The 54,692-nt window shown below is 68.9% G+C and carries 61 protein-coding genes and 1 tRNA gene (2 of these 62 only partly in view); 29 read left to right on the top strand and 33 right to left on the bottom strand.

The window, feature by feature from the left end; translation table 11 throughout:
- The 4 genes from IFU30_RS16280 to IFU30_RS20745 form a co-directional block, all read right to left on the bottom strand.
- A protein-coding gene (locus tag IFU30_RS16280; RefSeq protein ID WP_342450885.1) for a DNA/RNA helicase domain-containing protein crosses the window boundary here: on the bottom strand, positions 1-1,019 show its 5' portion. It extends 574 nt beyond the left edge of the window; 1,019 of the gene's 1,593 nt are visible here — the first part of the coding sequence; its start codon is at positions 1,017-1,019; its stop codon lies beyond the left edge, outside the window.
- 202 nt (positions 1,020-1,221) lie between these two features.
- Positions 1,222-1,542, bottom strand: a complete 321-nt coding sequence (locus tag IFU30_RS16285; protein ID WP_192006088.1) for a nucleotide pyrophosphohydrolase — start codon at positions 1,540-1,542, stop codon at positions 1,222-1,224.
- A gap of 39 nt (positions 1,543-1,581) precedes the next feature.
- On the bottom strand, positions 1,582-2,160 hold the full coding sequence (locus tag IFU30_RS16290) for a suppressor of fused domain protein (protein ID WP_192006090.1): 579 nt from the start codon (positions 2,158-2,160) through the stop codon (positions 1,582-1,584).
- Positions 2,161-2,242: 82 nt separating this feature from the next.
- Entirely contained in the window at positions 2,243-2,737 is a 495-nt protein-coding gene (locus IFU30_RS20745; RefSeq protein ID WP_192006092.1) for a MarR family transcriptional regulator, read from the bottom strand.
- A 164-nt stretch (positions 2,738-2,901) separates the two neighbouring features.
- Here IFU30_RS20745 and IFU30_RS16300 point away from each other — a divergent pair, with 164 nt between their 5' ends.
- From IFU30_RS16300 to IFU30_RS16315, 4 genes are all read left to right on the top strand, one after another.
- Positions 2,902-3,708, top strand: coding sequence for an MBL fold metallo-hydrolase (locus tag IFU30_RS16300; RefSeq protein ID WP_192006094.1), 807 nt, complete (start codon positions 2,902-2,904; stop codon positions 3,706-3,708).
- On the top strand, positions 3,699-4,121 hold the full coding sequence (locus IFU30_RS16305; protein ID WP_192006096.1) for a nuclear transport factor 2 family protein: 423 nt from the start codon (positions 3,699-3,701) through the stop codon (positions 4,119-4,121). Before IFU30_RS16300 ends, IFU30_RS16305 begins: the two co-directional genes overlap by 10 nt.
- Before the next feature lie 143 nt (positions 4,122-4,264).
- Positions 4,265-4,972, top strand: coding sequence for an MmpS family transport accessory protein (locus IFU30_RS16310; protein ID WP_192006098.1), 708 nt, complete (start codon positions 4,265-4,267; stop codon positions 4,970-4,972).
- Between the two features lie 252 nt (positions 4,973-5,224).
- Positions 5,225-6,202 carry a hypothetical protein gene (locus tag IFU30_RS16315; RefSeq protein WP_192006101.1) on the top strand — a complete coding sequence of 326 codons (978 nt, stop codon included), beginning with the start codon at positions 5,225-5,227 and terminating at the stop codon, positions 6,200-6,202.
- 224 nt (positions 6,203-6,426) lie between these two features.
- On the opposite strand, the gene IFU30_RS16320 is transcribed toward IFU30_RS16315, so the two are convergent.
- The 3 genes from IFU30_RS16320 to IFU30_RS16330 all read right to left on the bottom strand — a co-directional run bounded on the left by IFU30_RS16320 (position 6,427) and on the right by IFU30_RS16330 (position 8,388).
- A complete protein-coding gene (locus IFU30_RS16320; protein ID WP_192006102.1) occupies positions 6,427-6,984 on the bottom strand; it encodes an OsmC family protein in 558 nt (185 codons plus the stop codon).
- Positions 6,985-7,130: 146 nt separating this feature from the next.
- Positions 7,131-7,658, bottom strand: a complete 528-nt coding sequence (locus tag IFU30_RS16325; RefSeq protein WP_192006104.1) for a cytochrome C5 — start codon at positions 7,656-7,658, stop codon at positions 7,131-7,133.
- A 181-nt stretch (positions 7,659-7,839) separates the two neighbouring features.
- Positions 7,840-8,388: a TetR/AcrR family transcriptional regulator gene (locus IFU30_RS16330; RefSeq protein ID WP_192006106.1), complete on the bottom strand. Its 549-nt coding sequence runs from the start codon at positions 8,386-8,388 to the stop codon at positions 7,840-7,842.
- Positions 8,389-8,474: 86 nt separating this feature from the next.
- Between IFU30_RS16330 and IFU30_RS16335 the strand changes: the two genes are divergently transcribed.
- From IFU30_RS16335 to IFU30_RS16345, 3 genes are all read left to right on the top strand, one after another.
- Positions 8,475-9,398 carry a ketopantoate reductase family protein gene (locus tag IFU30_RS16335; RefSeq protein ID WP_192006108.1) on the top strand — a complete coding sequence of 308 codons (924 nt, stop codon included), beginning with the start codon at positions 8,475-8,477 and terminating at the stop codon, positions 9,396-9,398.
- Between the two features lie 57 nt (positions 9,399-9,455).
- Positions 9,456-10,565, top strand: a complete 1,110-nt coding sequence (locus IFU30_RS16340; protein ID WP_192006110.1) for a DNA alkylation repair protein — start codon at positions 9,456-9,458, stop codon at positions 10,563-10,565.
- A gap of 195 nt (positions 10,566-10,760) precedes the next feature.
- Positions 10,761-11,408: an NADPH-dependent F420 reductase gene (locus tag IFU30_RS16345; RefSeq protein WP_079003400.1), complete on the top strand. Its 648-nt coding sequence runs from the start codon at positions 10,761-10,763 to the stop codon at positions 11,406-11,408.
- A 75-nt stretch (positions 11,409-11,483) separates the two neighbouring features.
- Here the strand turns inward: IFU30_RS16345 and IFU30_RS16350 are convergent, their stop codons facing one another.
- Positions 11,484-11,960 (bottom strand): GNAT family N-acetyltransferase, encoded by a 477-nt coding sequence (locus IFU30_RS16350; protein WP_192006112.1) that lies wholly within the window; start codon positions 11,958-11,960, stop codon positions 11,484-11,486.
- Positions 11,961-12,006: 46 nt separating this feature from the next.
- Here IFU30_RS16350 and IFU30_RS16355 point away from each other — a divergent pair, with 46 nt between their 5' ends.
- Positions 12,007-12,555, top strand: coding sequence for a hypothetical protein (locus tag IFU30_RS16355; RefSeq protein WP_192006114.1), 549 nt, complete (start codon positions 12,007-12,009; stop codon positions 12,553-12,555).
- 36 nt (positions 12,556-12,591) lie between these two features.
- Here IFU30_RS16355 and IFU30_RS16360 read toward each other — a convergent pair whose 3' ends face one another.
- Complete coding sequence (locus IFU30_RS16360) at positions 12,592-13,545, bottom strand: alpha/beta fold hydrolase (protein ID WP_192006116.1); 954 nt, start codon at positions 13,543-13,545, stop codon at positions 12,592-12,594.
- 114 nt (positions 13,546-13,659) lie between these two features.
- On the opposite strand from IFU30_RS16360, the gene IFU30_RS16365 reads away from it, so the two are divergent.
- Positions 13,660-14,142: a hypothetical protein gene (locus tag IFU30_RS16365; RefSeq protein WP_192006118.1), complete on the top strand. Its 483-nt coding sequence runs from the start codon at positions 13,660-13,662 to the stop codon at positions 14,140-14,142.
- Positions 14,143-14,335: 193 nt separating this feature from the next.
- Here the strand turns inward: IFU30_RS16365 and IFU30_RS16370 are convergent, their stop codons facing one another.
- The gene (locus IFU30_RS16370; RefSeq protein WP_121292442.1) at positions 14,336-14,632 is read right to left on the bottom strand and encodes a helix-turn-helix domain-containing protein; all 297 of its coding nucleotides are present in this window, start codon (positions 14,630-14,632) and stop codon (positions 14,336-14,338) included.
- Positions 14,633-14,743: 111 nt separating this feature from the next.
- Between IFU30_RS16370 and map the strand changes: the two genes are divergently transcribed.
- Positions 14,744-15,520: a type I methionyl aminopeptidase gene (gene map / locus IFU30_RS16375; protein WP_079706538.1), complete on the top strand. Its 777-nt coding sequence runs from the start codon at positions 14,744-14,746 to the stop codon at positions 15,518-15,520.
- Positions 15,521-15,581: 61 nt separating this feature from the next.
- Entirely contained in the window at positions 15,582-16,082 is a 501-nt protein-coding gene (locus IFU30_RS16380; protein ID WP_192006120.1) for a hypothetical protein, read from the top strand.
- Between the two features lie 3 nt (positions 16,083-16,085).
- Here IFU30_RS16380 and IFU30_RS16385 read toward each other — a convergent pair whose 3' ends face one another.
- The gene (locus IFU30_RS16385; protein ID WP_192006122.1) at positions 16,086-16,838 is read right to left on the bottom strand and encodes an SDR family oxidoreductase; all 753 of its coding nucleotides are present in this window, start codon (positions 16,836-16,838) and stop codon (positions 16,086-16,088) included.
- 27 nt (positions 16,839-16,865) lie between these two features.
- Positions 16,866-17,531, bottom strand: a complete 666-nt coding sequence (locus IFU30_RS16390; protein WP_192006124.1) for a hypothetical protein — start codon at positions 17,529-17,531, stop codon at positions 16,866-16,868.
- A 288-nt stretch (positions 17,532-17,819) separates the two neighbouring features.
- On the opposite strand from IFU30_RS16390, the gene IFU30_RS16395 reads away from it, so the two are divergent.
- On the top strand, positions 17,820-18,065 hold the full coding sequence (locus IFU30_RS16395; protein WP_192006126.1) for a hypothetical protein: 246 nt from the start codon (positions 17,820-17,822) through the stop codon (positions 18,063-18,065).
- A 37-nt stretch (positions 18,066-18,102) separates the two neighbouring features.
- Here IFU30_RS16395 and IFU30_RS16400 read toward each other — a convergent pair whose 3' ends face one another.
- The 4 genes from IFU30_RS16400 to IFU30_RS16415 all read right to left on the bottom strand — a co-directional run bounded on the left by IFU30_RS16400 (position 18,103) and on the right by IFU30_RS16415 (position 22,496).
- A complete protein-coding gene (locus IFU30_RS16400) occupies positions 18,103-19,368 on the bottom strand; it encodes a GNAT family N-acetyltransferase (protein WP_192006128.1) in 1,266 nt (421 codons plus the stop codon).
- A 621-nt stretch (positions 19,369-19,989) separates the two neighbouring features.
- Entirely contained in the window at positions 19,990-20,340 is a 351-nt protein-coding gene (locus tag IFU30_RS16405) for a cupin domain-containing protein (RefSeq protein ID WP_192006130.1), read from the bottom strand.
- Positions 20,341-20,394: 54 nt separating this feature from the next.
- Complete coding sequence (locus IFU30_RS16410; RefSeq protein WP_056013555.1) at positions 20,395-20,847, bottom strand: Lrp/AsnC family transcriptional regulator; 453 nt, start codon at positions 20,845-20,847, stop codon at positions 20,395-20,397.
- A gap of 191 nt (positions 20,848-21,038) precedes the next feature.
- A complete protein-coding gene (locus IFU30_RS16415) occupies positions 21,039-22,496 on the bottom strand; it encodes an aldehyde dehydrogenase family protein (protein WP_192006132.1) in 1,458 nt (485 codons plus the stop codon).
- 243 nt (positions 22,497-22,739) lie between these two features.
- On the opposite strand from IFU30_RS16415, the gene IFU30_RS16420 reads away from it, so the two are divergent.
- The 3 genes from IFU30_RS16420 (at position 22,740) to IFU30_RS16430 (ending at position 27,240) form a co-directional block, all read left to right on the top strand.
- Positions 22,740-24,215 (top strand): APC family permease, encoded by a 1,476-nt coding sequence (locus IFU30_RS16420; RefSeq protein ID WP_192006134.1) that lies wholly within the window; start codon positions 22,740-22,742, stop codon positions 24,213-24,215.
- A gap of 48 nt (positions 24,216-24,263) precedes the next feature.
- Entirely contained in the window at positions 24,264-25,697 is a 1,434-nt protein-coding gene (locus IFU30_RS16425; protein ID WP_192006136.1) for an NAD(P)/FAD-dependent oxidoreductase, read from the top strand.
- 163 nt (positions 25,698-25,860) lie between these two features.
- On the top strand, positions 25,861-27,240 hold the full coding sequence (locus IFU30_RS16430; RefSeq protein ID WP_192006138.1) for an NAD-dependent succinate-semialdehyde dehydrogenase: 1,380 nt from the start codon (positions 25,861-25,863) through the stop codon (positions 27,238-27,240).
- A gap of 598 nt (positions 27,241-27,838) precedes the next feature.
- Here the strand turns inward: IFU30_RS16430 and IFU30_RS16435 are convergent.
- On the bottom strand, positions 27,839-29,401 hold the full coding sequence (locus tag IFU30_RS16435; RefSeq protein ID WP_192006140.1) for a PucR family transcriptional regulator: 1,563 nt from the start codon (positions 29,399-29,401) through the stop codon (positions 27,839-27,841).
- 62 nt (positions 29,402-29,463) lie between these two features.
- Here IFU30_RS16435 and IFU30_RS16440 point away from each other — a divergent pair, with 62 nt between their 5' ends.
- The 3 genes from IFU30_RS16440 (at position 29,464) to IFU30_RS16450 (ending at position 32,917) form a co-directional block, all read left to right on the top strand.
- Entirely contained in the window at positions 29,464-30,795 is a 1,332-nt protein-coding gene (locus IFU30_RS16440) for an aspartate aminotransferase family protein (protein ID WP_441005555.1), read from the top strand.
- A 109-nt stretch (positions 30,796-30,904) separates the two neighbouring features.
- Complete coding sequence (locus IFU30_RS16445) at positions 30,905-32,440, top strand: CoA-acylating methylmalonate-semialdehyde dehydrogenase (RefSeq protein WP_192006144.1); 1,536 nt, start codon at positions 30,905-30,907, stop codon at positions 32,438-32,440.
- Between the two features lie 186 nt (positions 32,441-32,626).
- Positions 32,627-32,917: a DUF1905 domain-containing protein gene (locus IFU30_RS16450; protein ID WP_192006146.1), complete on the top strand. Its 291-nt coding sequence runs from the start codon at positions 32,627-32,629 to the stop codon at positions 32,915-32,917.
- A 71-nt stretch (positions 32,918-32,988) separates the two neighbouring features.
- Here the strand turns inward: IFU30_RS16450 and IFU30_RS16455 are convergent, their stop codons facing one another.
- The 9 genes from IFU30_RS16455 to fdhA form a co-directional block, all read right to left on the bottom strand.
- Positions 32,989-33,402: a hypothetical protein gene (locus IFU30_RS16455; protein ID WP_192006148.1), complete on the bottom strand. Its 414-nt coding sequence runs from the start codon at positions 33,400-33,402 to the stop codon at positions 32,989-32,991.
- Position 33,403: 1 nt separating this feature from the next.
- The gene (locus IFU30_RS16460; protein ID WP_192006150.1) at positions 33,404-34,744 is read right to left on the bottom strand and encodes an Asp23/Gls24 family envelope stress response protein; all 1,341 of its coding nucleotides are present in this window, start codon (positions 34,742-34,744) and stop codon (positions 33,404-33,406) included.
- Positions 34,745-34,828: 84 nt separating this feature from the next.
- Positions 34,829-35,431: a hypothetical protein gene (locus tag IFU30_RS16465; protein WP_192006152.1), complete on the bottom strand. Its 603-nt coding sequence runs from the start codon at positions 35,429-35,431 to the stop codon at positions 34,829-34,831.
- Positions 35,431-36,006, bottom strand: a complete 576-nt coding sequence (locus IFU30_RS16470) for a hypothetical protein (protein WP_192006154.1) — start codon at positions 36,004-36,006, stop codon at positions 35,431-35,433. Before IFU30_RS16470 ends, IFU30_RS16465 begins: the two co-directional genes overlap by 1 nt.
- Positions 36,003-36,356: a hypothetical protein gene (locus tag IFU30_RS16475; RefSeq protein ID WP_192006156.1), complete on the bottom strand. Its 354-nt coding sequence runs from the start codon at positions 36,354-36,356 to the stop codon at positions 36,003-36,005. The genes IFU30_RS16470 and IFU30_RS16475 overlap by 4 nt, the downstream gene beginning before the upstream one ends.
- A complete protein-coding gene (locus IFU30_RS16480) occupies positions 36,353-36,541 on the bottom strand; it encodes a DUF2273 domain-containing protein (RefSeq protein ID WP_064296821.1) in 189 nt (62 codons plus the stop codon). The genes IFU30_RS16475 and IFU30_RS16480 overlap by 4 nt, the downstream gene beginning before the upstream one ends.
- Positions 36,538-36,957 (bottom strand): Asp23/Gls24 family envelope stress response protein, encoded by a 420-nt coding sequence (locus tag IFU30_RS16485; RefSeq protein WP_085513765.1) that lies wholly within the window; start codon positions 36,955-36,957, stop codon positions 36,538-36,540. The genes IFU30_RS16480 and IFU30_RS16485 overlap by 4 nt, the downstream gene beginning before the upstream one ends.
- A 168-nt stretch (positions 36,958-37,125) precedes the next feature.
- A complete protein-coding gene (locus IFU30_RS16490; RefSeq protein WP_197977605.1) occupies positions 37,126-38,160 on the bottom strand; it encodes a helix-turn-helix transcriptional regulator in 1,035 nt (344 codons plus the stop codon).
- Between the two features lie 322 nt (positions 38,161-38,482).
- Positions 38,483-39,703 carry a formaldehyde dehydrogenase, glutathione-independent gene (gene fdhA, locus IFU30_RS16495; RefSeq protein ID WP_192006158.1) on the bottom strand — a complete coding sequence of 407 codons (1,221 nt, stop codon included), beginning with the start codon at positions 39,701-39,703 and terminating at the stop codon, positions 38,483-38,485.
- A gap of 275 nt (positions 39,704-39,978) precedes the next feature.
- Here fdhA and IFU30_RS16500 point away from each other — a divergent pair, with 275 nt between their 5' ends.
- The 3 genes from IFU30_RS16500 (at position 39,979) to IFU30_RS16510 (ending at position 41,329) form a co-directional block, all read left to right on the top strand.
- Positions 39,979-40,227, top strand: coding sequence for a type II toxin-antitoxin system Phd/YefM family antitoxin (locus IFU30_RS16500; RefSeq protein WP_064296825.1), 249 nt, complete (start codon positions 39,979-39,981; stop codon positions 40,225-40,227).
- Positions 40,224-40,484: a type II toxin-antitoxin system RelE family toxin gene (locus tag IFU30_RS16505; RefSeq protein WP_192006160.1), complete on the top strand. Its 261-nt coding sequence runs from the start codon at positions 40,224-40,226 to the stop codon at positions 40,482-40,484. Before IFU30_RS16500 ends, IFU30_RS16505 begins: the two co-directional genes overlap by 4 nt.
- Positions 40,485-40,552: 68 nt before the next feature.
- A complete protein-coding gene (locus tag IFU30_RS16510) occupies positions 40,553-41,329 on the top strand; it encodes an HNH endonuclease family protein (RefSeq protein ID WP_192006162.1) in 777 nt (258 codons plus the stop codon).
- Between the two features lie 136 nt (positions 41,330-41,465).
- Here the strand turns inward: IFU30_RS16510 and IFU30_RS16515 are convergent.
- Positions 41,466-41,538 (bottom strand) — tRNA-Arg (locus tag IFU30_RS16515).
- A gap of 309 nt (positions 41,539-41,847) precedes the next feature.
- Here IFU30_RS16515 and IFU30_RS16520 point away from each other — a divergent pair.
- The 5 genes from IFU30_RS16520 to IFU30_RS16540 all read left to right on the top strand — a co-directional run bounded on the left by IFU30_RS16520 (position 41,848) and on the right by IFU30_RS16540 (position 46,333).
- The gene (locus IFU30_RS16520; RefSeq protein WP_192006164.1) at positions 41,848-43,548 is read left to right on the top strand and encodes a hypothetical protein; all 1,701 of its coding nucleotides are present in this window, start codon (positions 41,848-41,850) and stop codon (positions 43,546-43,548) included.
- A gap of 224 nt (positions 43,549-43,772) precedes the next feature.
- A complete protein-coding gene (locus tag IFU30_RS16525) occupies positions 43,773-44,102 on the top strand; it encodes a PadR family transcriptional regulator (protein ID WP_079706510.1) in 330 nt (109 codons plus the stop codon).
- Positions 44,103-44,104: 2 nt separating this feature from the next.
- Entirely contained in the window at positions 44,105-44,467 is a 363-nt protein-coding gene (locus IFU30_RS16530) for a DUF1048 domain-containing protein (RefSeq protein WP_192006166.1), read from the top strand.
- Positions 44,468-44,693: 226 nt separating this feature from the next.
- On the top strand, positions 44,694-45,530 hold the full coding sequence (locus tag IFU30_RS16535) for an ABC transporter ATP-binding protein (protein WP_192006168.1): 837 nt from the start codon (positions 44,694-44,696) through the stop codon (positions 45,528-45,530).
- Positions 45,527-46,333: an ABC transporter permease gene (locus IFU30_RS16540; protein ID WP_192006170.1), complete on the top strand. Its 807-nt coding sequence runs from the start codon at positions 45,527-45,529 to the stop codon at positions 46,331-46,333. The genes IFU30_RS16535 and IFU30_RS16540 overlap by 4 nt, the downstream gene beginning before the upstream one ends.
- A 54-nt stretch (positions 46,334-46,387) precedes the next feature.
- Here IFU30_RS16540 and IFU30_RS16545 read toward each other — a convergent pair whose 3' ends face one another.
- The 5 genes from IFU30_RS16545 to IFU30_RS16565 all read right to left on the bottom strand — a co-directional run bounded on the left by IFU30_RS16545 (position 46,388) and on the right by IFU30_RS16565 (position 48,964).
- Positions 46,388-46,903 (bottom strand): hypothetical protein, encoded by a 516-nt coding sequence (locus IFU30_RS16545; protein ID WP_137244090.1) that lies wholly within the window; start codon positions 46,901-46,903, stop codon positions 46,388-46,390.
- 106 nt (positions 46,904-47,009) lie between these two features.
- Positions 47,010-47,696 (bottom strand): GNAT family N-acetyltransferase, encoded by a 687-nt coding sequence (locus IFU30_RS20965; RefSeq protein WP_192006172.1) that lies wholly within the window; start codon positions 47,694-47,696, stop codon positions 47,010-47,012.
- 49 nt (positions 47,697-47,745) lie between these two features.
- The gene (locus tag IFU30_RS16555; RefSeq protein ID WP_071260538.1) at positions 47,746-48,072 is read right to left on the bottom strand and encodes a DMT family transporter; all 327 of its coding nucleotides are present in this window, start codon (positions 48,070-48,072) and stop codon (positions 47,746-47,748) included.
- Positions 48,069-48,431, bottom strand: coding sequence for a DMT family transporter (locus tag IFU30_RS16560; protein ID WP_192006174.1), 363 nt, complete (start codon positions 48,429-48,431; stop codon positions 48,069-48,071). Before IFU30_RS16560 ends, IFU30_RS16555 begins: the two co-directional genes overlap by 4 nt.
- Positions 48,428-48,964, bottom strand: a complete 537-nt coding sequence (locus IFU30_RS16565) for a TetR/AcrR family transcriptional regulator (protein ID WP_086475328.1) — start codon at positions 48,962-48,964, stop codon at positions 48,428-48,430. Before IFU30_RS16565 ends, IFU30_RS16560 begins: the two co-directional genes overlap by 4 nt.
- Positions 48,965-49,155: 191 nt before the next feature.
- On the opposite strand from IFU30_RS16565, the gene IFU30_RS16570 reads away from it, so the two are divergent.
- The 3 genes from IFU30_RS16570 (at position 49,156) to IFU30_RS16580 (ending at position 53,284) form a co-directional block, all read left to right on the top strand.
- Entirely contained in the window at positions 49,156-50,631 is a 1,476-nt protein-coding gene (locus IFU30_RS16570) for an NtaA/DmoA family FMN-dependent monooxygenase (RefSeq protein WP_192006176.1), read from the top strand.
- Positions 50,628-51,890 carry an acyl-CoA dehydrogenase family protein gene (locus IFU30_RS16575; RefSeq protein WP_192006178.1) on the top strand — a complete coding sequence of 421 codons (1,263 nt, stop codon included), beginning with the start codon at positions 50,628-50,630 and terminating at the stop codon, positions 51,888-51,890. Before IFU30_RS16570 ends, IFU30_RS16575 begins: the two co-directional genes overlap by 4 nt.
- A gap of 158 nt (positions 51,891-52,048) precedes the next feature.
- Positions 52,049-53,284: an acyl-CoA dehydrogenase family protein gene (locus IFU30_RS16580; RefSeq protein WP_192006181.1), complete on the top strand. Its 1,236-nt coding sequence runs from the start codon at positions 52,049-52,051 to the stop codon at positions 53,282-53,284.
- Between the two features lie 101 nt (positions 53,285-53,385).
- On the opposite strand, the gene IFU30_RS16585 is transcribed toward IFU30_RS16580, so the two are convergent.
- Positions 53,386-54,692: the 3' portion of an LLM class flavin-dependent oxidoreductase gene (locus IFU30_RS16585; protein WP_192006183.1), read on the bottom strand. 76 nt of this gene lie beyond the right edge of the window; 1,307 of the gene's 1,383 nt are visible here — the last part of the coding sequence; the start codon falls outside the window, past its right edge; its stop codon occupies positions 53,386-53,388.

The raw sequence follows: 54,692 nt of genomic DNA on the forward strand, positions 1-54,692 counted from the left end.
TTTCCGAGGATGTTCCGGACGTAGTCCACGTAACCCGACCCCGCGCGCACGCGCATCTGCGAGGCGAGGCCGGCGTATCGATCAGCAGACTGCGCTCTGGCGACCAGCTGGTGCAGGTCCTCAGCGGGAACGTCCGCGGGACGGACACTCTGTCCGGCGTCGAGCAGGAAGATCTGGTGCGCGCTTTTCGCGATGATCCAGTCGAGCTGCGTCTTCGACTTGTCGTCCGCGCCGAACAATGTGGTCGTGATTTCGCGGAACTGTTTGTTCTGTGCCGCGGATGGTTGGTTCGCACGCCGATTGAGCCGGTGCGCCTCATCGACGACGAGGAGATCGAATTCCTCGTCGGATGCCCCGACATCGAACGCGGTCATCACCATGTCCGGGTGCAGGCCCGGCGTCTTGCGGAACACCTGCTTGATCGAAGCGCGCAATGACTGCTGCGGGACGACGATCCCGACCTTGAAACCCTGCAGCAGCTCACGGTGACGCTCGGTGAAGAACGACGAGAAGAGCGTGTCATCGTCAGGTTCGTCGAGGGCAGCTGAGCCTCGGATGTCAGCAATCAGTTTCAGCAGGTAGATAGCGACGACCGTCTTGCCGGTTCCGGGATCGCCCTGAACGACGGTCGTACTTCGTTGCGACCGGGTGAGGTCTTCGAAGAGCCCCTCGAGCACGCCTTCGACGGCGATGGTCTGATCAGGTGTGAGCGCTTTGAATGGCGACAGCTTGAAGAGGTCGCTGTTCTCGATCTCGGGAAGGGATCGGGTGAAGACACCATCCGCCCTGAGTCGATCGAAGACGTCCTCGAAGGACTCGCGGTAGCGGTCGCGATCGAAATAGTTGGCGTCGACGATGCCGTCGTTGCGATTGAGCACCTGGTAGGCGCCGTCCCCGGCGAGCATGCGGATCAGGAAGGATTCGAGATCGAGACAGACCGACTTGTTGAAGGTCTCATCCACGATCACCCGAAGGCCGGTGAGATGTTCCTTCGCTGTGGACTCGAGGTGCTGACGCATACGCGCAGCGACGTTGAGCGACTCACCGACATAGACATCACGCTCGGCGGCGACTCCGACCCGCCTCCGTCGCGAGGCCGAAGGAACCTTGGAGGATCCGATCGGCCCATCCAACAGATACACGACAGGCCAATCGCTGAACCGCCGATCGCCCGCCGCCCAGAGCTTTACCTCGGTAGATGTGAAGTCGAGACTCTTGATCTCAAAGTTCGTCATACTTCGCAGACCGCCCCCGCGCTTTCTCCACCGGGTACTTCTCCCGCGTCCGTGCGAGCTTGTCGCGGACAATGGTCTCAGCATCGAGACCGAGCCGATCCGTCAACAACAAGCAGTAGGTGAGGACATCAGCCAATTCGTCGCGCACGCGACCGGTGTCGGCATCCGGTCCCCACTGGAAGCACTCGAGGAGCTCGGCTGCCTCGATGGAGATGCTCTTCGCAAGGTTCTCCGGCGTGTGGAACTGTGCCCAATCACGTTCGGCCACGAAGTCGGCGAGCTCGTCGCGCAGTGAAGGGTCCGCCATTCGGTCAATCTACCAGCGGCAATCGATGCGAGCGGTGAGCTATTGCACGCCCGGATTGCCGAACTGCTCCGCTCGCTCAACATCCAACAACGCATCCACCGACCCCACCTCGGCAACGAGTGCATCCCAACCACGCTCCCCCGCGACCGCGGCCTCGCCGTCCGTGAGCAGCCGCAGCGTCCGCACGTGCCCGACCACCTGGCCGGCCTCGTTCCGGATCTCGTCGAACGACGCTCCCCAGCGCGAAGGGGTCACCAGGAGCGCCGAGATCGCCGTCCCGTTGAGGAACGGCGTCCCGTTACGCCACGGCGCGAGCACCGGTGGTACCCGGCGGTTGGTCGCGATCTCGTTGATCACGATGCGCAGCGCGACCATCGCGGCACCCTGCTGACCGTCGACGACCTCCACCGCGAGCTCGATCCTCTCGCCGGAGTCGGTCGCGAGCCGTGACACCCCTGAGGTGAGGATGGTCACCGGCCCGTTCTCGGGACGCTTCTCGATCACCATCACCGACCCACCGATGCGGTCCTTGAACACCACCGGGTCCAAACCGAGGGCGTCGAAGATGTGGAGCGGGAAGGCGTCTTCGCCCGGGACGAGAGGGACATCGTTGCTCATGCGGCGAGCCTAACCAAGCGGGTGCTCGGCGAGCCAGAGGGCAGGCACCGAAACCGACGGGTCGAACACGAGCCGACGCGCCCTACGGCATCACCGGCAGTGCCCCCGAGGCGTGCTTGCTCAACGTCTTCACCGACTCCTCGAAGACCGCGCGGTTCTCAGCCGGCAGGACGGACAGCATCAGGCGCTCGATGTTCCGCGCATGCAGACCAGCAGCCTCGACGACCGCCCGCTCACCCTCCGCCGTCAACTCGATGAGCTGAACCCGGCCATCCTCGACAGATGCCCGGCGACTCACCAGCCCCTGCTCGACGGCGCGATGCACGAGCCGCGTCGCCCCACCGGACGTCACGACCTTCGCCTGTGCGATGTCCCGCACCGACAGCCCGCCAGCGCCGGCACGACCGACGATCAGCAACAGTTCGAACAGCGAATGGCTGAGGCCGGTCTGCTCCTCGAGCTCCTTGCCGAGCAGATACTCGAGCCCGTTCGCCGCGCCCAGTAGACGACCGAACGCCAGGATGCGCGCATCACTCGCCGCCTCCTTCGCCGAAGCGAACTCGTTCTCAGTCGTCACGTCTCCACAGTAGACGCCGGGGACAGGCCGCCGATCGGTCGGGAGATCTATGTCCAAGGATCGGGAATAGCTGACGAGTCAGCTTTTGTTGCACCTTCATGTACGACGCACCGCAGCATCGACTCGGGCGCACCGAGCCTCGTCCAACCGAAGGATCCACCACCATGACGCTCAACTTCGACGTCTTCGACCTCGACTTCCCCGCCGGTTCGAAGAACAAGTCCGCCGTCCTCGTGACCGGCGAAACCGAGGCGCTCCTCGTCGACGCCGGCTTCACCCGTGCCGACGGCCACCGCCTCGTCGCGGCCATCCTCGACTCCGGCAAGACGCTCACCACGGTGTTCGTCAGCCACGCCGACCCCGACTTCTACTTCGGCCTCGAAGTCGTCGCAGACGCCTTCCCTGACGCAGCACTCGTCGCCACCCCCATCGTCATCGAGCACATCAACGCGTCGTTCGACGGCAAACTGACCGCCTGGGCCTCGCTCGGCGCGAACCTGCCCACGCGACTCGTCCCCCTCACCCCGCTCAGCGGCGACGCACTCGTCGTCGACAGCCAGCGCCTCGAGCTCAAGGGCGCTTCAGCCGCCCTCCCGGACCGCCAGTACCTCTGGAACGCGGAGCACCGCGCCATCCTCGGTGGCGTCCTCCTCTTCCAGCAGGAGCACGTGTGGACCGCAGACACGGCGACGCCGGAACTCCGCGCAGCCTGGATCGAGCTCCTCGACGAGATGCAGGCCCTCGACCCGCAGCTCGTGATCGCCGGCCATCGCCTCCCCGACACCGCGAACGACGCGACCGCCATCGACTACACGCGCTCGTACCTGCAGGCGTTCGAGACGATCGTCGCAGCGTCCGCCGATGGTGCTGCCGCGACGCAGGCGCTCGTCGAGCAGTACCCGTCCTCGGGCATGCTCATCGCCGCCCAGATCGGGCCGAAGGTCGCGAAGGGTGAGATGACATGGGGCTGAACGAGACCACGACGACCGAGCCGTCCTCGGCACCTCGGGACGTCGTGCGGAGCCAGTACCTCGCGTCCGCCGCCGGCGACCTCGACGCACTGCGCTCGACCCTCGCCCCCGACGTCGAGTGGACCGAGATGGCCGGCTTCCCCCTCGCCGGCACGTACCGGACGCCGGAGGGCGTCACGAGCAACGTGATGGAACGACTCGGTGCGGACTGGGCCGACTGGACCGCGCACGACGACACCTACGTGGTCGACGGCGAGAACGTCGTGGTGCTCGCGCGGTACACGGCGACGCACCGCGGCACGGGCAAAGAACTCAGCGCCCGGGTGGCCCACCACTTCGCCGTCCGCGGCGGGCTCATCGTGCGCTTCGAGCAGTTCGTCGACACGGCGCTCGTCCGCGACGCGAGCCGGTAGCGACCGGCGTCATCAAGCGAAGGGGCGGGGCTGACACGCCCCGCCCCTTCGCTATCGGCTTGGACCACGAACAGAAGACGGCAGTGATCCAGAGCGTCGACCTCGGTACGGTGGAACCAACGCAGCAGAGAGGCACCACGCGCATGTCCACTTCAAACCAGCCGCCCGCCCAGAACCAGCCCTACCCGCTGCCGGTGCCCGGCCCGGCTCCGGTGAAGACCGGCAAGCGCGGCAACGGACTCGGCATCGCCGCCCTCATCGTCGGTGGGTTCGCGCTCATCGGTGCGTTCATCCCGATCTTGAACTACGTCGCCGGGTTCGTCGGTCTGGTCGGCCTCGTCCTTGGCATCATCGCGCTGTGTCTGAAGAACCGGAAGAAGGGCTTCGCTGTCGCCGGCACGATCGTCTCGGCCATCGCGATCGTCCTGAGCATCATCCTCGCGATCACGTACACGGCCGGGTTCGCCGGGCTCATCGGCGACGCCGTGAAGACCGCCGAAGCGAAGTCCTCCGAGGCAGCCAACAAGGAGATCTCCGTCGTCTACGAGGTCAACGGCACCGCCACCGACGCCTCCATCACCTACTCCACGTACTCGGCCGGCAGCAGCAGCACCGAGCAGTCCTCCGGTCAGGCACTCCCCTTCATCAAAGAGCTGACCGTCAAGGCCGGCGAGCAGTACGACTTCGCCTCCTACTCCCTCCAGGCGCAGAACGGCGCGGAGGACACCGGGTCCGTGAGCTGCAAGATCACCGTCGACGGCGACGTCGTCGCCGAGCAGACGTCGACGGGCGCGTACGCGACGGTCTCGTGCTCCGCGTCGGGTGCCGACGGGGTGACGGAGAACAAGTAGGGCGTCGGACAGTCACACATTCCGCCTCAGTTCACCGCGTCAAAGCTCGCCTGCCTCGTTCCCGACATAACCACTGCTCTCCCTTCGCGGCGAACCCCCGCTCCTCAAGGGCGACCCACGACCCGCCGCCCGACGCGATGACAGTGCGTTAGGATCTCCGTCAAGCCAAAATTAGGCAAACAACTCACTTAATCGACAGCTGCGGGCTTGACGACATGCTTAGCGCGCAGTTCCACCACCGGGGACTGGGACATGACATCAGAGGCTTTTTGGGCGACTACCGGTGCCGGCATTCTGAGCGGAGTCGTTGCAACGCTGGTCTCAGGAGGGCTCGTGTGGCTTGCCGCCTTCATTCGCCAACGCCGCTCCGGACCGACGGCACCGACCGCTGCCCTATCGGCAAATGGCCCGACTCCGACAAATGGCACAGCGGCGACTGCGACGACTGGCTCGATCGCTGTCGGCAACGTACGCGACGGCGATGTCCGCGCTGAGATTAAGAACACCAAGAATGTCAAGAAGAAGACCACGAAGGTCACGTCGACGACCAACGTCACCAATCACACATCCAACGGGGGGACAGCGCAGGCTTCGGACGAGAACTGGTGGGTTGCACCGGCCATCACACTGCTAGTTGCTGCGGCGGCCTCACTCTTCTTCGTCCGCTGGAACGACTACGCCTTTCTCGGGGCATCAATCATCTTTGGGGTCGCCTTCGGTAGCTTCCTCGGCACGACTGGCTGGTCGGTCGCCCGACAGGTGTGGAGCCCGGGCGCAACCCTGGTCGCGATCCAGGCCGCTCTTGCCGCTGCCGCCTTCGTCGCCATCTGGCTAGGGATCAACACCGCGGTTATCGACGGTTGGACGCTCGCATCCCTTCGCGACGCAGTCGCGGTAGCCACGGATACCGCAGTTCCGAGCCAGTGGGGCACTGTGGTCCTTGATGCGATCGGCGGGGCAGGTATCCGGGCGGCCCTGCAGCTGTTCCTTGCGGCAATCGCCTCACTCGCGCTTGCGTGCTTCCTCGCGGTGACGATGGTTGATTGGTGGCGGTACCTCGCAGCACTGGCCGGCAAGATCAAAAAGAAGAAAAAGGCAAAAAGGGCGCTGCGCTTTGAACGAGCAGACGGCGCGGCGATCTTAGGACGAATAGTGCCGTCGCTTCTCTTGTCTATCGTCGGCATCGTGGCGGCGTGGGTTCAAATCAACCCGGGTGGTGTCGGGGCCTGATTCGTCGGCGGCTTGCTATGCGATGGCGCACCGCGGACTGAGGAACCCCTGGCCGACCACTTGAACGCTCCTGTCGCAGCGATGACAGAGCTCGGGGCGGCCGGCCTCCACGCGAGCATGAGGGGATACGACTGGGCTTCCATAGCCGCAGCGGCCTCGTGGTCCCGCCGGAGCGCCGAAGAGCGACTCGAGAGGGTAGATGCAGCGCGTGGACCCAGGGTTCCTCATTCCTTCGAGACGCTGATCTCCACCGGCGTCGGGTTCTGGAACAGGTCGAGCACCGGGCAGTGCGCATCGACCGCGGCGCGCAGCTCCTGGTACCGGTCCTCGGTCTCGGGGCCGCTGATGCTGATGTTCAGCCGGATCGTCGAGAACCCCGCGCGAACCTCGTCAGTGATGCCGAAGAGGTTGCGCACGTCGAGGTCGCCCTCCGCATCGACACTGATGTCGTCGACCTGGATGCCCAGCGCGCTCGCATACAGCCGGTAGACGACGATCTGGCAGGAGATGAGCGCCCCGAGCGCGAACTCCACCGGGCTGGCGGCTACATCGTCCCCGGCCAGTGCGGCCGGCTCGTCGACGAGAAAGCGATGCTTGCCCGCGGTGATCGCACTCGCGACCGAGCCCTCGCCGGAGCCGGAGACGCGGTAGGTGAGCGCCGCACTCGATGGCGCGGAAGCGATCCGCTCAGACCAGGAGGCGCCAGCGGCGGCGAGGCGGTCTGCGCGCTCGGTTGCGGAGACGGAGGGGACGGGGGCCAGGTCGTTCGTGAGGAGAGTCATGCGGACAGTGTCGGCGGTGTGGGCGGCTCCTGGCCAGCGTCCGATGACACAACTCGTCACGAAGGCGACGGCACCGGCCTCAGGAGGCGGGAACGTCGCAACTGACGGGTCGACTCGCGGTCAATACCGCCACTCCCACACCACACTCACATCGAGAGGCGGCGTACGAGCTCCTCGACAGTCGAGAACTTGATCGACTCGACACCCTCTTCGTCGTCCTCGTCGGGCTCGACCTCGACAGCCTCGAACGCGAGATCGGCGTCGAGCTGCACGAGCACCGAGCTGTCGGGGAACTGCTTCGGCGCGTCGAACGAGAGCAGCACGGCGTCGATGAAGACGATCACCGAGCGCAGCACGAGATCGTCACGGAGATCGGCGGTCTCGATGACCTCGTCCGACTCGACGGCCTCCTCGATCTCCGACGCCACCCGGTCGAGCAGCACCTTCCACTCCGCCGTGGGCGTCGACAGGACCCGCTGCGCCAAGTCGGCGAGCGCCGCCGGCTCCGGCTCGCCCTCCTGCTCCTCGGGCTCGGGGTCGACGTTGAGCATGACCTCGGCGTCGATCGCGTCGAAGCGGGCGAGCCCGTAGACGAAGGTGTCCTCGATCTCCGGCGAGGCGATGAGGCCACGACGCGTGAGTTCTTCGGCCAGGGCAGTCAGCGATGCAGTCATGCGCGCCAGGCTATCGCGACCGGGTGAACGGAGGCGGAACGTGCCGTCGCGCTGAGGTGCCCGGATGTGTCGGAAAGCGGGCGAGATTGGAACAGTTCCGGGCGACTCAACACAGGTGGCGACGCCCGCGCACGTTGAGTCGCCTGGAAAGGTGAAGTTCGCCCCCTCTGCGATGCGGCGATCAGTGTTCTCGGAGTCCGGCGAGCAGGAGTTCGACGGCTGCGCGCGCCTCTGACGCCCAGAGGGGACGATCGATCGTAGACGAGATGCCGTGGAGCACGATCATGACCGCTCCGACAGGCGTGCCGGGGCGGATGGCGCCATCGGCGGCCGCTCGCTCCAGGAGGTCGGCGACGGCACGTTCGACTGCGATGCCGCCGTCGGCCAGTACTGCAGGGTCTGTCGTCGCTGCCAGGGCGCGGGCGAGACCGGTGTGGGCGAGCACGTACTCGACGAATCCGCGGAGGAACATGTCGAGGTTCACCCCCGGAGACCGCGACGGGTCGTTGGCCTGGTCGCAGAGTGCGGCGACCTCGCCCTCGTACACTGCGGCGGCCAGCGCGTCACGGGTAGGGAAGTGTCTGTAGAGGGTTCCGACCCCCACGCCGGCGCGCGCCGCGAAGTCATCGAAGCGCAATTGCTCGTCCCGGTCGAACACATCACGCGCTGCGGCCACGATCGCGTCCCGATTGCGGCGGGCGTCCGTTCTCAGCGCTCGGATCTCGGCCATGGCGACACCTCTCATTGACAATTGGAGATCGTCTCCATATATACTCACAAATGGAGACAAGCTCCATTTTACGGAAGAGGCACCAGTTGCGCATCTTGATGTTCGGCCGAGGGGTGATCGCCACGCTGTACGGTCGGGTGTTTCAGGCGGCCGGCCACGACGTCGAGTTCTACGTTCGTCCGGGGCGCGCCGCGGAGTACGGCGACGAGGTGCAGCTGGACTGGATCGATGCGCGCCGGAAACCGTTCGGCCGGCGGATTCGTGAGTCGTTCCGGACGCCGTTTCGGGAGGCGCTCGACCCGGCAGATGGATTCGACCTGATCGTGCTGAGCGTCGGGCACCATCGTCTCGCGGCGGCGACCGCGTTCTTGGCTCCCCGCATCGGAGACGCGACAGTGTTGGTGTTCGGCAATGTCTGGGAGGAGCCACTGACCGCAGTCGCGCCGCTCCCGGCCGAGCAAGTCGTGTTCGGGTTCCCTGGTAGTGGCGGCGGCTTCGGGGACGACGGGGTGCTGAGTGGCGCAATGCTGCCCTCGGTCATCATCGGTACGCCGGATGTCTCGCCCAACCGGAGGGAGGAGGAAGTCCTCCTCGCCTTCCGGCGAGCTGGCCTCGCCGTTCGGCGGGAAAAGGACATGCGAGGGTGGCTGTGGTTGCACTTCATCGCCGACGCCGGCATGTTCGATCAGGCGATCCGGAGCGGGTCGCTGGCGAACATGACGGGCGACCGGCGAGCATTCCGCGACGCTTTCCTGACGACCCGTGAGCTGCTGCCCGTTCTTGAGGCTCGAGGCGTCGACCTCCGATTGCACCGCAACGCGACGCTGCCGTTTCGGCTGCCTGGCCTGATCGCTACGGCCTCCGCATGGGCGACGAGGCTGATTCCGATGGCCAGCCGGAGCCTCGCAGCACACACGGATCCGCACACACCGGAAGCCTCAGCGGTCCTCGAAGACACACTGCGAGAGACGCGCCGCCTGAACATCAGCACCCCTCGCCTCGAGCGCTAGCAACCTGAACTCTTCCCGACGGGCACAGCTGTCAGCGGCACACGCCATGATCGCCGTATGCCCTTCGCAGACGAGCTCCTCGGCGCCGCCGTCGCCCGCACCCTCACCCGCTCGCTCCAGGAGGCCGCGCCGGGCAACCCGTTCGACGCCACGGCCCGCGCGGCCGAGCGGCTCGACGGCCTCGCCCTCCGCGAGCGCGCCAACCTCTTGCGCGACGCCCTGCTCGAGGACGTCCCCGGCGACTACACGACGCTCGCCGGCGTCATCCGTACCGCCCAGGCGACGAACCCTGCCTTCACCGGCTGGCTCATCTGGCCGGTCACGAGCGCCGTCGCAGCCCGGGCGGTCGACGAGGGCACCCCCGACGCCTTCGACGACGCCATGCGACTCCTCGCCGAACTCACCGAGCGCCTGAGCGCCGAGTTCGCCATCCGCACCCTGCTCCGCCACGACCTCGACCGCGCGCTCGCCATCGTCCTCGACTGGACCTTCTCCGACAACGAGCACATCCGCCGCCTCGCTAGCGAGGGCACCCGTCCCTACCTCCCGTGGGCGGTGCGCGTTCGGGAGATCGTCGCGAACCCGGGCGTCACCGTCCCGATCCTCGACGCTCTCTACCGCGACCCGAGCGAGTACGTGCGCCGCTCCGTCGCCAACCACCTCAACGACCTCAGCCGCGACGACCCGGACCTCGTCGTCGCAGCTGCCGCCCGTTGGCTCGCCGACCCCGACGCCAATACTCCGGCGCTCGTCCGCCACGCACTGCGCACCCTCGTGAAGCGCGGCAACCCGGGCGCCCTCGCGGCCCTCGGCTTCGGCGCGGCGACGACGGAGGTCGAGGGCTTCGCGGTCGACAGCGCCCACGTCCCGTTCGGCGGCACGGTCCGATTCGTCGCGACCGTCCGCAACACCGGTACCGACACGGCCCGCTTGGCGATCGACTACGTCGTGCACCACCAGAAGGCGAACGGCTCGCAGACGACGAAGACGTTCAAGCTGACGACGACCGAACTGGCTCCCGGCGAGCACATCCTCCTCTCCCGCGAGCACTCGTTCCGAGCGATCACCACCCGCCGCTACCACCCGGGTGCGCACGGGATCGCGCTGCAGGTGAACGAGGTCGCGACCGAACCGCTGACGTTCGAACTGCTGCCGCCGGTGGAGTGAGGCGGGCGTCACCACGGCCGAGCCCCGGTGCCTGAGCCTGTCGAAGGCCGCACCCGGACGAGCTCGGCGAACCGGGATGGTGCACGACCGAGGGACGGCATTCGGAGGACCACGGCGAACGTTCGAACCTGAACGGCGGCTCCGGATCCACGCCAGGCAGGAATGCAGGACCCCGCCGGAACCGTTCCCCTGAACATGACAACCATCGGAATCATCGGTTCAGGAAACATCGGCTCTCAGCTCGCACGCCTCACGGTGGCGCAGGGTCACGACGTCATCGTGTCCAACTCGCGCGGACCGGAGACGCTCACCGACCTCGTCTCGGAGCTCGGCGAGCACGCCACCGCCGGCACCGCCCTCGACGCGGCCGAGCGTGGGGACATCGTGATCGTCACCATCCCGCTGCACGCGATCGACACCGTCCCCGTCGCACCGCTCGCGGGCAAGGTCGTCATCGACACGAACAACTACTACCCCGAGCGCGACGGCCACATCGCCGAGCTCGACGAGGAGACCACCACCACGGCCGAGATGCTGCAGGCGCACCTGCCGGAGTCGAAGGTCGTGAAGGCGTTCAACCACATCTACGCCGCCGACCTCACCACCAAGGGCAAGCCGTCCGGCACCCCGAACCGCCGGGCCCTCGTCATCGCCGGTGACGACGCCGACGCGAAGGCCACCGTCGCCGCACTCATCGACTCCTTCGGCTTCGAGCCGCTCGACATCGGCGCGCTCTCCGAAGGATGGCGCATCCAGCGCGACACCCCCGGCTACGGCCCGGACGTCGACGCCGACAAGCTCCGCGAACTCGTCGCCGAGGCCAAGCGCTACCGCGACATGTAAGTCACGCCGCATCGCGAATCGCCCCGAGTGGTCGTCCAGGAGGTCCTGGTACGACCACTCGGGGCGATTCGTCGTTCAGTGGCCCGGTGGGTCCGCCCGCCACTCGAGGAGCAGCGGCGCTTCCTCGAACCCGGCACGGCGGTAGACCGGCGCACCCGCGTCGTTCGAGCTGACGGAGACCCGTCCGATGTCGCGAGCGCGGGCGGCGTCGAGGAGTCCGTCGACGAGACGGCCCGCGATGCCACGACCACGGAACTCCGGGCGGACGAAGACACTCTGCACGTCGCCCGTCAGCCGGCGGAGTGCCCCGATGTTGGGTGCGCGGGAGAACACGACGAGCCAAGCCATCCCGACGAGCTGATCGTCGACCTCGGCGACCAGGCACACCCGGGAGTCGGAGTCGACCGCGATCCACGAGACGAGGTCATGTGCGAACAGCGCCCGTTCCCAGTCGGCGAGCGGGGCGGCGGGCGGCGACATCATGAGCTTCAGCTCGGCGAGCCCGGCAGCATCGGCCGGCGTTGCGACGCGGATCACGACCTCGGGTTCCATGGGTCGAGTGTCGCATGGGCTGGCGGGTCCTGCGTAGGCTGCCCGCATGTACCCGCGAAGCTCGCCCACCCCTGCGGTTCGACGCGCGCTGCGGGTCGCCATCGCTGTTGCGGCGATCGCGGCGCTCAGCTCGTGTGCGCAGACCAACGCACCGGTCGATGTCGGTGGACCGGCCACCCGCGCCATCTGGAAGCACAAGGATCCGCTGATGAGAGCCCTGGCCGACGCGCGTGCGACCGATCGTGACCTGTTCCTCGCCGAGCTCCGCAGCACCGACGGCAGCTTCCCCAGCGTCTACTGGAATGGCGACGATGACCCGGCGTCGCTCGGGCTGGAGGACGGAGGAGCGGTCATCTACAACCTGGTCGACGCCGGAGACGAGGCCAGTTTCCAGTGGATCATCGTCACCGGCACCGAAGTCGACCCGGCCGTGTACACCTGCTTCCAGGCGACAGTGCGGTTCGAGCGAGGAGTGGTCGTCGGCTGGAGTTCCGACCACGAGGCGGGGCAACCCGACGAACACTGCGCGGCGGAGATCGTCAATGTCCTCAGCGAGGATGCGCAGGTGGCGCCGTTCTCGGCCTTTGACGGCTGATTGTCGGCCGCACGATGGGGCGGCCGTTCGACAGGCTCAGGGACCCGGCGCCGCGAAGCGGTCCAGGGCCGCACGGAGCACGGCGCTCTCCTCGGTGCCGCCGTGGCCCTCGGTCTCGACGATCGTCAGCTCACTCGCCAGCCAGAGCTGGTGGAGCCGCCAGGCGGTCACGGCCGGTCCGCTGATGTCTCGGCGGCCGTGCACCAGCGCGCCGGGGAGGTGCGCGATACGGTCCATCCGCGACAGCACCGCCCGGTCGCCAGTGAGGAAACCGTCGTGACTCCAGTAGTGGGTGACGAGCGTCGCGAACGCCTCGCGCACGATCGCGTCGGTGAACAGCTGACCGACGCGCTCCGGGTGGTCGAGCGACACGTGCGCGCTCTCCCAGCGGTCCCAGGCGGTCGCGGCGTGTGTGCGGTCCGCCGCGTCGCCCTCTCGGAGGCGGCGCGCGTAGGCCTCGACGACCCGCTCGCCGTCCCGCCGACCACTGTCACCCTCGAACCGCGCCCATTCCTCGGGGAAGACGCGGCCGACGCCCTCGGTGATCCAGTCGACCTCGTCGCGGCTCGTGGTCGTCACTGCGACGAGCGCCAGCGCGATCACCCGATCGGGATGTTCTTGCGCGTAGGCGAGCGCGAGGGTCGTTCCCCACGAGACCCCGGCGACCACCCAGCGCTCGACACCCGAGGCGACTCGCACCGCCTCGATGTCGGCGATCAGGCGCTGGGTCGTGTGCTCGTCGAGCTGCTCGAGCGCGTCCACGATGTTCGGGATGCTGCGGCCACTTCCGCGCTGGTCGATGCCGATGAGGCGGTACCGCGACAGGTCGAAGTGCGAGCGATACCAGCCGGAGCCGAGCGACCCGCCCGGGCCGCCGTGCAGCCAGAGCGCTGGGACGCCCTCCGGGATGCCGGACTCCTCGACGAAGATCGACGCACCGCCGTCGACCTCGATGAACGTCGTGCGGGGGTCGGGTTGCTGGTCGGTCATTCGGGACACGCTACACAGCTCGGGTCCGTGTGCGCTGGCCCTTCGACGAGCTCAGGGGCTGAGGAGCCTCCGGTGCTGCAGCCGCGCTCCGGGGGCAGGGGTCGTAGGCTGTCGGTGATCGACCTCGGGGGACTCGACATGCATCGACGCATCGCAACGACGCTGACAGCACTGGCGCTGGCACTCGGGCTGAGCGCCTGCGCCGGCACGGAGACGACGTACGCGGACCTGCAACGCGACCAGGAGGCGAAGGACCGATTGTCGGAGAGCTCGGTCGGCGCCGACAGCGGTGATCCGTTCACCATCGACCCCGACTCGACGAGGCTCGTCGCCGTCCAGGGGGACTCCGAGGTCTTCCTCGCCTCCGCCACCGAATCCGGTCAGCCGCGGATCTGCGTCATCGTGTTCGCCGCGACGCAGCCCTTCCGTGCCTGCGGCGGCGGCGACCGCGTGGGCGTGAGCGACAGCACGAACGAGTACACGGTGCTCTCCGACGCCGTCGTCGACACCGCGCTCGACCCCGCCGAGGACTGGACGAAGATCAGCGAGAACGTCTTCACCCGCCCGGTCCAACCGACGACGAGCGACACGCAGTAGCGATCGTCCTCCTGACAGCAGGAGAACCGCCCCGCAGCAGGACAGACGGGCTGCGAGCGTCCTGCTGCCGCGCGGACGTCCGGTTCCCGCGCCCTTCGACAGGCTCAGGGACCGCCGTGGCACGTCGGGCGGATACGGCCGCGGGATTGCGTGGGCCCTTCGACAAGCTCAGGGAACGGGAGCGACCGGAGACCTAGGAGACGAGTCGCTCGCGCAGGCGTTCGCCGGACGGGGCAGTGTCCCGCCGGGTCGGGCTGATCGTCGCCCAGACCTCGTCGAGGGAGAGGCCGAGCACCTCTGCGATGGCGGCGATGGTCGAGAACGCCGGCGTCGCGACCCGGCCCGACTCGATCTTCCGCAGCGTCTCCGGCGAGAGGCCGGCATCGAGCGCGATGTCGAGCATCGAACGCTCACCTCTGGCCTCGCGCAGGAGCGCACCGAGGCGCTGACCGCGTTCGACATCGGTGGGGGTGAGCGGAAGGCGGACCATGCGCCCAGTGTAGTACGGGATAGTTTGACCGGTATAGTTATTGGTCGAGCGCCGTTCGCGGCACGAACACCACCGCACCACGAACGCAGCACGCCGATGGAAGGGCCCCGCATGATCGAGATCTTCACCCCCACCGAGGTCGCGAAGGCGCGTCGCACCGGCGAGCTCGTCGCGAACATCCTCCACACGCTCAAGCACCGCGTGACGGTCGGCACCAACCTCCTCGAGATCGACCGCTGGGCCAAAGCGATGATCCTCGAGGCCGGCGCCGTCTCCTGCTACGTCGACTACGCACCCTCCTTCGGTCGCGGACCCTTCGGCCACTACATCTGCACCGCCGTCAACGACGCCGTCCTCCACGGCCTCCCCCGCGACTACACGCTGGCCGACGGCGACCTTCTCACCCTCGACCTCGCCGTCCTCCTCGACGGGATCGCCGCCGACTCGGCCATCAGCTTCGTCGTCGGCACGGCGACCCCCGAGGACCTCGCGCTCATCGAGACCACCCAGGAGGCCCTCGCCGCCGGGATCGCCGCCGCCAAGCCGGGTGCGAAGATCGGCGACATCTCCTTCGCGATCGGCACCGTGCTGCGTGGCGCCGGCTACCCGGTCAACATGGAGTTCGGTGGCCACGGCATCGGCACGACGATGCACCAGGACCCGCACGTCTCGAACGACGGTCGCGCCGGCCGCGGCTACAAGCTGCGCCCGGGCCTCCTCCTCGCGATCGAGCCGTGGGTCATGGCCGACACCGACAAGCTCGTCACCGACGCCGACGGCTGGACCCTCCGCAGCGTGACCGGCAGCCGCACCGCCCACAGTGAGCACACCATCGCGATCACCGAGGACGGCGCCGAGATCATGACGCTGCCGACCGTCACGTTCTAAACGCCTGAAGGCCTGTCGAGCACACTCGACCGGCCCGGCACACCGTGTTTAGGCTGGTGAGATGACCGACGATCGCCGCACGGCCCTCCGGGGCCGGTACCTGAGCCTCGGACTCGGCGAACTGTTCGCCGCCCTCGTGTTCATCTGGGTCGCGTTCGTCTCGGCGCTCCCGTTGCTCGAACAGCCGACCGATGCGCTCGCGTTCTGGTCGGCCCTCGTACCGCTGCTGGTGATCCTCGTGCAGGCCGGCGTCTACTGGCTGCTCGCCCGGCGGTGGGTCAAGCAGGGCACCATGCCTCCTGGACTAGCCGCCACCTACCGCGGTTTCCGCGTGCTCGACGCGGTCCTGCTGCTCGCGGGACTCGTCGGCATCATCGTCTGGTTCCCTGTCCACCCCTTCGCGGCCATCGGCATCCCGTTCGTCTGGCTCCTGGGTGTCATCGAGTACGTGAACTACTTCGTCGTCCGGCTCGCCTACCCACCGTCCATGTGGTTCCAGCGGATCGGCGAATGGCGCACGCCTCGCCTCATCCAGGACGTCTGGGCGGCTCACCGGAGCTGACGCTCAGCGAGCGGCGCTGAGCCCGTCGATCCACTGCGCGAACGTCTGCACGCCGCGCTGCGCATCTGGCCCGGCGAGGGTCGTGCCGTCGCGCATCGCCTTGCCGAAGCCGCCGGGCAGCGGGATCTGCGCGACCGGGCCGCGGATGCCCGTGGCCGCAGTGTAGGCCTTGACCATCGCGGTCATCCGCAGTTCCTCGGGGCCCGCGAGATCGGCCGGGCGCCCCTGCGGCTCGCCCTCCGCCAGCTCCACCAGGCGCTCGGCGACTTCGCGCGCGGCGATCGGCTGCGAGGTCATCGTCGGCACCATCGTGACCGGCCCGAAGCGGAACCGCTCGACCATCTGCTGCGCGAACTCGTGGAACTGCGTCGCCCGGAGGATCGTCCACGGGATGCGCCCAGTGCTGACGAGTTCGTCCTGCAGCGCCTTGCCCGCGTAGTAGCCGAAGGGCGCCTTGTCGCTTCCGACGATCGACAGCGCGACGTGGTGGGGCACGCCTGCGGCGCCCTCGGCCTCGAGCAGGTTGCGGGTGACCGCCCCGAAGAACTGGCGCGACTGCTGGGCGGACTGCGTGGCCGTCGAGGTCACATCGATGACGACGTCCGCGGCCTCCAGCTGCTGCGCGAGCCCGACTCCGGTGGCGAGGTCGACGCCGGTCGCACGCGACAGCACGACCACCCGGTGTCCGCGCTCCTGGGCCACCGCGACGACGTGTCGCCCGACCATCCCGCTGCCTCCTGCGACGACGATCTTCATGCGACACTCCCCTCTGCTCGACGGATGTCACTCTATCGGCGGGAGGAAGCAGCCGTTCTCGACCGTGATCCGCAGCACGTCGGCATCGGGTCGGAGCTCCCGTTCGAAGATGATGGCGTCGTCGCGGAGCTGCGTCGACAGCTCCAGCTCGCCGTACGAGGGCACGATCAGCTCCGACCGGAACTCGTCCGAGTCGGCCGCGAGTTCGAGCGGCGGCGCGTACCCGTTGATGAGGTCGACGAGCACGGCGCGACTCGTTCCGACCGGCAGCTCGACCTCGACGACCATGCGCGCCAGCTTCGTGGCCCGACCGGACGGCGCCAGGCTGCTGCAGGGCGCCTCCGAGGCCTGGGGTGAGAACGCGAACGGCTGCCCACCCGTCGCCGTGTTGACCATCTGCCCGAGGAGGTCTGCAGCCACGGCGAACACCTCGTCTCGGGTGGGAAGTTCGTCGTCACGCTGGGGAGCGCTCGGGTCGATCACCGGCGCCTCGGGCACCGTCGAAGCACGATCAATCCGCGGCTCCCCGACCTGACCCGTGCAGGCGACGATCACCAGCGCGAACACACTCAGCTGGGCGACCACTGCGATGACGATCGCCATGATCGAGCGCCGCCCGAGCGACCTGGAACGGCGCCCTGGCGGTGCCTCCGCGCGCGCATCGGTGGTCATTGCGTCCGGGATCGTGTCCACGCATACTCCTGTCTGGCCGTGTGTCGCGACGATGGCCGTCGCGATGCTGCAGCGACGGTATCGATCGGGAGCCGGTCGACGGCTCGACAGTTGGTGGGCATGACGCGGCGAGCGCGGATCGGGCGCCTGTGGGGCGGCGTCAAGCGTGTGCGCCGCCGACGAGTTGCAGGCACGTCTACCACGGTGTATAACAAATCTGCACTTCGAGATGCAGATCCGGATCCGGCCGATCAGCCGCTCCCGAAGCGCGCCTCCCGCCCGAACCCGACCAGGAACCACCCGACTCCGATGACGACCCTGCAGCACCCCGCCACCACCGGCTCCACCCGCACCCCACGCCCGCAGCTCGCGGCACTTCCCCGCACCCTGCGCCGCAGTATCCCGGCCGAGCAACGCCAGCTGTTCCGCACCCTCGCGGCCACCATCGGCGGCTTCTGCCTGTTCACCGGCCTCGTCGGTGCGGCCATCACCGGCTGGATGGTGCTGCTCGGCCTTCCGGCCGCGGCGATCCTCCTCGGCGCAACCGCTCCCTGATCGATCGGCCGAGCTATCTCACCTTGGCGGGTAGCCCTTAGAAGTGCGTCCGCAGGAAGGGCGCCTGCTCCGTCGCGAAGGCGAGGTCGAGCGCTCGTACCGCCTCCGATGACCCGGTGATGAGCCCTGCTTCGGCGAGCGCCGACACGCGCGGGCCGCCGAGGAGGACGGCCGACAGCTCGTTGATGGTGAGGCGCACAGCGTCGTCGTCGGTCGATTCCGGCACGTCGCCGATGCGTTCCGCGACCGCGGCACCGTGCTCGTCGATGCGGAGCGCGAACCGACCGCCGGCGAGTCCGAGGGCGTCCTCGACATCGAGCAGGTGCTCGCGAGGATCGGACGCCGCAGGGACGGTGAACCGGCGCGCGCCGAGCACGGTCGGCACGTCGACGATCCGGAGCCAGAGCGAGTCGGCTCGCGCGGTGGTCTTGACGGCGCGACGGTCGACGAGTCGCCACTGGATGGCTTCGACGGTCGGAGCCTGGTGGAAGGTGACCTTCGTGGTGAGGCTGATCCCGGTGAGGTGCCGCCACAGGGCGTAGCGGGCCTCCGGGGTGGTGGCGACGAGGTCGTCGACGACGATCGTGCCCCACTCCTCGCCGACGCGGTAGAGCGCGTATCCCTGCGGCTCGCCGTCGGCGTCGTCGTAGCGGAGGGCGAGCGTGTCACCCTCACCGTGGCTGAAGTGGCGGATGGTCACTTCACGGAGGGCCTGCTTCCACCAGGCGACCCCGCGGTCGATGTCGCCGGTGCCGCGGGAGCGCTCGAACAGCCCGGGCGCGACGGTGGCGAGCGAGCGCGGGTCGAGCGCGTGGACGCGGCCGGCGGGCGGCGCACCCCGCCAAGCGACGCGCTTGGGGTCGACCTCGTGCGTGAACTCCCAGGTCGCGGGGGCGAAGCCGTAGCGACCGTAGATGGTCGCCTCGCTCGCGGTGAGCGCGACGACTGCGGCACCGGTTGCCTTCGCGTGGTGGAGTCGGTTCTCCATCAGTGACCGGGCGATCCCTCGACGTTCGTGGGAGGTGGAGACGGTCACCTCGGTGATGGCCAGGGCGCGGACGGTGCCGCCGGGGATCGACAGTGCGGTCGGGAAGGAACCGAGCGTACCGACGGGGACGAGCGGTTCGGCCGCGGTGTCGTCGTAGACCCCGAGGATGGAGCTGCCGACGAGGAGCTGACGCCGCTCGGCACGCACCGCCACGTCGGTGTCGGGCTTCGAGAGGAAGCCGCGCGACGCTGCACCCCACCAGAGGTCGAGGGCGGCGTGGTCCGTGTGGTCGAGCTCGACGGTGCGCAGGTTCATGCGACAAGCCTATTGCGGCCGCGGTGACGGACCTCGGTCGGAAAACGAACCCCGGTCACTGAGCCTGTCGAAGTGCACACCGAGAACATCACCCGGCGAACAGAGGCCAGCCCGAGAACCCTTCGACAAGCTCAGGGACCGAAAGAAGGCACCCGATCGGAGAACGAACCCCGGTCACTGAGCCTGTCGAAGTGCACACCGAGAACATCACCCGGCGAACAGAGGCCAGCCCGAGAACCCTTCGACAAGCTCAGGGACCGAAAGAAGGCAGCCGGTCGGAGAAGGAACCTCGGTCACTGAGCCTGTCGACGTGCACATCGAGAACACCGCCCGGCGAACAGAGGCCAGCCCGCGAACCCTTCGACAAGCTCAGGGACCGAAAGAAGGCACCCGATCGGAGAACGAACCCCGGTCACTGAGCCTGTCGAAGTGCACACGGAGAACACCGCCCCAAGAGAGGAGGCCAGCCCGGAGCCCTTCGACAAGCTCAGGGACCGGATGAGGCTGAGCTCAGGGACCGGGGTGCCCGGAACGCAGGAGATCGTCGCGAGAGCAGGACGGGCGGGCGCGAAGCGTCCTGCTGTCGGGCGGATGTCCTGCTGCCGCGCCGGGAGTCGCGGGTCAGGCGATGTAGACCTTGCGGAGGGTCTCGCGGACCGTCCAGGTGGTGCGGGCCCCGGCGGCGAGTCGGCCGATGGAGCCGGGACGGAGCTCCAGCGAAGGGGTGCCGTCGGCGAAGTCGACGGTCGCCTCGCCCGAGAGGACCACGAACACCTCGTCGATCTCGGTGTCCTGCACGACGCCGACACCCAACTCCCAGACGCCGACCTCGGTGTCACCGACGGCCGTGAGCGTCACGATCCCGCTCCGCGGCGACCCCGAGACGACGTCCTCGGGCGCGAGCGGGTTGTCGGCGAGCGTGACGTCGGCGCCCTGGAGCACCGCATTCGGAGCGAGCAGGTGGTCGGTCATGAGGTACCTCTCTGAGCAGGACGGAGACGAGCGGGGTCGGCGCAGCCGGACGACCTACCCGACGCCCCAGCCGTAGGCGAGCTTGTGGGCTTCGAGCACGAAGAAGGTCTCGGTCGACCGCACCCCGGGCGTCGGCTGCAGGGTGTCGAGGAGGAAGGTCTTGTAGTGGTCCATGTCGCGGCACACGGCCTCGACCATCACGTCGAAGCCACCGCTCGTGAGCACCACGTAGCTCGTCTCCGCGTGCTTCGACAGCTCCTGGCACACCCCGCGCGCCATCCCCGGCTCGCAGCGGATGCCGATGAGCGCCAGGTGGTCGAAGCCGATCGACAGCGGGTTCGCGATGCCGACGATCTGCAGGATCCCGGTGTCCTCGAGTCGCTGGATCCGGTAGCGGACGGACGAGGCCGGCAGCCCGGTCTCGGTGGCGATCTCGGAGAACGCCTTCCGTCCGTCCTGCTGCAGGATCGCGATCAGCCGACGGTCGATGTCGTCAAGGTCGTTCATGTGGCTCCTCCGGCAGCGGGCGGATGGTCATCTGGCAAGCGTAGCGAGGGAAGCCGTGCGGCCCGGGTGCGGTGTCCGCCCCACCCGAGCCACGAGCCCCGGCCGACCGACCGACCCGACCACGGGCGGTCGACCGGGGCGAGGGCGATCGAGCGGACCGAGGGAGGTCGCCGATCGGCGGATCGGTCCGACTAGCGGACGTGGATCGCGCCGGTGCGGAGGTCGGTCATGTCGTGCAGCGTGTACATGCCACCGATCCGACCCCAGCCGGTGCCCTTGCCACCCGCACCACCGAACGGCATGTTGATGTCCCACCAGCCGTTGGAGTCGTTGACGATGACCTGACCGGTCTCGAGCTCCTCCATGAAGCGGTAGGCCTTCGACAGGCTCTCGGTGAACACCGCGGACTGCAGGCCGAGCGCGTCGGCATTGGCGATGCGGAGGATGTCGTCGTCGTCCTGCGCCGTGAGGATGGGGAGGACCGGGCCGAACGACTCCTCGCGCGACAGCAGGCTGTCCTCGGAGACGCCGTCGACGATCGTGAAGTCGTAGTAGAGGTCCGTCGGGTGGCCGGTGGCACGACCGCCGCCGAGCAGGATGTCGAAGCCGAGCGCGCGGGCCTCGTCGAGGTGGCGGTCCATCTTCGCGGCGACACCCTCGTTGTTGAGCGGGCCGAGGTTGATCCCCTCGTCGAAGGGGTTGCCGAGTCGCACGGTGGCTTTCGCGTAGGCGAGGGCGGCCTCGACGAAGGCGTCGTGGACGTTGTGGTGGACGATGAGCCGCTCGGTCGCGCAGCAGACCTGCCCGCCGCTGTAGAACGCGGAGTCGACGGCGGCCTTCGCGGCTCGTTCGATGTTCGCGTCCTCGAGGACGACGATCGGGCCGTTGCCGGAGCACTCCATGAGCGAGCGCTTGAGGCCCGCGGTGCGGACGATCTTCGCGCCGGTGGCGGAGGAGCCGATGAAGCCGATCGCGTCGATGCCGTCGTGGGAGACGAGCTCGGAACCGAACGCGCCGTCGCCGGGGAGGACGCTGACGAGCCCGGCCGGGACGCCGGCCTCGACGAGGCAGTCCATCGCCGCGAGGACCGCGAGGGGCGTGTTGCTCGGCGGTTTGACGATGCAGGCGTTGCCGGTCGCGAGGCCCGGGGCGACGAACTCGCTGAACATGAGGAGCGGGAAGTTCCAGGGCGTGATGATGCCCCAGACACCGACCGGCGCGCGCCAGGTGAACATGCGCTTGTCGATGTCGCTCGACGGCAGCGTCTCGCCGTAGAGGCGGAGGGCGTCCTCGGCGTGGAGGTGGAAGAGCTGTGCGGCCTCGGCGATGTCGGCGATCGACTCGGCGAGCGGCTTGCCCTGCTCCAGCGTCTGCAGGCGGGCGAGCTCCTCGACGCGGGCGTTGATCGCGTCGCCGACCCGGTGGCAGATCTCGGCACGCTTGAACACGCCGAGCTTCCGCCACTCCCGCTGCGCCTCGTGCGCACGTCGCACCGCCTCGTCGAGTTCGGCGGTGCCGGCGACGGGGATCGACGCGATGACGTCACCGGTGACGGGGCTGATCACCTCCGAGCGCTCCGAGCTGGTTCCGTCGGTGAACTCGCCGGCGATGAAGAGCTGGGTGCGAGTGGGTGTCGGCAACGTGGTCATTCCGGACCTCCTGGTGTCGTGGCTGGGCCGACGACGCCGAACAGCGTCGTGCGGATGTCGTCGGGAGAATGTGGGATCAGCCTAGGACCTTGCGATTCCTCGAACAAGCAGTATTGTTTCGTCAAAGTTACGATTACAACAACTGAAGCATCCTGATCTTGTCGTTCCGACAATCCTTCGGCACATTGAGTGCACCAGCAGCGAGACAGCGACGTCTCGTCCCCCACGAATCGAGAAGAGCCCATGTCGACCGAACACGTCACCAGCACCGACGAGACCACGCACCTGCCGAAACGGATGCGCTGGTTCGACGGTTTCGCCATGGCGATGACCATGCCAGCCGCGCTCATCGCCACCCTCGGCGCCTCCATCACCGGCCTCGGCGGCTGGGGTGCCGCCGTCCTGTGGGCGATCTCCATGATCCTCGCCATGGGCGTCAACTGGATCTACACCGAGCTCGCCACCATGTTCCCGAACTCCTCCGGCGGCATCGCGCACTACGCGGCCGAAGCGTGGAAGTCGCGTGCACCCTGGGTCGCACCGATCACGGGCGTCGGCTACTGGCTCCCCTGGGGCACCAACCTCGCCACCTACGGCGCGGTCACCGGTGCACTCATCCAGGCGCAGTGGTTCCCGAACGAGGACTGGGTGATCCAGCTCGGCCCGATCTCCATCACCTTCCCGATCCTCATCGGGCTCGGCGTCATCGGCGTGATGTACCTCATCAACGTCATCGGCGTCCGCGTCACCATGGCGTTCGTCTACATCACGGCGGGCATCCTGCTCATCCCCCTGTTCGTGTTCATCGTCTTCCCGCTCTTCAGCGCCGACTGGGCACCGCTCGACCTCACCTGGAAGCTCGAGGGCATCGAGGGCCTGCACACCGCGATCGTCTGGCTGTACATCATGGCGTGGACCACCTTCGGTATCGAGGTCTGCGCGACCTTCGCCCCGGAGTACCGCGACTCGGTGAAGGACACGACCAAGGCGATCAAGGCCTCCGTCCTCTTCTGCCTCGGCGTCTTCTTCGTCATCCCGCTGACCCTCGGCGGCTACGCGGGTGAAGCGGCGATCGCCGACAACCCGGCGACCTTCTTCGTCGCGAGCTTCGCCTCGCTCGTCGGTGGCGCTGCGGACGTCATGGTGCTCTGCCTCATCGCCTCGCTGCTGCTCATCATGACCACTTCGGTGGCCGACGCCTCGCGCGTGCTGTTCAACATGGGCAAGGAGCGCGTCACCGTCCCGTCGCTCGGCGTGCTGAACCGTCGCGGGGTGCCGTTCCGCTCGCTCAACGTGATGCTCGTCATGAACGTCGTGATCCTGGTGGTGCTGCAGAACCCGCTCGCGATCATCGTGACCGGCAACCTCGGCTACATCCTCACGCACTTCTTCGCGGTCTCCGGCTTCTTCCTGCTGCGCAAGGACCGCCCCGACGCCGTCCGCCCGATCCGCCTGCCGCGCTTCTTCGTGCCGCTGTCGGTCGTGCTGTCGGTGCTCCTCGCGATCATCCTCATCGTCGGTGCCACCGGGTTCTCCACCACGGGCTACGGCGGGTTCCTGGAGCTCGGCATCGCGCTCGGCCTGCTCGCGCTCGGTGTCGTCATCTGGCTGTTCGTCCAACGGAGCACCGAGCGCGACTCGGGACTCGGGAGCGGCGGGGCATCCGCCGGAACCCCACGTGCCGAGACCGAACGCACCGACGCCGCCCGCACCGACTGACCGCGCACCACGCGACCGCACCGAACCACGCACCACAGGGGACCCACCATGAGAACCACCTACGAACTGGCCGAAGAGCTCGCCGACACCGCACGCCTGCGGGACCAGCTGGACTCGGCCGAACCGGAGCCGTACTGGCTCGACGACCCGGCACGGCCCGCTCCACTCCCCCGCCTCGACGCGGACGTCGAGACAGACCTCGCGATCGTCGGTGGTGGGTACTCGGGCCTGTGGACCGCACTGCTCGCGAAGGAGCGCGACCCGGACCGCCGGGTCGTGCTCCTCGAGGGCCGGCGCATCGCGTGGGCGGCGTCCGGTCGCAACGGCGGGTTCTGCGAGCCGAGCCTCACCCACGGATCGTCGAACGGCAAGAGTCGCCTGCCGCACGAGTTCGACCGTCTGGAGGAGCTGGGGCGCGAGAACCTGCGCGAGATCGGCGAGACCATCGCCCGGTACGGAATGGACTGCGACTGGGAGGAGACGGGGCTGCTGCAGGCGGCGACGGCCCCACACCACGTCGACTGGTTGCGGGAGAGTGCCGAGGAGCACGGCGCCCGGTTCCTCGACCGCGAGGCGATGCAGGCGGAGGTCCACTCGCCGATCTTCCAGGCCGGCCTGTTCGAGCCGACCGGTGCGGCGCTCGTCAACCCGGCCAAGCTGGCGTGGGAGCTGCGACGCGTCTGCCTCGACCTGGGTGTGGAGATCCACGAGTACACGCACGTCCGCTCGATCCGGTCGGACGCGACGTCGGTCACCCTGACGACGACGCACGGCTCGGTCGTCGCGAAGCACGTCGCCCTCGGCACCAACGTCTTCAAGGCCCTCATACCGAGCGCCCGGAAGTACACGGTGCCGGTCTACGACTACGCGCTCATGACGAACCCGCTCTCCGCCGAGCAGCTCGAGAGCCTGGGCTGGAAGGGCCGGCAGGGCATCTCCGACCTCGACAACCGCTTCCACTACTCGCGGCTCACGACCGACGCGAACGGGTCGACCCGCATCCTCTACGGCGGCTACGACGCGGTCTACAACTACGGCGGGCGCGTCGAGCCACGGTTCGACCAGCGCGAGGAGTCCTTCCTCAAGCTCGCCGCCCACTTCGCCCACACCTACCCGCAACTCGCCGACCTCGGCTTCTCCCACAAGTGGGGCGGGGCGATCGACACCTGCGGGCGGTTCTTCTCGTTCTTCGAGACCGCACACGGCGGCAAGGTCGCGCACGCGGCCGGGTTCACCGGCCTCGGCGTCGGGGCGACGCGGTACGGCGCGAACGTCATGCTGGACCTCCTCGCCGGCACGCCGACCGAGCGCACGACGATGGACTTCGTCCAGAAGAAGCCGACGCCGTTCCCACCCGACCCACTCGCGTTCATCGGCGCGCGCATCTCGCTGTCGGAGATGGCCCGGGCCGACCGCAACGAGGGCAAGCGTGGGCTCTGGCTCCGCACGATGGACGCCGTCGGGCTGGGCTTCGACTCCTGAGCCGGGTTTCGACGCAGGAGCCGCAGTCCAACCCATGACAGGCGGAGCCTGGTTCGATACGGTGCAGGTGGTGGTCCCGCTCACGTCGAACCCGCACAGCTCGCGTCGGCCCGCAACGGACACCGCACCGCACCAGCAGCACCTCAGACAAAGGAGCACACCAGTGAGCGACTACGCCGTCGTCAACCCCGCGACCGGAGAGACTCTCCGCGACTACCCGACGATCACGGACGAGGAGCTGCAGCAGGCGATCACCGCCGCGTCCGCCGCCCACGAGGAGTGGTCGCGTCGCGCTCCCGTCGCCGACCGTGCCGCGCTCATCGCCCGCGTCGCCGCCCTGCACACGGAGCGTCGCGAGCAGCTGGCCGAGATCGCCGTCCGCGAGATGGGCAAGACCTACGAGCAGGCGCTCGGTGAGGTCGACTTCGCCGCAGCGATCTACCAGTACTACGCCGACAACGGCGAGGCCTTCTCCGCCGACGAACCGATCGAGCTGTCCGACGGCACCGGCTCGGCGTTCATCCGTCGTGCGTCGCTCGGTGTGCTGCTCGGCATCATGCCGTGGAACTTCCCGTACTACCAGGTGGCGCGGTTCGTCGGCCCGAACGTCGTCAACGGCAACACGATCCTCCTCAAGCACGCACCGCAGTGCCCCGAGTCGGCGCTGGCGATCGCGCAGATCTTCGACGACGCCGAAGCCGAGCTGGGCGCCCACGATTCCGTGTACGTGAACATCTTCGCCACGAACGACCAGATCGCGACGGTCATCGCCGACCCGCGCGTGCAGGGCGTCTCGGTCACCGGTTCGGAGCGCGCCGGTTCCGCCGTCGCCGAGCTGGCCGGCAAGCACCTCAAGAAGGTCGTGCTCGAGCTCGGTGGGTCCGACCCGTTCATCCTGCTGTCGACCGACGACCTCGACGCCGCCGTCCAGGACGCCGTCAACGCCCGCATCGACAACAACGGTCAGTCCTGCAACGCCGCCAAGCGGTTCATCATCATCGACGAGCTGTTCGACGACTTCGCCGCGAAGTTCACCGAGGTCTTCACCGCGAACGCTCCGGCCGATCCGATGGCGGAGAGCACGCAGCTCGGCCCGCTGTCGTCGGCCGCAGCGACCGAGCGACTCGGCGAGCAGCTCGGCCGCGCGAAGGCACAGGGCGCGACGATCCTGGCATCGGGCGAGCCGAATGGGAACTTCTTCCCTCCGGCAGTGCTCACCGACGTGACCCCTGAGATGGACGCGTTCCACGAGGAGTTCTTCGGACCCGTCGCGTCGCTGTACCGGGTCGCGTCCGAGGAGGAGGCCGTGCGCCTCGCGAACGACACCCCGTTCGGCCTCGGCTCCTACGTCTACACGACCGACCAGGAGCAGGCGCTGCGGGTCGCGGACGGGATCGACGCCGGCATGGTGTGGATCAACCTCGTCCTCGGCGACGCGGCGGAGCTGCCCTTCGGCGGCGTCAAGCGCTCCGGCACCGGCCGCGAGATGGGCAAGCCCGCGATGGACGAGTTCGTCAACAAGAAGCTCATCCGCATCGCCTAGGCGCTTCGGCCCCGGTCGCCGAGCTCGCACCACGGTCACTGACGCCCCATCCAGTCTCTGAGCTCGCACCACCGGTCACTGACGCCCCCATCCGGTCACTGAGCTTGTCGAAGTGCGGTCCCGCCCCATGTCGACCGCCCTTCGACAAGCTCAGGGACCGGAATGGGGTGCGCGCGAAAACCGGGACACGGTGCACCCGCTCACCGCGCTCCTCACCCGCGGAACTCTTTCCGCTCACTGAGCTTGTCGAAGTGCGGTCCCGTCGTGCGGTCGCTGCCCTTCGACAAGCTCAGGGACCGGGAGGAGTGCGACTCAGGGACCGAGAGGGGTGCGACTCAGGGACCGGACCGGGATGGTTCAGCTCAGGGACCGGGACGGCAGGGTGCGACTTGGGGACCGGAACCCCTGCTGGGGTTCGTCAGCAAGCGGCGGTCACCCCGAACCGTGCCCCTCTCCGCTCCCTGAGCCTGTCGAAGGGCCCACGGTGGCACCTCGACAAGCTCGGTGACCGGGGTGGGCTCGGTGACCGGGGTGGGCTCGGTGACCGGGGTGGGCTCGGTGACCGGGGTGCGCTCAGCGACCGGGGCCCGAAGGATCTTCAGCCGTCGGTGAGTTGGAGGGCGCTCCACAGCTCGGCGCGGTCGCCGAAGCGCGAGAGGTCGAGGTCGAGCAGCGACTCGAGCGTGGTGATGCGCGCGCGGAGGGTCTGCCGGTGGATCCCGAGGCGGCCAGCAGCCTGATCGGTGACGCAGTTCGCCTCCAACCACGCCCGGGCCGTCTCCACGTGGACCGCCCGAGCCTCGGCGCCGAGCCCACCAAGCGGCTCCAGCAACCGGTTCGCCAGCACCGATCCGCCCGACGCACTCAGCAACCCGAGCAACCCCTGCTCGGCGAGTGCCTCATACCGCACGAGCCGCGGGGTCTCCCCGGCCGACGCCCGAGCCCGCTCGGCCTCGGCCAAGCCGTCACGCAGGCCCTCCCAGCTCGTCCTCGCCGACACCCCACCCGACAGCCCGTGGCGGCCGACGACGGCGTCCCAGAGTCCGGTGTCCGCGTCGCTCGACACGATGACGATCCGCTCGTCCTGCTCGGCGAAGAACAGCTTGCCGCCGTGCGCCGCGGCCTGCACGTCGAGCTCCGAGAGGAAGCCCAGCTCACCCACGGGGATGTCGACCACGGCGACGCGGATCGGGTCGGGCGGCAGCGGCCCCCAGAGCCGCTGGGCGGTGCGCTCGGCGACCGCACGGTCCCCGGAGAGCAGCAGCTCGAGGAGCCCCGAGCGCAGCTGCCGGCGTGCGAGGTCGAGGGCGCTGTGCTGCTCGAGGGCGATGCTCGCGAGGCCGATCACGCTCGAGACGAGGTCGTGCTCGGCATGGTCGAGCGGCACGCTGGAGCCGACCGCGAGGATGCCCCGCAGCTCGCCCCGGCGACCGAGCGTCAGCAGCGTCGCGCCCTCGGCTCCGTCCGCGAGGTGCAGGCCGGCCCGCGACCCGCGGCGCAACACCTCCGCGACGGCGGCCTCCACACCCTCCGGCACCGGCTCGCGCGTCCTCGTGGTGACCCGGTTGCCGAGCGCGTCGTACAGCGCGACCCAGCAGCCGAGCTGCTGCCCCAGCTCCGCGAGGATCGCGGTCAGGCCGTCGGGTCGGAGCGCCGCCCTCGCGACCGCACGCTGGGCGGCGAGCGACCACTCGAGCGATGCCACGCGCGCGGCTGCGACCGCGTCGGCGACGAACCGGATGATGCCGATGAACGGGGTCCGCTCGCCAACCTCGAGCAGGGTGAACCCGTGACGCTCGCACGCCTCGACGAGCCGCTGCGGGATGTCGGCGTGGATGATCCCGGTGGCGAACCCGAGCGCGAGCACGCCCCGGGCGGAGAGGCGGCGGACGTACTCGTCGGCGCGGCGGTCGGCGAGCTCGTCGCTCATCTCGCCGGTGAACTGCATGCCGTCGGTGAGGAGCAGCTGGCCGGGCTCCAGCCAGGGTGTCGGGTCGCCGAGGTCGGAGCTGTGCACCCAGGCGATGTCGCGATCGAGGACGTCGGCGTCACCCGCGACGACGAGGCCGAGCTTGAAGACCGGCTCGGCCATGAGCGTGCGCAGGGACACGTTCGAGGACGCACGGCCGATCTCGCCAGCGATCACTGAAGTGGTGGACATGTGCCGAAGCTATCACTGATCCCGCCATGTACATCAGACGCGTCGATTGCCAGGCTGCAGGAGTGATCAATGACTTCCTCTCCGGCCTCGACAACGCCGGCGTCCGCGACGCCGACACCCAGCGCGTCCTGCACTCCTGGTCCGCCCAGAGCACGCTCAAGCCGCTCCCCATCGCGGGCGGGCTCGGCAGCACCGTGTGGGACCACGACGGACGCCACTACCTCGACTTCTCCAGCCAGCTCGTCAACGTGAACCTCGGGTACCAGCACCCGAAGGTGGTCGCGGCGATCCAGGAGCAGGCGGCGCAGCTCACCACGATCGCGCCCGCTGCGGCGAACGCGACCCGTGCCGAGGCGGCTCGTCTCATCCTGGACCGCGCCCCCGAGGGCTTCGAGAAGGTCTTCTTCACCAACGGCGGCGCCGACGCGAACGAGAACGCGATCCGCATGGCGCGCATCGCCACCGGCCGCGACAAGGTCATCTCGACCTACCGCTCGTACCACGGCAACACGGGCGCGGCCATCGTCGCGACGGGCGACTGGCGCCGCATCCCCAACGAGTACGCCCGCGGCCACGTGCACGTGTTCGGCCCGTACCTCTACCGCACCGAGTTCTGGGCGACGACGCCGGAGGAGGAGTCGGAGCGCGCCCTCCGCCACCTCGAGCGCACCGTCCAGGCGGAAGGCCCCGGCTCGATCGCCGCGATCCTTCTCGAGACCGTGCCAGGCACCGCCGGCATCCTGACCCCGCCGCCCGGCTACCTCGCGGGTGTCCGCGCGATCGCCGACCGCTACGGCATCATGCTCATCCTCGACGAGGTCATGGCCGGCTTCGCCCGCACCGGCGAGTGGTTCGCGTTCGACGCGTTCGACGCGTTCGACGTGCGCCCAGACCTCATCACCTTCGCGAAGGGCGTCAACTCCGGTTACGTGCCGCTCGGTGGCGTCATCGTCTCCGAGCACATCGCCCGCGTCTTCGACGAGCAGGTGTTCCCCGGTGGGCTCACGTACTCCGGCCACCCGCTCGCCGCCGCGAGTGTCGTCGCGACGCTCACCGCGATGGCCGAGGAGGGTGTCGTCGAACACGCGAAGGCGATCGGCGCCGACCACATCGGGCCCGCGCTCCGCTCCCTCGCCGAGCGTCACGAGCTCATCGGCGAGGTCCGTGGCAGCGGCGTCTTCTGGGCGGTCGAGCTCGTCGAGGACCGCGACACCCGCGCACCGCTCGATGCGGCGTCGATGGGTCGGTTCAAGTCGTCCCTGCTCGAGGCCGGCCTCCTGCCGTTCATCAGCGAGAACCGCATCCACGTCGTCCCGCCCGCCGTCGTGACCGCCGACGAGGTCGCCTCGGGCATCGCGATCATCGATGCCGCCCTCGGCGAGCTGCGCCCATGAGCGGCGACCCGGACCCGTTCTGGGACTCGGTGTCGGGACTCCCGGCACCCGTTCCGGCACGACCAGCACCCAGCACCCCTGCACCCCACGACGCCCAGGAGCCCTCCGCATGACCACCACCGCCACGAGCACCACCCCCACGACCGACGCCGGTTCGCTGCCGGTCGTCCCCCACTGGATCGACGGAGCCGAAGCCCCCTCCAGTTCCGGTCGGACCGCCCCGGTCTACGACCCGGCACTCGGTGTCGCGACGAAGCACGTCGCGCTCGCGAACCAGTCGGAGATCGACCGCGCCGTCGCATCCGCCGCCGCGGCCTTCCCCGCCTGGCGAGACCTGCCGCTCGCGAAGCGTCAGCAGATCGTGTTCAAGTTCCGTGAGCTGCTGGACGCGAAGAAGGGTGAGCTGGCGGAGATCATCACCGCGGAGCACGGCAAGGTCGTCTCCGACGCGCTGGGCGAGATCACGCGCGGGCAGGAGGTCGTGGAGTTCGCGACCGGTCTCGCGCACCACCTCAAGGGTGAGTTCTCCGAGCAGGTCTCCACCGGTGTCGACGTGTACTCCACGAAGCAGCCCCTCGGGGTCGTGGGCATCATCTCGCCGTTCAACTTCCCCGCGATGGTGCCGATGTGGTTCTTCCCGATCGCGATCGCCGCCGGGAACACGGTCGTGCTGAAGCCGAGTGAGAAGGACCCGTCCGCGGCGATCTGGCTCGCGAAGCTGTGGAAGGAAGCCGGGCTCCCCGACGGCGTGTTCACGGTGCTGAACGGTGACAAGGAGGCCGTCGACGGGCTCCTCACCCACCCCGACGTCCGTGCGATCTCCTTCGTGGGTTCCACCCCGATCGCGAAGTACGTGTACGAGACCGGCACCGCACACGGCAAGCGCGTCCAGGCACTCGGCGGGGCGAAGAACCACATGCTCGTACTGCCCGACGCCGACCTCGACCTCGTCGCCGACTCCGCCATCAACGCCGGCTTCGGCTCCGCCGGGGAACGGTGCATGGCGATCTCCGTCGTCGTCGCCGTGGAGCCCGTCGCGGACGAGCTCATCGCCAAGATCGCCGAACGCGCAGCGACGCTGCGGATCGGTGACGGACGCCGGAACTGCGACATGGGCCCGCTGGTGACGAAGGTGCACCGCGACAAGGTCGCGTCCTACCTCGACATCGCCGAAACCGACGGCGCCACGATCGTCGTCGACGGCCGCAACACCCCCATCGACGGCGACCCGAACGGGTTCTGGCTCGGCCCGACCCTCATCGACAACGTCCCGACGACGTCGAAGGTGTACACGGAGGAGATCTTCGGCCCCGTCCTCGCCGTCGTCCGCGTGCAGTCCTACGAAGCAGGTGTCGCGCTCATCAACGGTGGTGCGTTCGGGAACGGGACCGCGATCTTCACCAACGACGGCGGCGCCGCCCGACGGTTCCAGAACGAGATCCAGGTCGGCATGATCGGCATCAACGTGCCCATCCCCGTCCCGGTCGCGACGTTCTCCTTCGGCGGGTGGAAGGACTCCCTGTTCGGCGACACCAAGGCCCACGGCGCCGAGGGCGTCCGGTTCTTCACCCAGCAGAAGGCCATCACCTCCCGCTGGCTCGACCCCTCCCACGGCGGCATCAACCTCGGCTTCCCCCAGAACTGAGGTTCCCGGCCCCTCGGCGGCGCTCCCCGCGAGCCTGCCGAGGGGCCGAGTGCTTCTGAGGCCCCTTCGACAAGCGGTCCCTGAGCCTGTCGAAGGGCCGGACCAGGGATGGTCCCGTCCTTGCCACGGGTCGGACTCAGCCGCGACAATGGCCCCGCCGACCACGACCGATGAGGGGCACCACCGATGGCCATCGAACCGACCGAGCTCGATCACCGCTTCACCGCGCCGATCGGCGTCGACGTGAAGGGCGACGTCTGGTCCTGCGTCGAGATGCCCGGCTCGGCCGAGTTCTTCGGCACCGGCAAGTCCGTCCGTGTCGATGCGACCGTCGACGGTGTCGACCTCCCGAACGTCGGGCTCATGCCGACCGGCTCCGGTGGTCACATGCTGTCCATCAGCGCGAAGCTCCGGAAGCGTCTCGGCAAGGACATCGGCGACATCGTCGACGTCCACCTCACCCGCCGCCTGAGCTGAGAACAGGAGATCCGCGCGACAGCAGGAGATCCTGAGGGAGGACCTCCTGCTGCCTCGCGGATCTCCTGTGCTCAGCCGCCCGTGACCCGGCGGATGAGGTCCTGGATGAACGGCACCACGTCCGATGCCTGGTCGACGCCCGCGAAGGCGACCGCCAGCAGCGGCCACAGCGACACGAGGAGCGCCGAGATCACCGCCGCGACGGCCAGCACCCAGGAGAGTGCGCCGTTACGGCTGCGGACGCACCCGAGCAGGAACAGCAGCGCGAGGACGTACCCGATGAGGAGCGCGACCACGATGCCACCGACCGGGACGTTGAGCGCACCGACCGTCGCGCCGTCGGCCGCACCGATGAGCCCGAGGATCGGGATCAGCACCCCGACGACGATCAGGATGAGGAGGACGACCCCCGTGATCGCGGCCGCCCACACGGCACGCGGACGAGGGCGGGCGCCGTACGACGTGGTCCGGCTGAAGAGCGGCATGTCACTGCTCCTTCGTCGGCGTAGCAGCTTGGACGGCCGTGGCCTCGGCGGGAGCGTCCGCCGCCTCGTCGACGTCAGCGGTCTTCGGCGCAGGCTGGTCGTGCGTGTCATCGTCGGCGGGCTCGGGGGCCGAAACCAGGTCGGCATCCGGGCTCGTTGCGGCAGGCTCTTCCGCTGGAGCGACCTGGATCGCGTCGGCAGCCGTGGCGGGCTCAGGGTCGGCGAGGTTCGGGTCGGCACCGTGCGTCACTTCTTCGGCGACGGTCGCGAGCGAGTCGGCCGCGGTGGCCAGCTGGCGGGCGGCCTCAGCGAGTTCCTCCGACACGTCGTCGGAGGAGTCCGACGCCGCCGGGTCGATCGGTTCGCCGACGACGTCGCCGTCGGCCACGGACTCGCCGTCTGCGCTGGCGGCCGCGCCCGGCTGCTCGTTCCCCAGCGACCGGCCGTCGGCACCCTCGGACCGGCCGGTCCGCTGCTCCACCGCGTCACTGGCCGCGTCGGCCAGGTCGGCTGCTCCAGCTCGCGCCGAGTCCACCGCGTCCGACGCAGCGCCCTTGGCGTGATCCAACGCGTCTCCGGCGGCCTCCGCCGCATCGCCGATCGCGGCACCCGCCGCGGACGTGGCGTCACCGATGGCCGCCGTGGCGTCGTCGATCGCCTCCCCCGGATCAGGCTCGATCGGGTCGAACGGCCCGTGGATGTCGGTGACCGTGATGTCGATGTCGACCGGTCCCGGGTGTCGAGCTTCCAGCGCCGCCGCGACGTCGGCACGGACGGTGTCCGCGACCTCGTCGATGCTGGCCGGGTACTCGGCCACCAGTGAGACCTCGACGCTCAGCACGTCGTCGTCGGCGAGGACGTTGACGCCGGGGACGGCGGTGCGACCGAGCAGGCGGGTGCGGGCGCTGTCGATGGCGCGGGGCGTCGGGGAACCGAGGGCGTGCACACCGGGGACCGTCTCGGCCGTCGTGGCGATGACCTGGGCGAGTTCTTCGGCCTCCTGCTCACGTCGCCGGCCGGCGTCGAGCTCGACCACCGGTGCGTCCGCCGGTTCCGGCGAAGCCACCGGCTCAGACACAGACACCGTCACCGTCGGCGTCTCGTCGGAGACCGAGTCGGTCACAGCCGGTCCACCGGCCGCTGATCCAGGGACCGTCGTGTCCGCCGCAGCGACCGATCCAGGAGCAGACGCGGTCCGGCCCACGTGCTCGCCGTCGTGCGATTCGATGCGGCGGACCTCGTCATCCGGATGCGCGGGCACGAGCACCGTCGGGTGCTCAGCCCGGACCTCGGCCGGGGTGGGGATGTGGTGCTGGTCCGGGTGCTTCGTGTCGTCGCTCATGCGATCCTCCTCGCACCGCGTCGGCGGTGCATCGGTCCTACTGCTGTCGATTCGGGTGCCGAGGCGGCACCGCGGGGTGTCGGGTCAGACGACCCGGTTCGTGCTGGCGAGCCGCGTGCGCAGTCCGCTGACGATCTGGATGACCACCGGGGTGGACGTCCCGAGGACGCCGTCCCACTCGTGGATGGCCGCCTCGATGTCGCGCCGCAGCTGAACGGGCGAGGCGTCGCGACGGGCGTGTGCGGTGAGGCGCAGCGTGGACTGCTTGCGGATCCGGAAGCCGGTGACGTCGACGGAGACCACGTCGGGGTTGCGCCCGATCGCCTCCTCGAGGACCTGCTCGGCGACCTTCACGTCGAGCACGACGCGACCTCCGGTCGGGGTGTCCTTCGTCCGCTGCTCGTCGACCTGCAGCAGCGTTCCGGTGTGCCCGCGGCCCTGCCGGAACACGAACCAGAGGATGACCAGGATGAGCAGCAGCGCGACGACCGCCGAGACCCACAGGATCCACGGCTGGGCGTCGATCGTGTCGTTCGTCGGTCCGACGGCTCGCTCGGCGTTCTCGCTGATCGTCCGCTGCACGTCCGGCAGGAGCGCGCCCGCGGACAGGGCCGCACCGGCCGCGAGGACGACGAGTCCCACGACGAAGATGAAGAACCGGTTGAGGAATCGATTCGTGGAGTTCATCAGGCCACCGTTCCCTTGCTGCTCACGCGGACCCTGGCGCGGAGCGCCGGCCGGTAGTCGTAGGACGCGACCTCCGCGTCCACGGCCTGCTGGATCTCGCGCTGGTCGACGCGTCGGCCGCTCGTCGGCGTGACGTCGACGCGGGCACTCCTGGCGCCGACGCTGACACTCACCTGCGAGGGGTCGATGTCACCGGCGTACGAGGCGACGCGGGCGAGCGACTGCGCGATCACGCGGTCGTCCACGACGGCCGCGGTGCGGGCGGCGATCGACCCGCGACGCCCTTGGCGGGCGGGGGCCAGCGACAGGACGATCAGCACGAGGCCGATGATCGCCGCGACCGCGCCGATGGCGACGAGCAGGGGGGCCGGAGCGGTCGCCGCGGTGAGCACCGCGGTGACGATGTCCTTCGGTGCGACGAGGAGCGCCGGCTGCCCGATCGCGGCCAGGACCGATTCGGTGCCGAGCCAGGCGAGCACGAGCGCGAGGATGATCGCGATCGTGATTGCAAGCGTCGACCGCGGCGAGTGGGTCTCGCGACGCACCGCGCGGCGGTACAGGGCTGGGGTGCTCACAACACCCTCCTTCGGTCTTCGAGCTTCGCGCCCGTGATGTGGAGGTCGACGCGTCCGATCGTCGACCCGGTCAGATCCAGGCACCGCTCACGGATGCTGGTCTGTGCGCGTGCCAGGCGTTCGAGGACGGTTCCCGAGGTCCGGGATCCGGCGCCGAGCGGCGACACGTGGATGGGCGTGCTCGCGGTGACCGTGAGGGCCCCCTGGGCGTCGGAGAGCTCGACCGAGACCTCCGACGCCCGCACACCGAGTTCCTCCGCGGTGACGGCAGACACGACGCGACGCACGGCGCGGGAGCTGATCGTGTTGCGACCATGCACGGCCTGTTCGGCCGTCACCGCCGCGGTCACGACGACCGCCGCCCGCGGAGCGCGTCGGCGACACCGCGCAGGTCGAGCTTGCCCTCGAGAACGCGTCCGATGCCGAATCCGATCAGCATGAACAGCGCGACGAGGATCATGCTCCAGAACCCGAATGCGACGGCAGCCAGTGCCAGGACGGCACCGACGAGGATGCCGCGATCGGTCGTGGTCACTGGACGCGGCTCTCGTCAGCGTCGTTGTCGTCGTCCGACGGGATGTGGACGTCGGAGACGGTGACGTTGACCTCGGTGACGTCCATACCCACGACGTTCGAGATCGCGTCGGTGACGCTGCGACGGACGTCGTCCGCGACGCGCTGGAGGTCGACGGGGTACTCGGCGACGATCACGATGTCAGCGGCGACCTGCTTCTCGCCGACCTCGACCGAGACGCCCTGACCGCGGTCCTGGGCGTTGATGGCGTTGCGGATGGCGCCGATGGCGCGAGCTGCTCCGCCGCCGAGGTCGTGCACGCCGGGGACCTCGCGGGCTGCGATGCCGGCGACCTTCTGGACGACGCCGTCGGCGATGACGTTCTTGCCCGTGGAGGCGGTGGCTGCGTGGTTGGCGGTGTCGGTGGTGTTCGACATGGTGTTGCTCCTTCGGTGGCTGGTACTGCGGTTTCACGCTCCGGGTGTCCGGTCGCGGTGCCCGTGTTCCGGGCGACATCTATGAGACTGCGCGTCACGCCCGATCCTCACGGTCGATCTCCTTTTCGTCGCGAAGCACTCAGTTTCTGGATATTCGCTACTCGTCGATCAGGCGCGGAGGGTCTGGCTCGGGCCCTCGCCGAAGCGGTTCCGGTAGGCGGAGGCGAAGCGGCCGAGGTGGACGAACCCCCACCGCTTCGCGACCTCGCCGACCGTGGTCTCCTGCGGCGAGCTGTCGGCGAGCTCGCGCCGGGTGCGGTCGAGGCGGATGTCGCGCAGGTAGGCGGTGGGCGACATGCCGAGCTCGCGACGGCAGTGGAGCTGCAGCGTCCTCGTGTGCAGCCCGGCCGCCTTCGCCGCGTCGGCGGGCGTGATGGGCTCCGCCGCGTGGTGGTGCAGGTATTCGACCGCGAGGCGGGTGCGCGCCATCGAGGGCTCGCGGAGCGGCTCCGGCAGGTCGACCACCGCCCACGGTGCGAGCTGCAGCAGCGCGAGGGCGAGCGGTCGCTGGGCGTTCATGCGCAGCAGCGGAGGGGCCGTCTCGTCGGTGAGTACCGGGGTGGAGGCGTTCAGCGCCACGCGCCAGCGCTCGATCGCCTCGGGTGTCGGCGTCGCCTCGAGGTCGAAGGACACCGCTTGACTCGGGCCGGCGTGGATCTCGGTCGCGATGTCCTCGAGGTACGGTGCGGAGAACAGCACGGAGTTCTGCCGATGCGGGGTGAGGTGCACCGTGTACGGCCGGTGGAACGGGAGGACGAACGGGTGTCGCGGGATCTCCATCCGTTGGCCGTCGCGACGCACGATCCAGCCGCCGCCGGTCGTGACCCACGAGACCACGTAGTCGGTGAGGCCGGGGGTCTCACCGGTGACGTGCCCGGTCATCGTCGCGGTGCGGAGCGAGACACGGTCGTCGCCGATCGACACCCACTGGAACGAGAACGGCTCGGTGCCGCGGGTGACGGTGAATCGGCTGCCGTCGTAGGCGCGCTCGTAGTTCTGCCGGGCGACCGCCGGGTCGTCGCCGCTGACCGTGACCCTGCGGATCGGAACCGTCGACGCCATACTGCCCGCACTGCCGAGCAGCGGGCCGGTGTCGGAGTCGCTCTCCGGATCTGATTCGGATGCGAGGAAGGAGTGTTGCATGGTCGTCCTTGTGCGAGTGGGGGTCTCTTCGTCGCGGGACGGGCCCCATGGCCCCGTCGGTTTCCCGCGTCATTGGAGAGACGGACCGAGAGGAGGGAATCTCACGGTTCACTCAGCAGTTCGTCAGACAACGCCGTACCGGATGCCTCGCCGCACGCGTTTCGGTGAAAACTCAGTAGTCGGGACCTCCCGGTGAGGACATGAATCCGTCCCCGGCGCCCGGTCCCTGAGCCTGTCGACGGGCAGCCGAAAGCGCCCGTTCCGTCATCCTGAAGCTCTCCAGACGACGCAACGGGCGCTCTCGGTGATGTCGCAGTGCCGCCTACGCTGCGTCCAGATACCCGTTCGGATTGAGGACGAACTTCTGCGCAGCCCCCGCATCGAACTCGGCGTACCCGCGCGGGGCGTCCTCGAGGGTGATCGCGGTCGCATTGACGTTCTTCGCGATGTGTACCTTGTCGTGCAGGATCGCCATCATCAGGCCGTGGTTGTACTTCATGACCGGGCACTGACCGGTGGTGAACGACAGCGACTTCGCCCAGCCGGTACCGAGGCTCAGCGACAGCGCGCCCTTCTTCGCGGCCTCGTCGATGCCGCCCGGGTCACCCGTCACATAGAGCCCGGGGATGCCGAGCGCTCCGCCGGCCGCCGTGATGTCCATGAGCGAGTTGAGCACGGTCGCCGGAGCTTCATGACCCGCGTCACCGCCGTGGCCACGAGCCTCGAAGCCGACGGCGTCGACCGCGCAGTCGACCTCCGGGATACCGAGGATCTGTTCGATCTGCTCCGCCGGCTCGCCCTTGGTGAGGTCGACGGTCTCGCAACCGAAGCTCCGCGCCTGCGCCAGCCGGTCGGCGTTCATGTCGCCGACGATGACCGCGGCAGCGCCGAGGAGCATGGCCCCGGTCGCTGCAGCGAGGCCGACGGGACCCGCACCTGCCACGTAGACGGTGGAGCCGACACCGACGCCCGCCGTCACCGCACCGTGGAAGCCGGTCGGGAAGATGTCGGAGAGCATCGTGAGGTCCATGATCTTCTCGAGCGCCTGGTCGCGGTCCGGGAACTTCAGGAGGTTCCAGTCCGCATAGGGCACGAGCACGTACTCGGCCTGGCCGCCGACCCAGCCACCCATGTCGACGTAGCCGTAGGCACTGCCCGGGCGGTCGGGGTTCACGTTGAGGCAGATGCCGGTCTTGCGCTCCTTGCAGTTGCGACAGCGGCCGCAGGCGATGTTGAAGGGCACCGAGACGATGTCGCCGACCTTGATGAACTCGACGTCCGGTCCGACCTCGACGACTTCACCGGTGATCTCGTGTCCGAGGACGAGGTTCGGCGGTGCAGTGGTGCGGCCGCGGACCATGTGCTGGTCGGAGCCACAGATGTTGGTCGCTACGGTCTTGAGGATGGCGCCGTGGGGGACTTTCCGGCCGACGTTGGCCGGGTTCACCCCCGGTCCGTCCTTGAGCTCGAAGGTGGGGTAGTCGATGTCGATGACCTCGACGACACCCGCTGCTTTGTAGGCGACAGCTCTGTTACCTGACACGTGATCCTCCTTGATCGCGGGCGCCCGTCGTGGGGCACCCTGTGTCTGCTCGACCCTATCCCGCCCCTGCCGCGAGCGGCAGTCCCCCGGTCCCTGAGAACACCTCCGCCGGTCCCTGAGAACACCTCCGCCGGTCCCTGAGCTTGTCGAAGGGCACCCCTGTGGAGAGCGCCGTCGGTCGTCCGCACACCTTGTCTAGGCTGCCTGGAGGCCGTTTTCCAAAGCCGCGGTCATCCCACATGTACAGACGGAGGCCCAAAACGTACACTTGCGGCATGTCCCGGATCAACGTCACCGAAGCTCGCGCGAAGTTCTCCGAGCTCATCGCGCGATCCCACACCGAAGCCGTGTTCGTGGAGCGTCGCGGGCGTGCAGAGGCCGTCATCATCAGTCCCGAACAGTACGACCGGATGATGGAAGCGCTCGAAGACGCCGAGGACGCCCGTGCCTTCGACGCGGCGATGGCCGAGGAGGGCGACAGCATCCCGTGGGCGCAGGCGAAGGCCGACCTCGGCTGGGAATGAGTCGATACGACATCGAGCTGCGGCCGGCCGCGATCAAGGCGCTCCGCAGGATCGACCATCAGGACCAGCGACGCATCCGGGCCGCGATCGCTCTGCTCGGGGAGAACCCACGCCCGCCGAGCGCAACGGCGCTGCAGGGGCGCCCCGGCTTCCGAGTCAGGGTTGGCAGGTATCGGATCTTGTACACGATCGATGACGGTGTGCTCCTCGTTATCGTCATCACGCTCGGCCATCGGAGCGACGTCTACCGGGGCTGACGTCCGGCGACTTCGTGTCGGCGCCCACCTCTACGCTGGTGGAGCAGACCCCGAGGAGAGCACCCAGCATGAAGAAGACTCCCTTGGCGTTGCTCGTCGCGCTCCTTGCGGCCGTCGTGGTGCTCGTCGCAACGCAGGTCGACGGCGGGATCGTGTTCGGCGGACCAGGATCATCGACGCCGACATCCGTCGTGCCGACGCCCGCGGCGGTCAGCCCGAGCGCGCGGGCATCGCTCGAGGCCGCCGGCTTCGCTGTCGTGGACGCGTCCGGGCAGTTGGTCGTCTCGGTCACCGCAGTCGAAGACGCGCTGGCCGACGTGGACACCGCGACCCAGGTGGCCACCGGTTACGACCGGGACCGGTTCGGTCAGCGCTGGGCTGACATCGACCGCAACGGCTGCGACACCCGCAATGACGTGCTCGCGCGCGACCTCGTCGACGTCACCTTCAAGCCGGGGACCCGCGACTGCGTCGTCCTCACCGGCGTTCTGCACGACCTCTACACGGGGTCGACGATCGACTTCCAGCGCGGTGAGCGGTCGAGTCAGCTTGTGCAGATCGATCACGTCGTGCCGCTCGCGTGGGGTTGGCGTCACGGCGGGAACACGTGGACGGAGCAGCAGCGGGAGCAGTTCGCGAACGACCCGATCAACCTGCAGGCCGTCGACGGCGCCACGAACTCCTCGAAGTCGGACTCCGGCCCCGGCGATTGGATGCCGCCCTCGGCCGCCTCGCACTGCGAGTACGCGGCTCGGTTCGCGCTCGTGCTGATGGCATACGACCTCACGGTCGACGACGCCGACCGCCAGGCGCTCACGGGCACGCTGGACAGCTGCCGGGCGTAGCTCCCCCTGCACCACAGCAGGACATCCGCCCGAGAACCGGAGGTTTCCCGCAATTCCATCCGGTTCTCGCGCCAATATCCTGCTGTCAGGCGGGACGAAAAAAGCGGCCCACCGAAGTGGACCGCTTTTCGAAACGTGCGCCCGAAGGGATTCGAACCCCCAACCTTCTGATCCGTAGTCAGATGCTCTATCCGTTGAGCTACGGGCGCATTGCTTGCTGAGAGAAGAGAACTTCGGCTCGGCAGGCCGAAGTAGAGCCTACAACACGGAAGCCGAAGACGCGAATCGTGCTGCGAGGGGTACGGGCCGGAGAGGGGAACGCCCTTCGACAAGCTCAGGGACCGGAGGAAGTGGCTCAGGGACCGGAGGAGGTGGCTCAGGGACCGGAGGAAGTGGCTCAGGGACCGGAGGAGGTGGTTCAGGGGGCGGGTGCCGCCCGGGACCACAGGAGTCCTCCCCATCGACACGACGGGCGCCGACATGGAACAGTCGATGCGACCACCTGCCGAGAGGACGATGTGAGCGCAGCACCAGGACCGACGAACGACGGCTTCACCATGATCGGCCGCCATCCCGTCAGGGCGAACCTCGTCCTCATCGTCATCCTGTCGGGCATCCTCGCCACCGTCCTCGGCTGGATCACCGGAACCGTCATCGACGGCATCTTCGACATCGCACCCACGGCGCTCATCGTCATTCCGGCCTTCTTCCTCCTCACCGCCGGCATCTGCCTGTCCTACCTCCGGGCCGCCTTCCGCCCGGTCAGTGTCGACGCCGTCCGCGGCACAGCCCTCCTCGGCGGCCAGACGGTCCCGCTCCGCTCGATCGTGAGCGGCGAGCTCCTCACCCGCAATCCCGCCGCGACCACGCCGGCCCTCAGCCTGCGACTCACGACCGACACCGGCGCACGCGCCCGCATCATCATGAACGGCGGCTGGCTTCGCAGCCTCCCCACGTCGGACCTCGTGCCACTCGTCGCGCTCATCGCCGGCAGCGGCATCCCCGATGACACCGGTCAGGATCCGCTCGACGTCGGCCGGGAACGCATCTCGCGATCCCTCGCCGGGAAGGGCTCGGACGTCGCGATCGGTCGACGCGGGTTCATCGGCGACTGCATCGCCGTGGCGGAGTCCACCGGCGACGTGAAGCTGCTCGACGCGGTGGTCCAGGCCGCGGGGCCGCTCGGCCGGAGCATCCGGGACGAAGCGATGCGGGCCGCACAGGGCGCAGTGGAGGAGGTCGTGCGCGCGCATCAGGACGTGGCTCCAGCGGCGCCTGACGCCCCGAACCCCACTCCCCTCGTGCCGCCTGCGCCGCAGTACGGGTCGGTCGTCGCGGAGGAGGACGAGACGACGGCGGTCGACGACGACACGGACGACGACCGGTTCCGTCGACCGGACGACCCGGCCCGGCTGGCCGCGGAGCAGCTCATCGACCGAGTGCACCTCGACAAGCTCGGTGACCGGAACGGGGCGCTCGGCAATCGGGATGCGGAGCGCGGCGATCGGGATGCGGAGCGCGGCGACCCGGACGACGGACGCGAGTTGCCGTCGTGGATTCCGCCACAGGACCAGGCTCGGGTGCGGTCCTGGCTCGCGGACGACGACGACGTCGTCCACCTGCAACCGATCCCGGAGACGGTCGGCGCACGCACCCTCCGGAAGGTCTGCGACCGGATTCTCATCGGGCTCGCCGGGATCGGCTTGCTCGCGATCTTCGGGGCGGCCATCGCGGAAGGGGTCATCGACCGCCTCCTGCCGTCCGACGCGAACGCGCTCGTCGCCGTCGCCGTGGTCGGCTGTGCTCTGCTCGCGTTCGTCGCGTGGATCGTCGGTGGCATCGCGCGGGCACGCGAGCTCCACATCGCCCAGCAGTTCTCCCTTGACTGGCTCGACCGACGCGGCCCGGAACAACGCCGCCGCGGACTCCCGCCGGTGCTCCTGCAGCACTTCCTCGGCCCGATCCCCGCGTCGCGCCTGTTCGCAGCCGGAGCGTACGCCGGCACCTGCCTCGGCGGCGTCGGTGTCCTCGCGGGCGCCCTCCTCTCCGTCGACCCGGAGGAGCTCGGCGCGACCGGGCCGATCATGCTCGGCGTCAGCCTCGTGCTCACGGCTGTCGGGACGGTGCTGTTCATCGTGCGCTGGCGGCGGGTCAAGCGGCAGCGGGCGCTGGCGATCGAGCTCGGCGGCGAGCGCCTGGCGTACCTCGGGAACCTGTAGGCGAGCGGGCGGTCGACGGACCCTTCGACAAGCTCAGTGACCGGTAGAAGACACCCAGCCCTTCGACAAGCTCAGGGACCAGAAAAGGGATCCACCGCTTTCGACAGACTCAGGCGCCGGACGAGATCCCGCAAACCTGGGTCGAAAACACCCCTTGCGCAACCGGTACTCAGTGTTACTATCTACCAGTACCTAGTATCACTCAGTAGTCGGCAAGGAGTGCCATGGCGAAGCAGATGACCGAGATGCTCAAGGGGACGCTCGAAGGCATCGTCCTGGCGCTGCTCGCCGGCTCCCCCGCCTACGGCTACGAGATCACCGCCCGCCTGCGCGACAAGGGCTTCACCGACATCGCCGAAGGCACCATCTACGCGATCCTCGTCCGGATCGAGCAGAAGGGGCTCGTCAGCATCGAGAAGCGCCCCTCCGAGAAGGGCCCACCCCGCAAGGTGTACGCCCTCAACCCCGACGGCGAGCGCTATCTCGCCGAGTTCTGGAACACCTGGAGCTTCCTGTCCGAGCGACTCGAACAGCTCCGAGACGAAAGGTCCTGACCATGTTCCTCAGCCGCATGATCGAGGAGAAACGCCAATACAAGCGGTTCCGCGCACGCACCCGGGCGCTTCCGCCCAACTACCGGACGACCGTCGAGGCGCTCGAGCACTACGTGTACTACTTCGCCTCCGCGCGCAGCACGAACCTGCTCCCACTCCTCGACAACCTCACCGAGCTCTTCGAAGAGGCCGCAGCCAACGACATGCCGGTCCGCAGCATCGTCGGCGAGGACCCGATCGAGTTCATCGAGGAACTCATCCGCAACTACGCACCCGGCGAGTGGATCCTCAAGGAACGCGCACGCCTCACGAGCGCGATCGACGCCGCTGCGCACGGCACCGGTCCCGGCAGCGACCCTCGCTGACCTCCCCGACGCCACCGCACTGACCATCCGCAGAGCCGGGCACACCGCACCTCCTACCGCAGACCGCACCACAGGCACCAGGTCGACGCCGCAACCATCGACCATCGACACCGCGCCTGGGTAGCGCTGTTCGTCGCGCCCATCCGCGACCGCCTCGGCGGCCACTCCACCCGCACCTCGCGCCCCTCCGAGCGCGTCCATCAGCGACCCCGAAAGGCCGGACACCATGCCCACGACCACCGCACCACCCGCCACTGCGCCGACATCCGCGATCCACCTCCGCGGACTCACCAAGTCCTTCGGCACACTCGACGTCCTGCGCGGCGTCGACCTCGACGTCGAACGCGGCAGCATCTTCGCCCTGCTCGGCTCCAACGGCGCCGGCAAGACCACCGTCGTCAACATCCTCTCGACACTGCTCCGCGGAGACGGCGGCACCGCACAGGTCAGTGGGTTCGACGCCGTCTCGCAAGCCGCCCGGGTGCGGGAGACGATCAGCTTGACCGGCCAGTTCGCCGCCGTCGACGACACCCTCTCCGGGCGCGAGAACCTCGTCCTCGTCGCCCGACTCCGTCACCTCCCGCAGCCGAAACGGATCGCCGACGAACTCCTCGCGCGGTTCTCCCTCACCGATGCCGGCACCAGACGAGCGGGCACCTACTCGGGCGGGATGCGGCGCCGCCTCGACATCGCCATGAGCCTCGTGGGAGACCCCTCGGTCGTCTTCCTCGAAGAGCCCACCACGGGGCTCGACCCGGAAGCACGACTCGAGGTCTGGGACGTCATCACGGAGCTCGCCGGACACGGCACCACCGTCCTCCTGACCACCCAGTACCTCGACGAGGCAGAGCACCTCGCCGACCGCATCGCCATCCTCCACGAGGGCCGCATCATCGCGAACGGGACCCTGTCTGAACTCAAGCGACTCCTGCCGCCGGCCGCGGTGGAGTACGTCGAGAAGCAGCCCAGCCTCGAGGACGTGTTCCTCGCCATCATCGGCCATCGCGACGCCCGGAACGACATCTCCACGACGCACTCCGACACCGACAGGGAGCAATCATGACCATGTTCACAGCACCCACAGCCCGTCCCGCCGTCGCCCGACGACGCTCGCACCTCCTCAGCGACACGAGTGTCCTGACGGGTCGATCCATGCGGCACATCACGCGCAGTCTCGACACGATCATCACGGTCACGATCACCCCGATCGCCCTGATGCTCCTGTTCACCTACGTCTTCGGCGGAGCCCTGGCGACGGGCACCGACACCTACGTCACCTACCTGCTCCCGGGCATCCTGCTCATCACGATCGCCTCCGGCATCGCGTACACGGCGCTCCGCTTGTACACCGATCTGCAGAGCGGTGTCTTCCAGCGGTTCCACTCCATGCCGATCTCACGATCGGCGATCCTCTGGGCGCACGTGCTCACGTCGCTGGTCTCCAACGGCCTGTCGCTCGTCATCGTCGTGGCGGTCGCCCTGGTGATGGGGTTCCGATCCCCGGCCGGTCCGCTCGCCTGGCTCGGCGTCGTCGGGATCCTGGCTCTGTTCACCCTCGCGCTGACCTGGGTCGCCGTGATCGCCGGGCTCGCGGCGAAGAGTCCCGACGGTGCGGGTGCGTTCGCCTACCCGCTGATCTTCCTGCCCTTCATCAGCTCGGCGTTCGTCCCGACCGACACGATGCCGGGCCCGGTGCGCTGGTTCGCCGAGCACCAGCCCGTCACCTCGATCGTCGACACCATCCGACGACTGTTGGCAGCCGAGGCCGTCGGCGGCGAGATCTGGATCGCGCTCGCGTGGTGCGTCGGGCTGCTCGTGGTCGCGTACGGGTTCGCGACGCTCGTCTACCGGCGACGCCTGGCGTGACCGCGGCGGCGAGTCGGCGACCGCCTCAGCGGACTCGTCGAGCGACCGGCAGCACTACTGCGCGACGACCTTCGCGAGCACCCAGTGCGCGCGGTCGAGGGAGTTCGCGGGTGCCGGCTGGTACTGGAAGGCCCGCGCGCCACGCTGGACGGAGACACCCTGCGCCGTCGCAGCGGCCTCCAATTGACCGGTGAAGCGCTGCCAGCCGTCGAGCCCCTGCGGGAACCCGAAGTTCTCCTCCAGCGAGGTGACCAGCACCTCAGCGCCGGAACCCGCGGGCCACACCTCGATCACCGCGTCCTCCTTCGAGATCTGATTGAGGCCCCAGACGCCCGGACGCAGGGACTTCAACCGGCTCTTCGGCAGGGCCTCGATGAGCGCGACCGCACCGGCGGTGTCGGTCCCGAGGATGACGGAGCGACCGAACTCCTGCAGGGTCGCGGGGATCCTGGCCTGCTTGCTCTCGCCGGCCTCCCGGATCTTCCGGCGCCCGAGTCCCTTCAACACCCCCAGCCCGACGATGGCGAGCAGGACGAGAATGGCGATGATCGCGAGCACGTTGCTGTCCACAGGAGCCCCCCAAGGCTGTCGATTCCGGGCGGTTCGCCCAGGACGAGGATGCCGCAGACCCGACATCCCTTCAATGGGGACCGCTCCCCACCTCGTCAAGCCACGGTCAGGCCGGCGACGGGAGTCCAGCGTCAACGGCCACCGATCCACTCCTGTCCGTCGACGCCGAGACGGTCGACGCAGGAGCGGACCGTGCGGCCTCCCGCCACATCGCAGCCGGCGTCACGCCCGGGATGCCCATGATGGAGGCGATGCTCCGAAAACCGCTTCGCCGATACAGCGCGCGATTGCGCTCGTTCGACGACTCCAGGTACACGGGGAGGCCGGCGGCGTCGATGGCGCGCAGGCGTGACTCGAGGAGCGCACCCCCGACACCGGCCCCGCGAGCGCCGTCGCCGACGCCGATCTGTGCGAGGTACCAGTGCGGTTCGGCCGGACGGTGCAGCGCGAGAGTCCGCTGCAGGCGCATGGCTCGCGGAAGGCCGCGCAGCCCCAGCGCACGGGCGAACCTCGGCAGCTGCCGCACCTGGTCGAGCACGGAGTGGCGGGCGTCCGGCGTCTCCCAGACGGCGACACCGAGGACGACGCCGTCGGCGTCCCGGCGAGCGAGGTCGACGCGGCCACTCGATGCCGCACCCGAGCACAGCATCGCCTCGAAGAGGAGGGCGAGCCGGCGCTCACGATCGGAACCGGAGACGAGCGTCGAGGTGACCGTGTCCTGTCGGAAGGCGGTCGCGAGCACGGCCGCGGCCTCCTCGAGGTCGGCGGGCGAGGCGGGAGCGATGGTGAACACGCGTTTCCTTTCGGGCGGAGAGTGAGTGTGGGGCGACGACCTGCGCGGGTCAGTGCGCCTGGGAACCGAGCTCGATGACGAGGACACCGACCGCGATCAGGCCGATGCCGACGATCATCTTCGGCGTCAGCTTCTCCTTGAAGAGCACGCGCGCACCGATGGCCGTGAGGGCGACCCCGCAGGCGGCCCAGATCCCGTAGGCGATCCCGACGGGCATCCCGTTCGCGAGTGCGATGGTCAGCAACCCGAAGGCGGTCACGTAGAACACGGCGACGGGAGCGATCCACCGCTTCTTCCGCAGGCCTTCCGAGGCGCGCAGGGAGAGCGTCGCGGCGACCTCGGTGACGATGGCACCGGCCAGAAGCAACCAGGTCATGCGCCGACCTCCTCGTTCGTCGCGACGGGCGTCGGCGACTCCGGCGCGTGGCCTGTCTCAACGAGCACGACGCCGGCGATCACGATCGCGATGCCGAGTCCGATCGTGAACGTGAACTGCTCGCCGAACACGAGCGACGCGAGCACCGCGGTGAGCGCGACGCCCGCAGCGGCCCAGATGCCGTAGACCACCCCGATCGGCACCCCCATACGGAGCAGGAGCGACAGGGCGACGAACGCGCCCGCGTATCCGGCCACCGCGAGGATCGACCACCAGGGGTTCTCGATGGCGCCACGGAGCGAGAGGGTCGCCGTGACCTCCAGCAGGATGGCGGCGGAGAGGATCAGCCACTTCTTCATCGGGCTTCACCTCCAGCGAGGGCCAGGAGTCGCGAGACGAGGTCGGCGCGCTGGTCGCGGCCGACGTCGAGGATGCCGGTCGCCTCGGCGATCCAGAGGCCGTTCGCCGCCAACCAGACCAGCAGGAGGGAGGTGGAATCGGTGTCCTCGCCGAACCCGAACCAGGTGCGGAGGTACTCGAGCCAGGGAGCGGCGAGTTCGGGACGCCTGACCGCCTCGGCGAAGACGACGAACTCGCCCTGGCTCGCACCGCCCTCCCCGGCGAAGGCGACGAAGGCCCGCACCCGCTCCTCGAGCGTCGACGTCTCGAGTGGCGCCCCCAGCTCCTCCACGAGCTCGCGCTGCCAGCGGGCGACGACGTGCTCGATCACCGCGATCATCATCGCGTCCCGTGAGGGGAAGTGGTAGCGCAGGCCGGCCTTCGTCAGACCGACCTCCTGCGCCACCGCCTCGTAGGTGATGTCGGCCTCTCCGGAGGCGTCGACGACGCGGACGGCCGCATCGAGGATCTCGTTCCGCGCACTGGGTCTCATGGGAGTTACTTTACCTTACGTAAGGTAAAGTAACTCTGGGAAGGAACCGTGAGGAACGGACGCTCGGCGGCCCATGTGACGCTCTGTTTCGGGCCCCTCGCGAGCACCCGGGCCCCCGAGTACCGTCGTGCTGGACGGCGCCGTGATCGCCGTCGGACCCAGCCTCGACGAGACGACCCGGTGGTATCCCTGTGAGCAAGCGCATCATCCTCAACGCGTTCGACATGAGCTGCGTGACCCATCAGGCGCCCGGCCTGTGGAAGCACCCCGACAACCAGGCGCACCGCTACAACGACATCGACTACTGGATCGACCTCGCCAAGCTCCTCGAGCGGGGCACCTTCGACGCCCTGTTCATCGCGGACGTCGTCGGCATCTACGACGTCTACCGTCACTCCTCGGCGCCCGCGCTCATCGACTCGGCGCAGCTGCCCGTCGGCGATCCGATCATCCAGGTGTCGGCCATGGCGAAGGCGACTGAGCACCTCGGCTTCGGCGTCACCGTCGCGTCCACCTACGAGCTGCCGTACGCCCTCGCCCGCCGCTTCTCGACGCTCGACCACTTCACGAAGGGGCGCGTCGGCTGGAACGTCGTCACCTCCTACCTCGACTCCGCCGCCCGCAACCTCGGCCTCACCACCCAGATCAAGCACGACGACCGCTACGGCATCGGCGAGGAGTTCCTCGACGTCACCTACAAACTGTGGGAGGGCTCGTGGGAGGACGACGCGGTCGTCATCGACCGGGAGAACGGCGTCTACACCGACCCAACGAAGGTGCACCCCATCAACCACCGCGGCGAGCACTTCCAGGTGCCCGGCATCCACCTCTCGGAACCGTCGCCGCAGCGCACCCCCGTCATCTTCCAGGCCGGCGCCTCGGCCCGCGGTCGCCAGTTCGCGGCCACCCACGGCGAAGCGGTGTTCATCAACGGGCTCGTCCCGGAGCTGACCCGCAAGACGACCGACGACATCCGCGACCGCGCCGAGGCCCTCGGACGCCCGCGCGACAGCGTGAAGATCCTCACCCTCGCCACGGCGATCGTCGCCGAGACCGACGAGGAGGCGCAGGCGAAGTACGAGGAGTACCAGCAGTACATCTCGCTCGACGGCGCCCTCACCCTCTACGGCGGCTGGTCCGGCCTCGACCTCTCGTCCTTCGACCCCGACAAGCCGCTCAAGTACGTCGACACCGACGCCGCCCGCTCGGCGCTCGCGATCTTCACGCTCGCCGACCCGGGGCGCGAGTGGACGCCGCGCGACATCGCCCACTACATCGGCATCGGCGGCATCGGGCCGGTGTTCGTCGGTAGCGCCGCGACGGTCGCCGACGAGATCGAGCGGTGGATCGACGTCGCCGGGACCGACGGCTTCAACCTCGCCTACGTCATCACGCCCGGCACCTTCGAGGCCGTCGTCGACCTGCTCGTGCCCGAGCTGCGTCGCCGTGGCCGGGTCTGGGACGAGTACCCGGAGGGGACCCTCCGCGGCCGCCTCAACGGGACCGGCTCCCCCGTCGTGCCCGAGTGGCACCCGGCCCACCAGTACCGCGGTGCGTACGTCGGGCAGCCGTCCGCCGCCGACGACACCGCACCCTCCCTCTTCGACACCGACACCGCCGACGCGGCAGACGACAACGCCTACGCCACTCAAGGAGCTTCCGCATGAGCATCGAGCTGACCGACACTTCGACAGGCTCAGGGACCGGGCAGCCGGTCCCCGAAGGGCGCACCCACTGGTCCGGCACCGCCGACGACGCCGAGCTCGCGCACTGGGACGCCGTCGCTACCGAGGTCGCCACCAAGCTCGCGGTCGACGTCCTCGAACGCGACCGCGCGAACCTCGACCCGACCACCGAGCTCGACCTCCTCCGCGAATCGGGCCTCGTCAACCTGCTCGACCCCGCCGAGTTCGGTGGGGGTGGCGGCCACTGGGAGAGCGCCTTCCGGGTCGTCCGCATCCTGTCGCGCGTGGACGCCTCCATCGGCCAGCTGCTCGCCTACCACTACATCAACGCCGGCAACATCGGCTTCACCGCCGACCCGGCCACGCAGGCCGAGTGGCACCGCAAGACCGTGGAGGGTCGGTGGATCTGGGGCGACTCCGTGAACCCGACGGACCCCGACCTCTCGCTCACCCAGGACGGCGACGCGTTCCGCCTCAACGGCCTCAAGCGGTTCTCGACGGGCGCCTCGGCCGGCGACGTCATCCTCGTCAACGCGGTCGTCCGCGGTGGCGACCACGACGGCACGATCTTCCAGTTCGTCCTCGACCACGACCGCGCGGGCATCACCTACCTCGGCGACTGGGACGCGCTCGGCCAGCGGCTCTCCGCGTCGGGTTCCGTGCGGTTCGAGGACGTCCTCGTCGAGCAGGCGGACATCCTCGGCACCGTCGGTGACGAACCGTTCTCCTCTCTCGTGACGCCCGGCATCCAGCTCGCCTTCGGCAACCTCTACCTGGGCATCGCGGAGGGCGCGCTCGCGCAGGGCACCGAGCTCGTCCGGGCGCGGAAGAACGCCTGGTTCCTCAGCCACGCCGAGACCTACCGCGACGACCCGTTCGTCCAGCGCGTCGTCGGCGAGTTCGTGTCGTCGATCGCCGCCGTCGAGGCGCTCGCCGACCGCACGAACGCCCGCTTCGACCGCATCATCGAGCGGGGAGCGGACGTGACCGCGGAGGACCGCGGCGCCATCGCCATCGAGATCGCCAAGCTCAAGGTCGTCTCCACCGAGCTCGGCATCGAGGTCGCGAACCGCATCTTCGAGGTCACCGGCTCCAGCTCGGCGAAGGCCTCCGTGGGGCTCGACCTGTTCTGGCGGAACGTGCGCACGCACTCCCTCCACGACCCGGTCGACTACAAGAAGCTCGAAGTCGGCGCGAACCACCTGAACGGCGAGCTGCAGCCGATCTCGCTCTACACCTAGGCCGCTGCACCGGTCCCGCCCTTCGACAGGCTCAGGAACCACCCGTCGACAGGCGCAGGGGCCGAACCCCAGCCCAGGGACCGCACCTCCATCGGTCCCTGAGCACCTCCACCGGTCCCTGAGCTTGTCGACGGGCCCACCCAGGAACGGACTCCACCATGACCCTCACCTCCACCACCGCCCGTCCGGTCGGCTTCGCGGCCGCCCGGGAACTGCTCCTGCCCCTGTTCGCCGAGATCCAGGCCGGCGCCGTGGAGCGTGAACTCGAGCACCGGCTCCCGCGCGAGGAGGTGCGGAAGCTCGCCGCCGCCGGCTTCGGCGCGCTCCGGGTCCCCACCGAGTTCGGCGGTTCCGGCCTCACCTTCCCGGAGTTCACCGAGCTCCTCATCGAGCTGGCCGCAGCCGACTCCAACCTTCCGCAGATCTTCCGTGGGCACATCGCCCTCGTCGAGGACCAGCTGGTCGCGGCCCCGAGCGATCGACGCACCGCCTGGCTCGAGCGGTTCGTCGCCGGTGAGATCGTCGGCAACGCCTGGAGCGAGGTCGGCTCCGGCGCACTCGGCGTCTCCGGAACGGTCGTCACCGAGCGCGACGGCCGCTACGTCGTGAACGGCCGCAAGTTCTACACGACGGGCAGCATCTACGCCGACTGGACGGACGCCACGGCACGCCTGGTGGTCGAGGGCCAGCCCGACACCGAGGTCACCGTGCTCGTCCGCACGAATCAGCTGGGCGTGACGATCGCCGACGACTGGGACGGCTTCGGACAGCAGCTCACCGGCACGGGGACGATCGTCTTCGAGGACGCCGTCGTCGACGCCGACCAGCTGCACCCCTTCACTGACCGGTTCCGCTACCAGACCGCGCTCTACCAGCACGTGCTCATCGCCGTGCACGCGGGGATCGCCTCGGCGGTCGAGCGCGACGCCGGGGAGCAGATCCGTGCGCGCACCCGCGTCTACACGCACGGTCTCGCGCCACTCGTGAAGGACGACGGGCAGATCCAGGCGGTCGTCGGCGAGATCTCGTCGATCGCGTTCGTCGCGAAGCAGACCGTCCTCGGAGTCGCCGCGGCGATCGAGCGGGCATCGGAAACCGCCGCCGACCGGGACTCCGCGGACGACCTGCAGGCGAACGTCGAGGCCGAGATCCGTTCAGCCCAGGCGCAGGTGGTGCTCTCGGACCTCGTCCCGCGGTCCGCGACGTTGCTCTTCAACACCCTTGGCGCGTCAGCTGTCAGCCGCACGAGCGCCCTCGACCGCCACTGGCGCAACGCCCGCACGGTCGCGTCGCACAACCCCGTCATCTACAAGACGCGCATCGTCGGCGACTGGTCCATCAACGGAACGCCGCCGCCCTTCGTCTGGGCCGTCGGCACGGCCAAGCCGCAGTAGCCCGCCGCGGCACGAGACCAGGGCATCGGCCCGAGAGCAGGACATTCCTCGTCGAAACGTCCTGCTCTCGGGCGGATGTCCTGCTGCCAAGCGGGCGCGGGTCAGCGGCCGGCGAAGGCTCCGCGGTAGGCGCGCAGCGGGTGCGTCTCCGGGAGGGTGGACTCCGCACCGAAGAGCTTCTCGCGGAGCGTGCCAGGCGCGTACTCCCGCTGGGCGAGACCGCGCTCCTGCAGCACCGGCATGACCTCGTCGACGAAGACCTCGTAGGAGTGCGGGATCATCCAGTTGGCGACGTTGATCCCGTCGATCCCGGCCGCGCGCCACTCGGCCAGGTGGTCGGCGATCTGCTCCGGCGTGCCGACGACGCGACCCCGCAGCTTCGCGGTGAGCTTGGCGAGGTCGCGGACGGTCGGCTCGCGGTCCGGCGACAGGGCCTGCAGCGCCTCGAGCATGCTGTGCCCGCCCTGGGTCTCGACGTCCTTCAGCGGGGTGTCCGGGTCGATCGGATTCCCGGTCGCCTGGTCGGTGCCGAGGTTCGAGTGCGCGAGGAACGCGTCGGCCGACAGGAGGTCGTCGTACTCGGCCTCGATGCGCTTCGCCTCCTCCTCGGTGCTGCCGACGATGAACGACATCGCCTGCCAGAACTTCACGTCGCGCGGGTCGCGGCCGGTCTCGGCGACGAGCGCGCGCGTCGACTCCGCGGACGCCCGCGCGGCCTCGATGCTCGGCGCCATCATGAACTGCACCTCGGCGTAGTTCGCGGCGAACGCCTTCCCCGCACCGGACGAGCCGGCCTGGAACAGGAGCGGCGAGCGCTGCGGCGACGGCGACGACAGGTGCGGGCCTTCCACGCGGTACCGTTCGCCGACGTGGTCGATCCGGTGCACCTTGGTGGGGTCGGCGAAGACGCCGCTGGCCTTGTCGGCGAGGAGCGCGCCGTCGTCCCACGACCCCTCCCAGAGCTTGCCGACGACCGCCACGTACTCCTCGGCCCACGCATACCGCTCGTCGTGCTCGACGAGGCGGTCGAGCCCGTAGTTGCGCGCCGCGTTCTCGAGGAAGCTCGTGACGATGTTCCAGCCGACCCGCCCACCGGACGCGTGGTCGATCGTCGAGATCTTCCGGGCGAAGGTGAACGGGTGCTCCTGCAGGATCGACGAGGTGAACGCGAGGCCGAGGTGCTCGGTGCTGATCGCGAGCGCCGACAGCAGCATCGACGGGTCGTTGCTCGGCAACTGCATGCCCTCGCGCGCGTTCACGTCGAAGGACGCTCCGGCACCGCCGTAGACCCCGACGACGTCGGCGAAGAAGATCGTGTCGAACCGACCCCGCTCGAGCGTCTTCGCGAGGTCGACCCAGAGGTTCACGTCGTCGAAGGTGTGCTGCTTCGCGTCCGGGTGGCGCCAGA

This window comes from Plantibacter sp. CFBP 8798 (assembly GCF_014841195.1).
GTDB lineage: Bacteria > Actinomycetota > Actinomycetes > Actinomycetales > Microbacteriaceae > Plantibacter > Plantibacter auratus.

Coding starts and splice junctions, on each gene's coding strand:
- IFU30_RS16285 (WP_192006088.1), bottom strand. CDS start 1,542: ATGGCGGACCCTTCACTGCGCGACGAGCTCGCCGACTTCGTGGCCGAA.
- IFU30_RS16290 (WP_192006090.1), bottom strand. CDS start 2,160: ATGAGCAACGATGTCCCTCTCGTCCCGGGCGAAGACGCCTTCCCGCTC.
- IFU30_RS16300 (WP_192006094.1), top strand. CDS start 2,902: ATGACGCTCAACTTCGACGTCTTCGACCTCGACTTCCCCGCCGGTTCG.
- IFU30_RS16305 (WP_192006096.1), top strand. CDS start 3,699: ATGGGGCTGAACGAGACCACGACGACCGAGCCGTCCTCGGCACCTCGG.
- IFU30_RS16310 (WP_192006098.1), top strand. CDS start 4,265: ATGTCCACTTCAAACCAGCCGCCCGCCCAGAACCAGCCCTACCCGCTG.
- IFU30_RS16315 (WP_192006101.1), top strand. CDS start 5,225: ATGACATCAGAGGCTTTTTGGGCGACTACCGGTGCCGGCATTCTGAGC.
- IFU30_RS16320 (WP_192006102.1), bottom strand. CDS start 6,984: ATGACTCTCCTCACGAACGACCTGGCCCCCGTCCCCTCCGTCTCCGCA.
- IFU30_RS16325 (WP_192006104.1), bottom strand. CDS start 7,658: ATGACTGCATCGCTGACTGCCCTGGCCGAAGAACTCACGCGTCGTGGC.
- IFU30_RS16330 (WP_192006106.1), bottom strand. CDS start 8,388: ATGGCCGAGATCCGAGCGCTGAGAACGGACGCCCGCCGCAATCGGGAC.
- IFU30_RS16340 (WP_192006110.1), top strand. CDS start 9,456: ATGCCCTTCGCAGACGAGCTCCTCGGCGCCGCCGTCGCCCGCACCCTC.
- IFU30_RS16345 (WP_079003400.1), top strand. CDS start 10,761: ATGACAACCATCGGAATCATCGGTTCAGGAAACATCGGCTCTCAGCTC.
- IFU30_RS16350 (WP_192006112.1), bottom strand. CDS start 11,960: ATGGAACCCGAGGTCGTGATCCGCGTCGCAACGCCGGCCGATGCTGCC.
- IFU30_RS16355 (WP_192006114.1), top strand. CDS start 12,007: ATGTACCCGCGAAGCTCGCCCACCCCTGCGGTTCGACGCGCGCTGCGG.
- IFU30_RS16360 (WP_192006116.1), bottom strand. CDS start 13,545: ATGACCGACCAGCAACCCGACCCCCGCACGACGTTCATCGAGGTCGAC.
- IFU30_RS16370 (WP_121292442.1), bottom strand. CDS start 14,632: ATGGTCCGCCTTCCGCTCACCCCCACCGATGTCGAACGCGGTCAGCGC.
- map (WP_079706538.1), top strand. CDS start 14,744: ATGATCGAGATCTTCACCCCCACCGAGGTCGCGAAGGCGCGTCGCACC.
- IFU30_RS16380 (WP_192006120.1), top strand. CDS start 15,582: ATGACCGACGATCGCCGCACGGCCCTCCGGGGCCGGTACCTGAGCCTC.
- IFU30_RS16385 (WP_192006122.1), bottom strand. CDS start 16,838: ATGAAGATCGTCGTCGCAGGAGGCAGCGGGATGGTCGGGCGACACGTC.
- IFU30_RS16395 (WP_192006126.1), top strand. CDS start 17,820: ATGACGACCCTGCAGCACCCCGCCACCACCGGCTCCACCCGCACCCCA.
- IFU30_RS16400 (WP_192006128.1), bottom strand. CDS start 19,368: ATGAACCTGCGCACCGTCGAGCTCGACCACACGGACCACGCCGCCCTC.
- IFU30_RS16405 (WP_192006130.1), bottom strand. CDS start 20,340: ATGACCGACCACCTGCTCGCTCCGAATGCGGTGCTCCAGGGCGCCGAC.
- IFU30_RS16410 (WP_056013555.1), bottom strand. CDS start 20,847: ATGAACGACCTTGACGACATCGACCGTCGGCTGATCGCGATCCTGCAG.
- IFU30_RS16415 (WP_192006132.1), bottom strand. CDS start 22,496: ATGACCACGTTGCCGACACCCACTCGCACCCAGCTCTTCATCGCCGGC.
- IFU30_RS16420 (WP_192006134.1), top strand. CDS start 22,740: ATGTCGACCGAACACGTCACCAGCACCGACGAGACCACGCACCTGCCG.
- IFU30_RS16425 (WP_192006136.1), top strand. CDS start 24,264: ATGAGAACCACCTACGAACTGGCCGAAGAGCTCGCCGACACCGCACGC.
- IFU30_RS16435 (WP_192006140.1), bottom strand. CDS start 29,401: ATGTCCACCACTTCAGTGATCGCTGGCGAGATCGGCCGTGCGTCCTCG.
- IFU30_RS16445 (WP_192006144.1), top strand. CDS start 30,905: ATGACCACCACCGCCACGAGCACCACCCCCACGACCGACGCCGGTTCG.
- IFU30_RS16450 (WP_192006146.1), top strand. CDS start 32,627: ATGGCCATCGAACCGACCGAGCTCGATCACCGCTTCACCGCGCCGATC.
- IFU30_RS16455 (WP_192006148.1), bottom strand. CDS start 33,402: ATGCCGCTCTTCAGCCGGACCACGTCGTACGGCGCCCGCCCTCGTCCG.
- IFU30_RS16460 (WP_192006150.1), bottom strand. CDS start 34,744: ATGAGCGACGACACGAAGCACCCGGACCAGCACCACATCCCCACCCCG.
- IFU30_RS16465 (WP_192006152.1), bottom strand. CDS start 35,431: ATGAACTCCACGAATCGATTCCTCAACCGGTTCTTCATCTTCGTCGTG.
- IFU30_RS16485 (WP_085513765.1), bottom strand. CDS start 36,957: ATGTCGAACACCACCGACACCGCCAACCACGCAGCCACCGCCTCCACG.
- IFU30_RS16490 (WP_197977605.1), bottom strand. CDS start 38,160: ATGCAACACTCCTTCCTCGCATCCGAATCAGATCCGGAGAGCGACTCC.
- IFU30_RS16500 (WP_064296825.1), top strand. CDS start 39,979: ATGTCCCGGATCAACGTCACCGAAGCTCGCGCGAAGTTCTCCGAGCTC.
- IFU30_RS16505 (WP_192006160.1), top strand. CDS start 40,224: ATGAGTCGATACGACATCGAGCTGCGGCCGGCCGCGATCAAGGCGCTC.
- IFU30_RS16510 (WP_192006162.1), top strand. CDS start 40,553: ATGAAGAAGACTCCCTTGGCGTTGCTCGTCGCGCTCCTTGCGGCCGTC.
- IFU30_RS16525 (WP_079706510.1), top strand. CDS start 43,773: ATGGCGAAGCAGATGACCGAGATGCTCAAGGGGACGCTCGAAGGCATC.
- IFU30_RS16530 (WP_192006166.1), top strand. CDS start 44,105: ATGTTCCTCAGCCGCATGATCGAGGAGAAACGCCAATACAAGCGGTTC.
- IFU30_RS16535 (WP_192006168.1), top strand. CDS start 44,694: ATGCCCACGACCACCGCACCACCCGCCACTGCGCCGACATCCGCGATC.
- IFU30_RS16540 (WP_192006170.1), top strand. CDS start 45,527: ATGACCATGTTCACAGCACCCACAGCCCGTCCCGCCGTCGCCCGACGA.
- IFU30_RS16555 (WP_071260538.1), bottom strand. CDS start 48,072: ATGACCTGGTTGCTTCTGGCCGGTGCCATCGTCACCGAGGTCGCCGCG.
- IFU30_RS16560 (WP_192006174.1), bottom strand. CDS start 48,431: ATGAAGAAGTGGCTGATCCTCTCCGCCGCCATCCTGCTGGAGGTCACG.
- IFU30_RS16565 (WP_086475328.1), bottom strand. CDS start 48,964: ATGAGACCCAGTGCGCGGAACGAGATCCTCGATGCGGCCGTCCGCGTC.
- IFU30_RS16575 (WP_192006178.1), top strand. CDS start 50,628: ATGAGCATCGAGCTGACCGACACTTCGACAGGCTCAGGGACCGGGCAG.
- IFU30_RS16580 (WP_192006181.1), top strand. CDS start 52,049: ATGACCCTCACCTCCACCACCGCCCGTCCGGTCGGCTTCGCGGCCGCC.